Annotated in this window: 49 protein-coding genes (2 of these 49 cut by a window edge); 26 read left to right on the forward strand and 23 right to left on the reverse strand. The window is 64.6% G+C overall.

Features of this window, described 5'->3' with window-relative positions; genetic code table 11:
- The 4 genes from K9F62_14360 to K9F62_14375 form a co-directional block, all read left to right on the forward strand.
- Positions 1-190, forward strand: the 3' end of a protein-coding gene (locus tag K9F62_14360; protein ID UJX39892.1) for an efflux RND transporter periplasmic adaptor subunit. It extends 1,031 nt beyond the left edge of the window; only the last 190 of its 1,221 coding nucleotides appear in the window; its start codon lies off the left edge, out of view; it ends in the stop codon at positions 188-190.
- 2 nt (positions 191-192) lie between these two features.
- The gene (locus tag K9F62_14365) at positions 193-3,270 is read left to right on the forward strand and encodes an efflux RND transporter permease subunit (GenBank protein ID UJX39893.1); all 3,078 of its coding nucleotides are present in this window, start codon (positions 193-195) and stop codon (positions 3,268-3,270) included.
- A 226-nt stretch (positions 3,271-3,496) separates the two neighbouring features.
- Positions 3,497-3,682, forward strand: a complete 186-nt coding sequence (locus K9F62_14370) for a hypothetical protein (GenBank protein ID UJX39894.1) — start codon at positions 3,497-3,499, stop codon at positions 3,680-3,682.
- 52 nt (positions 3,683-3,734) lie between these two features.
- Positions 3,735-4,631, forward strand: a complete 897-nt coding sequence (locus K9F62_14375; GenBank protein UJX39895.1) for a delta(1)-pyrroline-2-carboxylate reductase family protein — start codon at positions 3,735-3,737, stop codon at positions 4,629-4,631.
- A 158-nt stretch (positions 4,632-4,789) separates the two neighbouring features.
- On the opposite strand, the gene K9F62_14380 is transcribed toward K9F62_14375, so the two are convergent.
- The 6 genes from K9F62_14380 to K9F62_14405 all read right to left on the reverse strand — a co-directional run bounded on the left by K9F62_14380 (position 4,790) and on the right by K9F62_14405 (position 12,301).
- Positions 4,790-6,766 (reverse strand): cation:proton antiporter, encoded by a 1,977-nt coding sequence (locus tag K9F62_14380; protein ID UJX39896.1) that lies wholly within the window; start codon positions 6,764-6,766, stop codon positions 4,790-4,792.
- 49 nt (positions 6,767-6,815) lie between these two features.
- Positions 6,816-7,298, reverse strand: coding sequence for a MarR family transcriptional regulator (locus K9F62_14385; GenBank protein ID UJX39897.1), 483 nt, complete (start codon positions 7,296-7,298; stop codon positions 6,816-6,818).
- Positions 7,299-7,381: 83 nt separating this feature from the next.
- The gene (locus tag K9F62_14390; protein ID UJX39898.1) at positions 7,382-8,854 is read right to left on the reverse strand and encodes a DHA2 family efflux MFS transporter permease subunit; all 1,473 of its coding nucleotides are present in this window, start codon (positions 8,852-8,854) and stop codon (positions 7,382-7,384) included.
- 74 nt (positions 8,855-8,928) lie between these two features.
- On the reverse strand, positions 8,929-10,593 hold the full coding sequence (locus tag K9F62_14395) for a class I SAM-dependent methyltransferase (GenBank protein UJX39899.1): 1,665 nt from the start codon (positions 10,591-10,593) through the stop codon (positions 8,929-8,931).
- Positions 10,594-10,723: 130 nt separating this feature from the next.
- A complete protein-coding gene (locus K9F62_14400; GenBank protein ID UJX39900.1) occupies positions 10,724-11,911 on the reverse strand; it encodes a pyridoxal phosphate-dependent aminotransferase in 1,188 nt (395 codons plus the stop codon).
- 27 nt (positions 11,912-11,938) lie between these two features.
- Positions 11,939-12,301, reverse strand: a complete 363-nt coding sequence (locus K9F62_14405; protein UJX39901.1) for an NrdH-redoxin — start codon at positions 12,299-12,301, stop codon at positions 11,939-11,941.
- Between the two features lie 111 nt (positions 12,302-12,412).
- Between K9F62_14405 and K9F62_14410 the strand changes: the two genes are divergently transcribed.
- Positions 12,413-12,862, forward strand: coding sequence for a metal-dependent hydrolase (locus tag K9F62_14410; protein UJX43212.1), 450 nt, complete (start codon positions 12,413-12,415; stop codon positions 12,860-12,862).
- A gap of 42 nt (positions 12,863-12,904) precedes the next feature.
- Here K9F62_14410 and K9F62_14415 read toward each other — a convergent pair whose 3' ends face one another.
- Complete coding sequence (locus K9F62_14415; GenBank protein ID UJX39902.1) at positions 12,905-13,696, reverse strand: transporter substrate-binding domain-containing protein; 792 nt, start codon at positions 13,694-13,696, stop codon at positions 12,905-12,907.
- A 208-nt stretch (positions 13,697-13,904) separates the two neighbouring features.
- On the opposite strand from K9F62_14415, the gene K9F62_14420 reads away from it, so the two are divergent.
- Positions 13,905-14,885, forward strand: a complete 981-nt coding sequence (locus tag K9F62_14420) for a chemotaxis protein (protein ID UJX39903.1) — start codon at positions 13,905-13,907, stop codon at positions 14,883-14,885.
- Positions 14,886-15,077: 192 nt separating this feature from the next.
- Here K9F62_14420 and K9F62_14425 read toward each other — a convergent pair whose 3' ends face one another.
- The 7 genes from K9F62_14425 to K9F62_14455 all read right to left on the reverse strand — a co-directional run bounded on the left by K9F62_14425 (position 15,078) and on the right by K9F62_14455 (position 21,782).
- The gene (locus K9F62_14425; GenBank protein ID UJX39904.1) at positions 15,078-15,833 is read right to left on the reverse strand and encodes an N-acetylmuramoyl-L-alanine amidase; all 756 of its coding nucleotides are present in this window, start codon (positions 15,831-15,833) and stop codon (positions 15,078-15,080) included.
- A gap of 142 nt (positions 15,834-15,975) precedes the next feature.
- A complete protein-coding gene (locus K9F62_14430) occupies positions 15,976-16,707 on the reverse strand; it encodes a hypothetical protein (protein UJX39905.1) in 732 nt (243 codons plus the stop codon).
- Positions 16,708-16,860: 153 nt separating this feature from the next.
- A complete protein-coding gene (locus K9F62_14435; GenBank protein ID UJX39906.1) occupies positions 16,861-17,154 on the reverse strand; it encodes an MTH1187 family thiamine-binding protein in 294 nt (97 codons plus the stop codon).
- Between the two features lie 20 nt (positions 17,155-17,174).
- A complete protein-coding gene (gene pbpC, locus K9F62_14440; protein ID UJX39907.1) occupies positions 17,175-19,523 on the reverse strand; it encodes a penicillin-binding protein 1C in 2,349 nt (782 codons plus the stop codon).
- Positions 19,502-20,290, reverse strand: a complete 789-nt coding sequence (locus tag K9F62_14445) for a response regulator (GenBank protein UJX39908.1) — start codon at positions 20,288-20,290, stop codon at positions 19,502-19,504. Before K9F62_14445 ends, pbpC begins: the two co-directional genes overlap by 22 nt.
- 203 nt (positions 20,291-20,493) lie before the next feature.
- Positions 20,494-21,153: a hypothetical protein gene (locus K9F62_14450; protein UJX39909.1), complete on the reverse strand. Its 660-nt coding sequence runs from the start codon at positions 21,151-21,153 to the stop codon at positions 20,494-20,496.
- A gap of 14 nt (positions 21,154-21,167) precedes the next feature.
- Positions 21,168-21,782 (reverse strand): hypothetical protein, encoded by a 615-nt coding sequence (locus K9F62_14455; protein UJX39910.1) that lies wholly within the window; start codon positions 21,780-21,782, stop codon positions 21,168-21,170.
- Positions 21,783-21,998: 216 nt separating this feature from the next.
- Here K9F62_14455 and K9F62_14460 point away from each other — a divergent pair, with 216 nt between their 5' ends.
- From K9F62_14460 to K9F62_14485, 6 genes are all read left to right on the forward strand, one after another.
- Positions 21,999-22,376: a desulfoferrodoxin gene (locus K9F62_14460; protein UJX39911.1), complete on the forward strand. Its 378-nt coding sequence runs from the start codon at positions 21,999-22,001 to the stop codon at positions 22,374-22,376.
- Between the two features lie 3 nt (positions 22,377-22,379).
- Complete coding sequence (locus tag K9F62_14465) at positions 22,380-22,889, forward strand: ferritin (GenBank protein ID UJX39912.1); 510 nt, start codon at positions 22,380-22,382, stop codon at positions 22,887-22,889.
- A gap of 87 nt (positions 22,890-22,976) precedes the next feature.
- On the forward strand, positions 22,977-24,656 hold the full coding sequence (locus K9F62_14470; protein ID UJX39913.1) for a 2-oxoacid:acceptor oxidoreductase subunit alpha: 1,680 nt from the start codon (positions 22,977-22,979) through the stop codon (positions 24,654-24,656).
- Between the two features lie 9 nt (positions 24,657-24,665).
- On the forward strand, positions 24,666-25,505 hold the full coding sequence (locus K9F62_14475) for a 2-oxoacid:ferredoxin oxidoreductase subunit beta (protein ID UJX39914.1): 840 nt from the start codon (positions 24,666-24,668) through the stop codon (positions 25,503-25,505).
- 108 nt (positions 25,506-25,613) lie between these two features.
- On the forward strand, positions 25,614-26,354 hold the full coding sequence (locus K9F62_14480) for a SagB/ThcOx family dehydrogenase (protein ID UJX39915.1): 741 nt from the start codon (positions 25,614-25,616) through the stop codon (positions 26,352-26,354).
- Between the two features lie 31 nt (positions 26,355-26,385).
- Positions 26,386-26,733: a cytoplasmic protein gene (locus K9F62_14485; GenBank protein ID UJX39916.1), complete on the forward strand. Its 348-nt coding sequence runs from the start codon at positions 26,386-26,388 to the stop codon at positions 26,731-26,733.
- Positions 26,734-26,910: 177 nt separating this feature from the next.
- On the opposite strand, the gene glpX is transcribed toward K9F62_14485, so the two are convergent.
- From glpX to K9F62_14515, 6 genes are all read right to left on the reverse strand, one after another.
- Positions 26,911-27,894, reverse strand: coding sequence for a class II fructose-bisphosphatase (gene glpX / locus K9F62_14490; protein ID UJX39917.1), 984 nt, complete (start codon positions 27,892-27,894; stop codon positions 26,911-26,913).
- A 349-nt stretch (positions 27,895-28,243) separates the two neighbouring features.
- Positions 28,244-30,241 carry a transketolase gene (tkt, locus tag K9F62_14495; GenBank protein UJX39918.1) on the reverse strand — a complete coding sequence of 666 codons (1,998 nt, stop codon included), beginning with the start codon at positions 30,239-30,241 and terminating at the stop codon, positions 28,244-28,246.
- A 75-nt stretch (positions 30,242-30,316) separates the two neighbouring features.
- Positions 30,317-30,772 (reverse strand): ribose 5-phosphate isomerase B, encoded by a 456-nt coding sequence (gene rpiB, locus K9F62_14500; GenBank protein UJX39919.1) that lies wholly within the window; start codon positions 30,770-30,772, stop codon positions 30,317-30,319.
- 52 nt (positions 30,773-30,824) lie between these two features.
- Complete coding sequence (locus K9F62_14505; protein UJX39920.1) at positions 30,825-31,649, reverse strand: hypothetical protein; 825 nt, start codon at positions 31,647-31,649, stop codon at positions 30,825-30,827.
- A complete protein-coding gene (locus K9F62_14510) occupies positions 31,649-33,352 on the reverse strand; it encodes a tetratricopeptide repeat protein (protein UJX39921.1) in 1,704 nt (567 codons plus the stop codon). Before K9F62_14510 ends, K9F62_14505 begins: the two co-directional genes overlap by 1 nt.
- A gap of 69 nt (positions 33,353-33,421) precedes the next feature.
- A complete protein-coding gene (locus K9F62_14515; protein UJX39922.1) occupies positions 33,422-34,450 on the reverse strand; it encodes an RNA polymerase factor sigma-32 in 1,029 nt (342 codons plus the stop codon).
- Between the two features lie 201 nt (positions 34,451-34,651).
- Here K9F62_14515 and K9F62_14520 point away from each other — a divergent pair, with 201 nt between their 5' ends.
- From K9F62_14520 to treY, 9 genes are all read left to right on the forward strand, one after another.
- On the forward strand, positions 34,652-37,057 hold the full coding sequence (locus K9F62_14520) for a homocysteine S-methyltransferase family protein (GenBank protein ID UJX39923.1): 2,406 nt from the start codon (positions 34,652-34,654) through the stop codon (positions 37,055-37,057).
- 266 nt (positions 37,058-37,323) lie between these two features.
- Entirely contained in the window at positions 37,324-37,800 is a 477-nt protein-coding gene (locus K9F62_14525) for a TlpA family protein disulfide reductase (GenBank protein UJX39924.1), read from the forward strand.
- The gene (locus K9F62_14530; protein ID UJX39925.1) at positions 37,797-38,264 is read left to right on the forward strand and encodes an N-acetyltransferase; all 468 of its coding nucleotides are present in this window, start codon (positions 37,797-37,799) and stop codon (positions 38,262-38,264) included. Before K9F62_14525 ends, K9F62_14530 begins: the two co-directional genes overlap by 4 nt.
- A 32-nt stretch (positions 38,265-38,296) precedes the next feature.
- On the forward strand, positions 38,297-38,815 hold the full coding sequence (gene hpt, locus K9F62_14535) for a hypoxanthine phosphoribosyltransferase (GenBank protein ID UJX39926.1): 519 nt from the start codon (positions 38,297-38,299) through the stop codon (positions 38,813-38,815).
- Between the two features lie 60 nt (positions 38,816-38,875).
- Positions 38,876-39,931 (forward strand): zinc-ribbon domain-containing protein, encoded by a 1,056-nt coding sequence (locus K9F62_14540; GenBank protein ID UJX39927.1) that lies wholly within the window; start codon positions 38,876-38,878, stop codon positions 39,929-39,931.
- Between the two features lie 14 nt (positions 39,932-39,945).
- Entirely contained in the window at positions 39,946-41,286 is a 1,341-nt protein-coding gene (gene radA / locus K9F62_14545; GenBank protein ID UJX39928.1) for a DNA repair protein RadA, read from the forward strand.
- 67 nt (positions 41,287-41,353) lie between these two features.
- The gene (gene treZ, locus K9F62_14550) at positions 41,354-43,216 is read left to right on the forward strand and encodes a malto-oligosyltrehalose trehalohydrolase (GenBank protein ID UJX39929.1); all 1,863 of its coding nucleotides are present in this window, start codon (positions 41,354-41,356) and stop codon (positions 43,214-43,216) included.
- On the forward strand, positions 43,213-45,639 hold the full coding sequence (locus tag K9F62_14555; protein UJX39930.1) for a DUF3536 domain-containing protein: 2,427 nt from the start codon (positions 43,213-43,215) through the stop codon (positions 45,637-45,639). The genes treZ and K9F62_14555 overlap by 4 nt, the downstream gene beginning before the upstream one ends.
- A complete protein-coding gene (treY, locus tag K9F62_14560; protein UJX39931.1) occupies positions 45,636-48,455 on the forward strand; it encodes a malto-oligosyltrehalose synthase in 2,820 nt (939 codons plus the stop codon). The genes K9F62_14555 and treY overlap by 4 nt, the downstream gene beginning before the upstream one ends.
- A 143-nt stretch (positions 48,456-48,598) precedes the next feature.
- Here treY and K9F62_14565 read toward each other — a convergent pair whose 3' ends face one another.
- The 3 genes from K9F62_14565 to K9F62_14575 form a co-directional block, all read right to left on the reverse strand.
- The gene (locus tag K9F62_14565) at positions 48,599-49,348 is read right to left on the reverse strand and encodes an MBL fold metallo-hydrolase (GenBank protein UJX39932.1); all 750 of its coding nucleotides are present in this window, start codon (positions 49,346-49,348) and stop codon (positions 48,599-48,601) included.
- A 20-nt stretch (positions 49,349-49,368) separates the two neighbouring features.
- The gene (gene cysS / locus K9F62_14570) at positions 49,369-50,826 is read right to left on the reverse strand and encodes a cysteine--tRNA ligase (protein ID UJX39933.1); all 1,458 of its coding nucleotides are present in this window, start codon (positions 50,824-50,826) and stop codon (positions 49,369-49,371) included.
- A gap of 84 nt (positions 50,827-50,910) precedes the next feature.
- Positions 50,911-51,648 (reverse strand): Smr/MutS family protein, encoded by a 738-nt coding sequence (locus K9F62_14575; protein UJX39934.1) that lies wholly within the window; start codon positions 51,646-51,648, stop codon positions 50,911-50,913.
- 316 nt (positions 51,649-51,964) lie between these two features.
- Here K9F62_14575 and K9F62_14580 point away from each other — a divergent pair, with 316 nt between their 5' ends.
- From K9F62_14580 to thiM, 5 genes are all read left to right on the forward strand, one after another.
- A complete protein-coding gene (locus K9F62_14580; GenBank protein ID UJX39935.1) occupies positions 51,965-53,002 on the forward strand; it encodes a DnaJ domain-containing protein in 1,038 nt (345 codons plus the stop codon).
- An 18-nt stretch (positions 53,003-53,020) separates the two neighbouring features.
- A complete protein-coding gene (locus K9F62_14585; GenBank protein UJX39936.1) occupies positions 53,021-53,335 on the forward strand; it encodes a chaperone modulator CbpM in 315 nt (104 codons plus the stop codon).
- Between the two features lie 192 nt (positions 53,336-53,527).
- Positions 53,528-56,128, forward strand: a complete 2,601-nt coding sequence (gene clpB / locus K9F62_14590) for an ATP-dependent chaperone ClpB (protein UJX39937.1) — start codon at positions 53,528-53,530, stop codon at positions 56,126-56,128.
- 169 nt (positions 56,129-56,297) lie between these two features.
- Positions 56,298-57,248, forward strand: a complete 951-nt coding sequence (locus K9F62_14595) for an IS1595 family transposase (protein ID UJX39938.1) — start codon at positions 56,298-56,300, stop codon at positions 57,246-57,248.
- 281 nt (positions 57,249-57,529) lie between these two features.
- Positions 57,530-57,671, forward strand: partial view of a hydroxyethylthiazole kinase gene (thiM, locus tag K9F62_14600; GenBank protein ID UJX39939.1) — the 5' portion only. 659 nt of this gene lie beyond the right edge of the window; the window shows 142 of its 801 coding nt (coding positions 1-142); the start codon lies at positions 57,530-57,532; the stop codon falls past the right edge of the window.

Raw genomic sequence — 57,671 nt, forward strand, 5'->3', positions numbered from 1 at the left:
GGACACGGTGATCGAAAAGGGCGTGTCCGCGGGCGACAAAGTCATCACTTCCGGCCAGATCAAGCTGTTCCCCGGCGTTCCCGTCAAGATCGTCAGCGCGCAGAACTACAAGGAAGGTCCGGTTTCCCCCGCCGCCGTGGCGGGCAAGGGTAAGGCGGCCGGCGCGTCCAAGGAAGGCCAGGGGAACTAGACATGACCGACCTGTTTATCAAGCGGCCGGTCGCGACCACGCTGCTCATGGCGGCGCTGATCTTTTTCGGCGTGGTGTCCTACTTCTCGCTGCCCATAAGCGAGATGCCGAGCATCGACTTCCCCACCATCCAGGTGACGGCCAGCCTTCCTGGCGCGGACCCCCAGACCATGGCCTCGGCCGTGGCTACCCCCCTGGAGCGGCAGTTCACCTCCATCTCGGGCCTGCAGTCGATGAGCTCGAGCAACTCGCTCGGCACCACCACCATCACGCTCCAGTTCGACCTCTCGCGCAACATCGACGGCGCCGGCACCGACGTTTTGACCTACATCAACGCCGCCCAGGGCAGCCTGCCCAACAACATGCCGAGCCCCCCGACCTTCCAGAAGGTCAACCCGGCCGACATGCCCATCATCTACATCCGCGTGTCCAGCCAGACCATGCCGCTGTACCGCGTGACCAACTACGCCAAGGTCTACATCGCCCAGCGCATTTCCATGATCAACGGCGTGGCCCAGGTGGCCGTGTACGGCGACCAGACTTATTCCCCGCGCGTGCAGGTCAATCCGGACAAGCTGGCGGCGCTCGGCATCGGCGTGGACGAGGTGGCCACCGCCTTCAACAACGAGACCGTGCTCCAGCCGACAGGCTCCCTCTATGGCCTCGACAAGCTGTACACCATCAAGGCCCAGGGCCAGCTGACCAGCGCCACGGCCTACAACCGCCAGATCATCGCCTACAGGAACGGCAATCCCGTGCGCCTCCAGGACGTGGGCCGGGCCATCAATTCCACGATAAACGACAAGAATGCGGCCTTTTTCGACCAGCAGCAGGGTATCGTCATCGCGGTCAAGCGCGCGGCCGGCACCAACACCATCCAGCTCGTGGACGCCATCCGGGCCATGATACCGGGCATCGAGGCCACGCTGCCGCCCTCGGTCAAACTGGAATTCCTCTACGACCGCTCGACCTCCATCAAGGCGGCCATCGACGACGTCGAATTCACCCTGCTCATTTCCACCATCCTGGTGGTCATCGTCGTCTATCTCTTCCTCAACAACCTCCCCGCCACCATCATCGCCGGCCTGGCCCTGCCCACGGCCCTTATCGGCACCCTCTCGATCATGGTGGCCTTCAACTTTTCCATCGACAACCTCTCGGCCATGGCCATCATACTCGCCGTCGGCTTCGTGGTGGATGACGCCATCGTCATGATCGAAAACGTGGTGCGCCACACCGAGATGGGCAAAAAGATCATGCAGGCGTCCCTGGACGGGGCGCGTCAGATCGGCTTCACCATCGTGTCCATGACGCTGTCGCTGGTGGCGGTCTTTATCCCCATCATGTTCATGGCCGGCATCCTCGGCCGGGTGCTCAACGAGATGGCCGTGACCATCACCCTGTGCATCCTCGTCTCCGGCTTCGTCACCCTGTCCCTGACCCCTATGCTGTGCAGCCGGTTTCTTTCGGGCAAGATTTCCGAATCGGGCCGGCTCTTCAAATGGGTCGAGCTGGGCTACGAGAAATCCCTGCATTTCGCCCTGCGCTGGCGTTTTTTCGTCATGATCCTGTCCGTGGCCCTGCTCGGCCTCACGCTGTGGCTTTTTACCGTCATTCCCACGGGCTTTATTCCGGCCACGGACTCGGGCATCTTCTACGCCTTCGGCATGGCCGAGCAGAGCGCTTCCTTCGAGACCATGAAGGAACGGGTGCTCAAGGTCGGCCGCGTGTTCATGGCCGACCCGGACATCTTCAAATTCATCGGCGTTGTCGGCGTCGGCGGCCCCAACACCTCCATGAACAACGCGGCCATGTTTCCGCTCTTGGCGCCCATGGACAAGCGCAAGCACAGCGCCCAGGAGATCATCGACTACCTGCGGCCCAAGGTGGCCCAGATCCCGGACCTCTTCGTCTTCATGTACAATCCGCCCTCCATCCAGATCGGCGGCAAGCAGACCAAGGCCCTCTACCAGTTCACGCTGCTTTCCCCCGATCCGGACGAACTCTATCCCGTGGCCCGAAAGATGGCCGGGGCGATGCACAAACTGCCCGAGATCACCGACGTCAACACCGACATGCAAAACGACGGGCCCCAGGTCTTTATCGACATCGACCGGGACAAGGCCCAGGCGCTCGGCATCAGCACCTCCTCCATCGAGACGGCGCTCATGACCGCTTATGCGGCCCGGCAGGTCACCAACCTCTACGGAGCCACAGACACCTACAAGGTCATCGTGGAGGTGCAGCCCGAATTCCAGCGGCGGCCGGACCTGCTCAACAAGCTCTACGTCAAGTCCAGCAACATGGACGCGAACGGCAATCCCATCATGGTGCCCTTAAACGGGCTGGTCAAAATGCACGAAGGCGTGGGGCCCCTCGTGGTCAACCACACCGGCCAGCTCACCTCGGTGACCATCTCGTTTAACACCGCAGGCAAGTATTCCCTCGGCGAGGCCGTCACCGCCATCCAGTCCCTGGCCAAAAAGGAACTGCCGACCAACATCAGCTACATCTTCGAAGGCCAGGCCACGGCCTTCAACGAATCCCTGGCCAGCGTCCCGTTCCTGCTGTTTCTGGCCATCGTGGTCATCTACCTCATCCTCGGCATCCTGTACGAGAGCTTCATCCACCCGATCACCATCCTGTCCGGCCTGCCCTCGGCGGCGCTTGGCGGCCTGATCACGCTCATGGTGTTCGGCCGCCAGCTCGACCTCTACGGCTTTATCGGCATCATCATGCTGATCGGCATCGTCAAGAAGAACTCGATCATGGTCATCGACTTCGCCATCGAGGCCGAAAGAGAGGGCAAGACGCCCTTTGACGCCGTGTTCGAGGGCTGCATCGTGCGCTTCCGGCCGATTATGATGACCACCGTGGCCGCCATCGCCGGCATCATGCCCATCGCGCTCGGCATCGGCGCGGGCGGCGACGCGCGACAGCCCCTGGGCCTTGTGGTGGCCGGCGGCCTGATCATCTCCCAGGTCGTCACGCTGTACCTGACCCCGGTCTTTTACACCTACATGGACCAGTTCCAGACCTGGCTGTCCGGCGGCAAGCACGGGAAAGAGGATATCGTGTAAGGGGGCAGCTGAGAGAAGCGGGGGAGGGAGGCCCCTTTTTGAAAAAAGGGGCCTCCCTCCCCCGCGCCCCCTCCCTCCCCGAAAAACTTTCAAGGGGGTTGCAATTATGGAAGAATCCTTGAAAGAAGGCGGGTTCCCTCAGGCGCTTGCGACGTCGGCTTAAGATGGCGTAAAAGAAGGGGGGCGGGCACTGTCGTCCGCACGGAAGCCTTTGGGAGGGCTTGGTATGGACGAGCCCAATATCATCAGCAAGTTTTATCATCCCGACTGGGATGTCACCTTCGCCGTCTGCGCCTACCGCAAGGTCACCAAGGTCGAGGGGGCCAAGGCGATCGAGGCTTTTTTGATCCGCAACGAGCGCCGTCCGCCCCGGCGCGGCGCCATGGTCACCATCTACTCCCGTCTGCGCTGACCCGGCTCCCCGCCGCTGCTTGGGCCTTCGCCCGACGGGGCCGGGAGAGCCCATGTTCGATTATTTTTCCCTGTCCGACGCCATAGCCGACGTGCTGCGCGCGCGTCTGGCCGGCCGTGTCGCGGCCCCGGAACGCCTGACCGTGCCCGTGCCCGGGGGCGTGCTCCTGTGCATGCCGGCGGCCGACGACACCATCGCCATCGTGAAAAACATCACCGTGCATCCGCAAAACAAGGACCTGCCCGTCATCCAGGGCGAGGTACTGGTCCTCGACGCCGCAACCGGTCGCAAGCTCGCCGTGCTCGACGCCCGCGAACTCACCGCCCGGCGCACGGCGGCGGTCAGCCTGCTGGCGGCCCGGCTGTTGGCGGCTGACAAACAGGGGCCGCTTTTGGTCATCGGGGCCGGCGTGCAGGCCAGGGCCCATGCGGCGGCCTTTTGTCAGGGGCTCGGCGTGGGGGAGGTGCTGGTGGCGTCGCGCACCCGGGCCCGGGCCGTGGCCCTGGCGGTGGAACTCGGCGGGCAGGGAATTGCGGCGCGGGTAGCCGACGACGTGGCCGCAGCGGCCCGGGACGCGTCCATGATCGTCACGGCCACCACCAGCCGGGAGCCGGTTTTTCCGGATGTCGTTCGCGACGATGTCTTTGTCGCGGCGGTGGGGTCGTTTACGCCCGAGGCGGCCGAGGTGCCGGCGTCGCTGGTGTCCCGGGCCACGCTTTTCGTGGACGATATGCCCTCGGCCAGGGTCGAGGCCGGGGATTTCCTGCGCGCCGACGTAAACTGGGAGCAGGTCACGCCCCTGGAGCGCATCCTGGACGCTCCGCCGCATCCCGCCGGCCCCGTCATCTTCAAGACCGTAGGCCATGCCATCTTCGACTTGGCAGGAGCCAAGCATGCCATGAGGGGGAGAAGAGGCGAGGAAGAAAGTGCGAGAGGGGAAACCCTTTGAAAAGGGTTCTCCCCTCTCGCGCTCTCCCCTTCCTAAATTTTTCAAAGGGGTAGCGCCCCAGCAACATCAACCCTTTTTAGAGTCTTTGGAAAGGGGGTCCGGGGGGAGAACCTTTCTGCAAGAAAGGTTTCCCCCCGGCTCTTCTTCCCCAAAAATCCCTACGCCTCCGCGGGGGCGGCGTGGAAGAGGGCGGCACCATCTTTGAGCGAGTCGGCCGTTCCCATCACGTAGAGCCTGTCCCCCGGGGAGAGGGCGAACGGCCCGTCGGGGTTGGGCAGGAATTCCCCGCCGCGCCGCACCGCCGCCACGGTCAGGTTGTGGTCGCGCCGCAACCGGATTTCCTCCAGGGTGCGCCCGGCCAGGGCCGACGCCTCGTCAACGGTGAAAATCGCCACATGGAGCCCGGCCAGGGACTTGTCCGGCGAAAACGTGGCCATGGCGGCCAGGGAATCGGGCAGCATGGCCCGGTAGCCCTCGCGTCGGATGTCCTGGGCCATGCGCTCGATGTCGTCGCGCGGCACCATGAACTTGGCCAGCACCCGGGCGAAAACCACCAGTGACGCTTCGAACTCCTCGGCAATGACGTCGTTGGCCCCGAGATCGAGCAGAGCCTTGATCTCGGTGTTGAACCGCGTGCGGGCGACGATATACAGGGCGGGATTTTCGCACCGGGCGATTTCCACCGCGCGTCTGGCCGCTGCCGCGTCGGAGATGACCACGGCCAGGGCCCTGGCGTCGCGGACCCCCATATGGACCAGCACGCCGGGCTTGGACGCGTCGCCGAAATGGATGGGCTCGCCTTTTTTCGCTTCGTTACGCACCGTGTCCGGGTTCATCTCCAAAATGACGTAGGGGATATCCGCCGCCTTGGCCGCCCGGGCGAGTTGGCGGCCGCCGGCCCCGAAGCCCAGGATGATCATGTGGTCGGCAAGCCCGGGTTCGGGCGTGGTGTCGGGCGTGTCCCGGATGCCGGTCAGGCGGCAAAAAAGCGCTGCCAGACGCGGCGCGGCGGCGATGAGGAAGGGGGCGAGCACCATGGTCACGATGCTTGCGGCCAAGAACTTCTGGTAGAAATGCTCGGAAATGACGTGGTGGGAAAAGCCGGCCTTGGCCAGGATGAAGGAGAATTCGCCCACCTGGCACAGGGCCACGCCGGCCAGCGCGGCTGTGCGCGCGGGGTAGCCCAGGATGCGCGTGGCGATGCCGGCCATGACCGCCTTGACGCACAGGATGAGGACCACGGCGCCGAGGATCTGGCCGGCGTGGTCCCAGGCCGCCGCGACATTGAGCAGCATGCCGATGGAGATGAAAAACAGCGAGGTGAAGACGTCCTTGAAGGGCAGTACCGCCTCGTGCAGGCTTTCCCGGTAGTCCGAGCCGGAAAGGAGCAGCCCGGCCAAAAACGCTCCCAGGGAGACCGACAGGCCGATGGCGGCGGTGAGCAGGCTCACGGCCAGGCAGATGCCGAGCGCGGTGAGCAGGAAAAGCTCCCGGCTGCGTGTGCGCACGATGGAGAGCAAAAGGCGTGGCATGAGCTTGCGCGAGAGCACCACCAGCAGGATGAGCACGGCCGCGCCTTTGAACACCGTAAAGACGATGGAATTGGTGAATCCGAAGGTCCTGCCGGCCAGAAGCGGCACGGCCAGGGTCAGCGGCACGGCGAGCAGGTCCTGGAAGATCAGGATGCCGAGGATGACCCTCCCGTGGGGGGCTTCCATCTCGGCCCGTTCCTGCAAGGTCTTAAGGACGATGGCGGTGCTGGAGAGGGCGGCCAGCATGCCGAGCAGAATGCTCGCGCCGCCGGAAAGGTCCAGGAACATGGCAAGGCCGAAAAAAAAGCCCCAGGTCAAAAGCACCTGGGCCGCGCCGCCGAGAAACACCGGTCGTTTGAGCCGCGACAGGTCGGACAGGGAAAGCTCCAGGCCGATGGTGAAAAGGAGCAAAATGACGCCGAGTTCGGCAAGGATCTCCACGTCGTGGGCCGAATGGACCAGCCCCAGGCCGTAGGGGCCGCAGACCACGCCCGTCAGGAGCATGCCGACCAGAGCCGGAATCTTCAGGCGATGGCAGACCAGGATAACCAGGACGGCCAGGGCGAAGATGATGGTGACGTCGGGAAGAAGAGGGATGTCCATGGCGGCAGTATGGACGAAACGCCGGCACTTGGGAAGTGGGATCCCCCCGTCAGGCCTTGAGATCGGCCCGCACGGCGTCCATGCAGCGACGAAGGGATTCGAGGGAGGCCAGTACCCCTTCGCGCTTGGTCGGCTCCACCATGGACAGGATGCTGGTGAAGAGCCCGCTCATGAACGTGCGGATTTCCTCGCAGGCGCGCCGGCCGGCCGGCGTGAGGGAAAGCAGGATGACCCGGGCGTCGGCCGGATCGGGATGCTTTTCGATGAGCCCCTGGCGCGAGAGCCCGGTGGTGACGGCCGTCACCCGGCTTTTGGTCACGCCGAGCCGGCGGCCCAGTTCGCCCGGGGCCAGGTAGCGGGTTTCGCCCATGGTTAAAAGCGCCCGCAGCGCCGCCGGCGGCAGGTTGAACCGTTCGCTTTGCATGGCGATGCGGGCCTGGCAGCAGGCGAAAAGGTTTTCCACGGCTTCCTGAAGCCGTTGCGCCTGCCCTTCGGAGACAGGCGCTTCCAGAATATTGGCGTGATCGCTCATGTGGAAAAACATGTAGGTGAGGGATGTCGGCCCTGTCAATGCGGTATGGGAGACGGAATTGCCGTGGCTGTGGCCATGCCGTTTCAGGCGCGGCGCATCCGGTTGCGCCGCGCCGTCAGCAGCCAGGTGAGCGCGGCCAGGGCGATGGCCACGAGCAGCAGCCCGGCCAGCCAGCGGAACACGCCCGCCACTCCGGCGGCCAGGACCTCGGGCGGGGCGTTGGTCAGTTCCGTCCGCGCGCCCACATGGCCCGGCAGCAGCACCAGGGATGTGAAAATCGTACCCACCAGTGGCAGCCCCGTGGATTGGCCGAAGACCCGGGCATAGTTGGCCAGCCCGGACCCCACGCCGAGCCGGTGCGGCGGCATCTCGCCCATGATCGACGAGTTGTTGGGGGCCTGGAAGATGCCGATGCCGAGCCCCACCGGCATGGAGCGCAGCATGTAGCCCCACCAGGGCGTGGCTACGGTCAGGCCGCCAAGGGCCATGGTGCCGCACCACAGGATCGAAAGCCCTACGATGCGGATCAGGCACGAGCCGTAGCGGTCGGCCAGACTGCCGGCGATGGGGGCCGTCAGCGCCATGGAGAAGGGCAGGATCATCATCATGAGCCCCATTTCCGTCACGGTCCGGCCTTGGGCCGACTGAAGGAAAAAAGGCATGATGAAACCGCTGGCTCCGGTGATGAAGACCAACACCGACATGGCCAGCCCGAGGCTTATAAACGGATTGGCGAAAAGTGAGAGGTCGAGCATGGGCGCCTTGGCCCGGCGTTCGATGGCGATGAAAAGGACCAGTCCGGCCAGGGCGACACCCAGCAGCCCCATTGCCGCCGGATCGGAAAAACCCTGGCGCTGGGTCAGGGTCATGCCCAGGCAGTAGCTGCCGAGCGTCAGGCTGGCCGTGATCGCGCCCGGGATGTCGAAGCGTTCCCCTTCCTTGACCGGCGGCAGAGTGGGCATGAAACGGCGCACCACGAAAAAGGCCGCGATGCCGATGGGGACGTTTAAAAGGAACATGGAGCGCCAGCCGGCAAAACCGATGAGCACGCCGCCAAGGGGCGGGCCGAGCATGAGCCCCATGGCCACCGTGCCGCCGATGAGCCCCAGGGCCCGGCCCCGGCTGGATGGCGGGGAAATCTGGGTGATGATGGCCATGCCGAGGGACTGGCTCATGGCCGCGCCGATACCCTGGGCGGCCCGGAAGGCGATGAGCCAGTGGACCGACGGGGCCAGCCCGCAGCACAGCGAGGCGCTGACGAAAAGGAGCAGCCCCATGGAAAAAATACGTTTTTTGTCGTGCATGTCGCCAAGGCGCGAGACCAGGAGCAGCAGGCTGGCGATGACCAGCACGTAGCTTAAAATCACCCATTGGATGACGGCGAAATCGGTGTGCAGCGCCTTGACCAGGGTGGGCATGGCCACGTTGACGATGCTCATGTCGAGGGTGGCCATGAACACCATGAGGTTGACCCCGAGCATGGCCAGGACGGGAGAATGGGCAGTCGTGACGGGCTGCGGTCCGGACATGCCGGAACCGTGATCGAATGAATCCATAAAGGGAATTATCCTTGCTAGGTGAGAAAATCCGCTTCCCCCATACGCCATTGGCCGGCGCGGGGGAAGAGGGCTTACAGGGCCGGGCCCGGCTGGCGGTAGTCCAGGTCGCCGTGGGTGACGGCGGCGAAAAGCCACTGGGTGACGGCCTCCAGGGCGTCCGCGTCGGTCCGGCGGCACAGGGGATGGCGGGACAGCCTCGCCTCGAGGCCCGGCGGCAAGGAGGCTCCCGGGGGCAGGTCCAGGTACGGGGCCAGCGCGTCGATTTTCTGCCCGACGAGGTTTACGCCCCGGTCGATCAGCAGTTGCAGGGGGATGTCGCAGGCAAGCCGCCATTCCAGGTCGATGTAGCGGATGTCGCCCGTTTCGGGATGCAAGAGCACGTTTCCCGGATGGGCGTCGAGCAGGCTTCCGGGCAGCCAGCCCTCGGCTTCCCGGTCCGGATAGACGGGCCGGCCCAGATGGTCGCGGCAAAAGGCGGCAAAGCCGGAGGCGCTTCCCGGCCCGGCCGGTCTGGCCCGGGAGGCGATGTGCTCCATCCAGGTCACGAGGCTCTTGGCCGCGCGGGCCATGTCGCCGCTCTCCACGGCGCAAAGCGTGGCCTCAAGGAAGCTGACGTAGCCGAGCCGGTAGGGCTCGCGGGCTTTTATGTGCTGGCTGCCCGAGGCGAAGGTGGCCGGCGGCTGGTCGTGGAGATTTCGCCGCAGCACGTCCACGCCGTCGCCGGTCGCCACGAACCGGGTCATGGTCTGGAAGCGCGGCGGACAGGAGTCGGCATTGACGGCCACGGCCAGGGTATCGCGATTGGCGGCGAGCAGCGGCGCATCGTCCGCGGCGGCGGCCAACACCAGAAAGGAATTCATGAAATGCCCGGCCGTGCCGGCACCCAGGGCCGAGCGCAAGAACTGGCGTTCGCTAAACGCCGGCCAATGCCGGCCTTCATAGTCCCGGGTCGGCAGCTCGAGCAGGGGCAGGACGTCGATCCCGTCCATGCCCAGGGCGCGTTCGGACACCACGGCGTCCGGGGTCTTGTAGTCGGGTGAGGGGTAATACCACTGTGCGGCGGGAAAGCCGGCCCGGGCGAGCAGGGCGGCTAGGGCCGGGCGGTCGAAGGTGCGCGCCGCGCCACGGCCGGGGTAGCCGTTTATGCCGGCGTAGGGTCGGCCGGTGTGGTCTTCGGGCAGTCCGGCCAGGTACTTATGGCCCATGCGGTTTTCGATGGCCAGGATCAGGCAGCCATCGTCCTTCAGATAGCGCCGGGCTTCGGCGAGGAGCCTTCCATGGGGCTTCGGATCGTCGACGAAGGCCGCGGCGTATTCCAGCACGCCGACAAGGGTCACCACGTCGTACTGGTGGTCATAGGGCAGTCCGACGGCGTTGGCGGCCACGATTTCCAGATTGTGGGCATCCCGGCAGCGGGCCTTGATGACGGCCGCCCGTTCGGGGGAACCTTCCACGGCCGTGACCGCATGGGGCAGGGTGACGAGGTGGGCGGTGAGCGCGCCGCAACCGGCTCCGAGTTCCAGGATGCGTCCGCCCGGGCCGAAGTCGATCCAGGACAGCAGCGTCTTGCGGCGCGGGGTCAGGTGGTAGTGGATGGCCCAGGGGGCGTCCTTGGGGAAAAGCTCGTACTCGTCGACGGTATGTTCGCTGAAAAAACGCAACAGATAGCCTTCCGCGCCGTCGCTATAGCCGATGGTCCCCTCTCCGAGCGTTACTTCCGGTCCCTGTTCCGTCATAGTGTCTTTATCGGCGAGAAATATCCCACTTCCCAACCAGTTATCACCCCTTAAAAGTTTTTCGGGGAGGGTGGGGGTGTGGGGGAGGGAGGCCCCTTTTTCCAAAAAGGGGCCTCCCTCCCCCACCAAGCTATCCTTTTTTCCGCTCCGCTTCGAACCAGGCGGCCAGGCGTTCGCAGCCGGCGTCGATATCGGCTTCGTCGCCGCCGAACGACAGGCGCAGGCTGCTTTCGCCGCCGGGGCCGAAGCTGTCGCCGGGGATGGTGATGACGTTGGCCTCGCGGATCAGCCGCGTGGCCACGTTCATGGGCTCGGCGGGCAGGTCGTAGCGGGCCATGACGTAGAACGCGCCAGCCGGCGCGTTGTAGCGCACGGTCGGGGCCATGGCGTCGAGGTGCTTTTGTATGCGCGTACGTCGGGCGGCCAGGGCGGACACAAAGCCTTCGAAGATGCCCTGGGGGCCGGTCAGGGAGGCCAGGGCGGCGATCTGGGCCGGGGTGGGGGCGCAGATGGCCGCGCAGTCGTGCACTTTGAGCATTTGCGCCATGATCGGTTCCGGGGCGAAGGCGAAACCCACCCGCCAGCCGGTCAGGGCGTAGCGCTTGGAAAAACTGCCCACGGACACGAGGCGCGGTTGCAGGTCCTTTACCATGGCCAGGGAAAAGGCCGGCGCGTCATAGGACAGCGCATCATACGTGTCGTCGCAGATGACGTAGAGGTCGTGGCGCAGGGCGATCTCGGCCACGGCCAGCAGGTCTTTTTCGGCAAAGACCGAGCCGGTCGGGTTGTGGGGCGAATTGATGATGATGGCCTTGGTGCGCGGGGTCACGGCGGCGGCGATGGCGTCGGGGTCGAGGCTCCAGTCCCCCCGGCGCAGGGACACGAGCACGGGCGTGGCCTCGGCCAGACACACCTGCTCCACATGGGAAGGATAGAAGGGCTCGGGCACGATGACTTCATCGCCGCTCTGGCACAGGCACAGGATGGCGCACAAAAGCGCTTCCATGCCACCGACGGTGATGGCGATTTCGGTCTCGGGATTGGCTTGCAGGCCTTTTTCGGTCGCGAGTTTGTCGGCCACGGCCCAGCGCAGTTCGGGCATGCCGGGTTGCAGCGAATACTTGCCCGCCGCCGGCGAGTCGCGCAGGGCCCGGCAGACCGCTTCGACCACATGGGCCGGGGTGGCGAACGAGGGCACGCCCTGGCCCAGGGAAACGCAGTCGCCAACGCCGGCGGCAATCATGGGCATGAGCTTGGTGGCCGAAATCTTGATGGCCTTCGCGCGCTGGCTGAAGGCGTGCAGGGGGGCGCTTGGCACGGGAAACTCCTTGACGGCGCGGACGCTTTATTTGCCGTAGACCATTTTGGGCTGGGACGAGGCGGACGGTGCGGCCTTGGCCACGGCCAGCGCCTTTTCATATTCGGCCACGGAATAGCCGGGGATGACGATATCGCCGATGACCACGAGCGGCACGCCGCGCTGGCCGTATTTCTGGAAGCGCATGCGGGCGGCGCTGTCTTTTTCGATGTCCGATGCGGCAAAAGGCACGCCCTTGGCTTTGAAGAAGGCCTCGGCCTTGGCGCAGTAGGGGCACCAGCTCGTCATGAAGATCTCCACTTTCGGGCCGGCGGCAAAGGCGAGGGCTTCGGTGAAAAGCAGGATGGCGAAAAAAGCGGACAGGGCGTGGATGGTTTTTTTCACAGACATTGGGATTCCGGGGTTGGGTGTTGCGGATGTTTGGTGGTAGCGGCGGCGGGGTGCGGCGTCAAGACGCGTCGCGCCTTGCCAGGGGGCGTGGGCGATGCTACCAGCCTGTCCATGCCGGGATACAAGACGCATATGGCCGGTGCGGCGGCTGTGGCCGGCGCGGCGGTGGCCGGGGCCTGGTGGCTCGGCGTGTACCGCCCCGGCTACGAAACCATGGCCAGCCTGGGCTTTTTCGCCATCCTGGGGGGGCTTTTCCCCGACGTGGACACCGACTCCACCGGACGGCGTTTTTTTTACGGCGCGGCGCTTCTGGCCGATGCCGTGCTCATTGTCCGGCACCAATACCGCTATGCCGCGGTGCTTGGGTTTTGCGGCCTGCTGCCGGCCATCGGTTCCCATCGGGGCTGGACCCATACCTGGTGGGCGGCGCTCCTTGTCCCCTGCGTTGTCCTGCTTGGGCCCATGCTGCTTTTGGGCATGCCCTGGCGGCCGTTTCTCCCGTATTACATCGCCACCGTGCTCGGCTATTTTTCCCACCTGCTGCTCGACCGCATCGCCTAGCCGCTTCCCCGCGGCGCGCTTCGCGTCTTTTCCCTCTCGCGCCTAATGGCGCATGGTCCCGATCCGCCGGATTTTGTCGGCGACAGGGCCGACCAGCTCGTCGATGGCCGCATCGAGGTGCTTCATGACGCCCGGGGAAACGGCGTCGTCGCACATGATGTACCGGGCCCGGGGCTTGGCGTCGGTCAGGGGCACGAAGCGGATAGCGGCCGCCAGTTGCGGCTCCTGCCCAAGCAGCCAGGACAGTTCCTCGGGCTCGATCAGCATGGCGTCCAACCGGCCCTTGGCCAGAAGGCGCAGCATGATGGCCGGATCGGAAAAGCGCGTGACCGTGCCGGCCGGCGCGGCGGCGAAGGCCGCGTCCATGGCCGGGCCATAGGAAAAGCCCAGGCGCAGCCCCCAGGTCCAATGGTTTTCCAAAAGCCTGCCGAGGGGCTGGGGTCGGGCGTTTTCCGGCGCGAGCGGCGCACGCGCGGCGACGCCCAGGGGCTTGTTGACGTAGATGGGATTGCTGAAGCGGGCAAAGCGCTGGCGCGCGGGGGTTCGCAGCCAACCCACGGCGCAGGCCTTGGCGTCTTCGGTCTCGAAGGTGGCCAGGATGCGGCCGGGCGGCATTTCCCGGACGTCGTAGGGCACGCCGGCCCGCTGAAAAACGGTTTGGGCCAGGATGAGGAGGAACCCGCCGTCGGGCTGGCCGTTTTCCAGATGGTAAAAGGGCGGCCTGTCAAAAACGAAAAGCGTGACCGGGTCTTCGGCCGCTCCCCGGGTCGGGGCGGCCAGGCAGATCGCCGTGGCAAGAGAAGCCAAAACGGCATGTAAAAGACATTTTCTCATGACACATTCCCGCGCGGCTCAAGGAATACAACGTGCCTTTCCAGACCTTGTTCCCCATTAGCAAGGCTGCCAGGAAGCGTGGGGCGTGTCAATCCGTCGTTCCATGCTCGTCGGCTCTTGCTTTTTGTCTCGACAACGGCTTGATTTTTCCAATATCCTTTCCAGAAGGTCCCCACTGCCAGCACAGCCTTCCCGGAGCCCCAGCGCCATGAGCAATACGAACATCCTTCTTGAATCCGGTACGAACGAACTTGAAATCGTGGAGTTCTATCTGGAGGAACCTACGCCTTCCGGCAAGGTTTATACCGGGTATTACGGGGTCAACGTGGCCAAGGTGCTGGAGATCATTCGGCTGCCAAAGGTCACGGAGCTGCCCCAGACGCCGCATCCCTGCGTTCTTGGCACCTTTAACCTGCGCAACAAAGTGGTGCCGTTGGTCGATCTCGCGTCCTGGCTCGGCAAGGAACGATCGGAAACGGATTCCGACAAGGTGGTGGTGACGGAATTCAACCGGGTGGTCAGCGCCTTTCGCGTTTCCGGCGTCACCCGTATCCATCGCCTCAGCTGGGAACGGATCGAGCCGCCGAGCATCCAGGTGCAGACCTATTCCGGCAACTCCGTCACGGGTGTGGTGCAACTTGAAGAGCGGGTGGTCTTCATCCTGGACATGGAAAAGATCGTGGCCGAGCTCAATCCCAACCTGGCGCTCAAGGAACTCGACCAGGAGGTCTTCGTCGAGCGCCACAAGGAACTGCCCGACAAGGACATGGTCTTCAAGGTCCTTATCGCCGATGATTCCACCACCATCCGTCGTATGATCGGGACGTCGCTGGAAAAGGCCGGCTTCGAGGTGACGCGCACGATCAACGGCCGCATCGCCTGGGAGCAGCTGACCGAGTGGAAAGAGGCCGCGGCCAAGGAAAACAGGCCCATCACCGATTTCGTGCACATCCTGGTCTCGGATATCGAAATGCCGGCCATGGACGGCCACAGCCTCACCCGCAAGGTCAAAGAGGACCCGGTGCTCAAGCAACTGCCCGTCATCCTCTTTTCGTCGCTTATCACCGACAGCCTGCGCCACAAGGGCGAGGCCGTGGGCGCGGACGACCAGATCTCCAAACCCGAAATGCTCCAACTCGCCGAGCGCGCCCGGGCCCTGGCCTGGGAACGCCTGGCGGCGGTCATTTAGAAGGCGAAGAAGTGCGAGAGGGGAAACCCTTTTGCAAAGGGTTCTCCCCTCTCGCGCTCTCCCTTTCCTAAACTTTCTAACTTTTATGGGCTGATATTGATAACGGTTTGTTATCGTTAAAAGTCTTTGGAAAGGGGGTCCGGGGGGAAACTTTTCTTCAGAAAAGTTTCCCCCCGGTCTCTTTTCAAGCGCCTATGGCGCGGCGCACCAGTTCGTGACGGCCTGGGCGATGGCCTGGGCGGTTTTTTCCTGTCGCTTGCCGCCGGCGAGTTCCTTTTCCTCTTCCCGGTTGACGATGACTCCCGCTTCCAGCAGCACGGCCGGCATGCGCGCCCTGGCCAGCACCGCCAGCCCGTCGTAGCGGTAGACGCCGACCTTGTCGTCGACGAGCGGCCGGCGTTCGCCCGGGATGTCCGCCGCGTGGTGGCGGGTGAAGGGAAAGCCCGCCGCGGTCATCCGGCCGCCGATGCGTTTGGCCAGGTCCAGGCTGGCCGCCGCCTTGGGGTTTCTCCCCGAATAGAACACCGAATAGCCGTGATAAAGGTCGCAGTAGCGGCGGGTTTTGCCGTCCACGGTCCAGGTCTCGAAGAATTGGGGCTGCGCCGAATCGTGGTGGATGGAGAGCAGGAGTCCGGCGCCCGCCGCATTGGCTCGGGAGGCCCTGGCCGCCGGAGGCAGGTCTGCGCCCTTGGGATCGAGCAGGAAGGCGCGGCTGAAGCCGGCCGCTTTGAGGGCGGCGACGACCTGTTTGGCTAGGCGCAGGTTGAAGGCGTATTCCGGCTGGCCCGTGGCGCTGGTCGCGCCGGAGATTTTCGGCCCGTGTCCGGCGTCCACGGCGATGGACAGATTACCGGGCAGGCACCTGGCCGGGGCCAACGCCGGGGAGAGGCACAGGCCGGCCAGGACGAGCGATGCCAGGAAAAGGGCTCTTGTTGCGCGTGCGCCCATGTTCGCCCTCCCGTTGTTCCGATTGGGCTGGTTTGTCGCTTCCGCTCTGGCGGCCCGTTCAATAAAAAAGTGGGGAAGGGGCGGGTGCGAGAGGGGGACCCTTTGGGAAGGGAGTCTCTCTCGCACCCCGGGTCGCGTGGCGTCAGGCGATCTTGCCGGCGTCCTGCAACGTGTCCTTGAGGCCTTTTTCCAGCAGGCCTTCCGGCGTGGCGAGCAGGTGGTTCAAAAATTCCCCGGTTTTTTCCGACAGCCAGGGATCGCTGCCAAGAGATTCGATGGTGCGGCGGCGTTCGGCCCGCTTGGTGGTGTCCATGGATTTGTCGGCGGCGAGCTGCTGGAGCAGGAAATGGTTGAAGAGGCTCGAGCCGAAGATGGAGCCTTTGGGATCGAGGCCGACGAACACGCGATGCAGGTCGTCACGGGTGCGTTCGGCCGCGATGCCGCGCAGAAAACGCCAGGGCGCGACACCGCTGCCAAGAGAGGCCCACAAGTAACGGACCTTGTAGTAGCGCTTTCCGCTGCTGAACGACTGTTCGAGGTCGGTCACGGTGCAGACGCCGTCCACGCAGCTTCTAAGAGCCCGGCGGTAGGGAAGTTCCACAGAGGAAACAATAACATGCCACAGCAGATAGATATTGATGAGCGTCATGATGACCAAGCTACTGTTGCGCAGGCTCGGGTTGACGTCACTGGCCCAGTTGAGAAAAATATAGAGGAAGATGCAGATAAGCACCACGTATTTCACGATGGCCGAGGCGACGTGCATGAATGAGCCGATTTTCCAATGCAGTCGCAGCAGGATGGCGATAAAAATCAGGAAGACGACAGACTGGAAGTATATGCTCATGTCCATTTGCGCCAGCTGATTGAGCATGATCGACTCCTCGGATGTTGCGGTGTGCGGGTATGCCGACCCGACGGCCGGCCTGGGGCGGACTTGGGCAAAGCGCCGGCGGGATGCCTACGCCTTTGTTTTTGTAACTCCGGGTACGTTGCTTGGCAACGGTTGCGGCCGATTCGGGCCGGACTACAGCTTTTGCTCCACGGATTTGATCTTGGCCGAAAGCCGCCCGGAAGGGCCGTTGCGCCAGTCGACCCGCATGGACACGTTGATGCGGTCGCAGTCCTTGGCCAGTTCCTCCTTGCAGCGGGTCACCAGGGCCAGCACCTCGTCCCATTCCCCCTCGACGCTCGTCGACATGGGCGAGAACACGTAGGGCAGGCCGCTTTCCTTGACGATACGCAGTGCCCTGGCCACGTAGGCGGATAAGCTGACACCCTTGTCCAGCGGAAAAATCGAGAAATCCAGAATAGCGCTCATGTGGGGTACCTCCCGAAAGGTTATTCGATGTGCACGGTGACGGCATCGGCCCGGCCCTGGTCGTCCACGGCCACGAGCCGATGGCTGCCGAGGCTTGGTTGCCAGAAAAGGGTGGCTCCGGGCGCGCCCTGGGCGGCGAGTTCCCCGTCCACGTACCAGGACAGCCGTCGGCTCCCGGCCGGGGCGTCGGCGGCAAGCGCGATGCGCTGGAAGGCGGCCGGGGCGTCGCGCCGGAAGACGTAGGGCGTGCCGGGACTTGGCGAAACGATGCGCGGCCCTTCCCCGTGCGGCGCGCCGCAGCCCGGTTCCGGGCCGGGCGGGGGAACAAAGGGAATGCCGACCCCGCGCCACCAGGACACCAGCTCGGCCGGATAGGTGGCCACCATCACGGATTTGGCCGCATGGGTGGCCAGACAGTCCCCGGAAAGGGCCAACCCCGAGGCGGCATCCACGAGCAGGCGGCGGTGGACGGGGCAGGGGCCGAGTTTGGTCACGCCGGGGATGATTTTGGCTGTCACGCGCCTGGGGCAGTCCGGCCCCGGCAACTGGCGGCTTTCGGCGCAGACCTCGATTTCGCGGATATTGAGGCCCGGCGGCGCGGCCAGACGCGACCCGTGGGGCTCCAGGGCCCGGAAGAGCTCGAAGAGGATCGGCCCGGCGTAGACCGCGCCGGAGATGCCCGAAACCGGCGTGCCGTCCATGTTGCCGACCCAGACGCCGATGACCCGGCCGGCGCTGTAGCCCACGGCCCAGGCGTCACGGTGGCCGTAGGAGGTGCCGGTCTTCCAGGCCACGGCCGGCACGGCCAGGGCCCGCTCCCAGGAGGTGGGCAGGTCCGGCCGCTCCAGCTTGGTCAGCATCTCGGTCACCAGGGCGCAGGCTTCGGGCGAAAAAAGCCGGATCGCGGGCACGGGCGGCGCATCACGCAGCAGCCGGGGCGGCCGGTGCTCGCCGCCGCTTGCCAGGTCGGCGTAAAGGTTGGCCAAATCGAGCAGCGTCACCTCACCGCCGCCGAGAATGAGCGACAAGCCGTAATGGGCCGCCGGCTGGTCCAGGGTGGTCAGGCCGCCGCGCCGCAGCAGTTCGAGGAAGGGCGATGTGCCGATGCTGTTGAGCAGCCGTACGGCCGGGACGTTGAGCGAGGCGACCAGGGCCTGTTCGGTGGTGACCCGGCCCCGGTAATGCCCGTCGTAGTTTTTGGGGCTGTAGTTGCCGAAGGCGGTCGGAATGTCGAGAAGCTGGCTTTGGGGAAAAACGAGCCCCTGGTCCATGGCGTAGGCATAGAGGAAGGGCTTGAGCGCCGAGCCGGGGGAGCGGCGGATGGTTGCGCCGTTGATCTGGCCGAAGCGGGTGTCGCCGAAAAAGTCCGTGGACCCGACCATGGCCAGGACGTCGTGGCTGGCCGGATCGAGCACCACCGCGGCCACGGCCCCGATGCCCTGGCCGGCCAGCCAGGCCTTGCGACCGCGCAGGATGTCCGTAGCCGCCTTCTGGGTTTCGGGATCGAGGGTGGTGTCCACGCGCGGGACCGCTCCGGCCGCCTCCCGGGCCATGTCGCAAAACTGCGGCGCGAAAAAGGGCGGCCGGTAAAGGCGCTGCGGCACCGGGACGCGCCGCGCTTGCGCGGCGGCCGCTTCCGTGATCACGCCCCGGCGGGCCATGGCCGCAAGGAGCCTGTCCCGGGCCGCCTTGGCCTTTTCCGGATGTTTCGTGGGGTCCAAGGCCAGGGGCGCGCGCGGCAGGACGGTCAAAAGCGCCGCCTCGGCCAGGGACAGCCGGTCCGGCGTCTTGCCGCAGTAGAACATGCTGGCCGCGCCGACGCCCACGATGTTGCCGCCGTAAGGGGCCATATTGAGATACCGTTCGAGGATGGCCTCCTTGGAGAGCCTGCGCTCCAGGGCCAGGGCGGCCAGTGCCTCTTTGATCTTGGAGGCCAGGGTGCGCGGCTTGGGATCGGCCAGCCGGGCCAGCTGCATGGTCAGTGTGGAGCCGCCGGAGACCACGCGTCCGGCGCGCAGGTTGGCGGCGGCGGCGCGAAAAAGGGCCAGGGGATCGACCCCGGGATGGGCGTAGAAACGTTTGTCCTCGGCGGTGATGACCAGACGCGGCAGGATGGGGGACACGGCGGACAGGCGCACCGGGAAGCGCCAGGCGTCGTCCGGGGCCAGAAAAAGACGCAACGGCGTGCCGTTTCGGGCCGCGACCACGGTTGCGCCCGGCGGCGACAAGGCGGCCAGGGGAAAGGGCGGGGAGGCGGTGGCCCAAAAAAAAGCCAGTCCGGCCGCAAGAACCAGCCCGGCCGTAAGCGCCAGGACGAACGTCCGGCGGCGCGATCTGGCTGGTCGCGTTATTTGACCTGTTTGTCGCACAGTTCCCGATACTTGACCAGGATCTCCAGCATGTCGAGCTGCTGGTTGACCCGGCAGGAGAACTCTTCGACCTGTATCGGTTTGATGAGGAAGTCGTTGGCCCCGACCTTGAGGAACTTGACCGTGTGGCTGCCGTCCTCGGCCGAAACGCCGATGATGGCCAGCTTGTCCTTGGCCTGGGTCTGGCGGATTTCCTCGATCAGTCCGAAGCCGTCGAGGTTTGGCATGTTGTAGTCGGTGATGACCAGGGTCACGTCCTGGTTGGCGGCCAACACTTCCAAGGCCTGCCTGCCGTCCTCGGCTTCCAGGGTCTCGATGTTGAGGTTGCCGAGCAGTTCCTTCAGGCGATGGCGGAAAAGCTTGGAATCGTCGACCACCAGGGCGCGTACGAACTGGTTTTTGTAGAGTCGTTCGATCAGCCGCTCCATGGCGACCATCTCGGAGTAGTTCTTGATGAAGTAGTCCACCACGTGCTGTTCGAGCAGCAGCTGGCGGACTTCCTCGGAAAACGAGGCCGTCATGACCACGGAGGGGATGCCGAGCGAGGTGGCCAGGGGGACGATGCGTCCGTCCGGGTCGTCGGGCAGGTTGCGGTCCAGGATGGCCACGAAGATGGCGTCGCGGCGGCCGGTCATGACCTCCTCGGCCTCGGCCAGGGTGTGGGCCACGATGGTGGGAAAGGGCGTGGCTACGGCAATGTGTTGGCTTATGATCTTGGCCTGGACGCGGCTGTCCTCCACGACCAGGACATGGCGGTTTTCCATCATGTTCCCATCCTTTTCCCGAATTGTGGAGAATCATAGGGGATGGCCCCGCCGCTGGCAAGCCGGCGGGGAGGGGAGGAAGCGGATGGAGATGCGAGAGGGGGACCCTTTTTGGAAAAAGGGTCCCCCTCTCGCGCTCTCCCCTCCGAAAAACTTTTATCGATGAAAGGGGGCGTAAATAAAGTGGTTCTTTTGAGGCGCGGGCGCTACCAGTGCCGGCTCATGGAGTAGGGCAGCATGTCCCGCTCGAAGCTGGCCCGGTCGGTGGTGGAAACCGTGGGCGCGCCATAGTTCGCGCCGCCGCCGGCCAGCGCTCCCACCGTGGCGTCCATGGGCAGGGTGCGGTTGGCCGCGGCCACGATGTTGTTGTTGCGGGCGTCGACCACCTCGATGGCGAAGCGCACCCCGCCGGGCGTGACGACGTAGGTGCCGGCCACGACCAGGGTGGCGGTGGCCCGGGACGTGGCCAGGGCCCGCACGTCGCGGGTCAGCGAGAACTCGCCCTGGCGGCGGCTGAAAATGATGTCGCTGGTCTTGCGGATCTCCTGGACGTTGTAGCCAAGCGCCACGAAGGCCGTGGAAAGCTCCTGGCCGATGAGCCGCGACAGGGGCGAGGCCCGCTCCAGGTCGCCGAGGTCGGCCGGGGTGGTGATGACCACCCAGTAGAGCCCCCGGCTGTTGTCGCGGGTATACATGCCAAGGCGCGGCACGAGTTGGCGGTCGAGGTCGGCGGCCAGGGCCATGGCCACGTCCGGGTACTGGGGCTGCGGGGGCGGGGTCCGGTCGCAAAGCGCCCCCATGAGCAGCGGCGCGAAAAGCGGCAGCATGAGGACGAGGGAAAGGCGGCGCAAAAGTCGGATCGTCATGGCGGCCTCCTTGGCTATTTGGCCGGTGCCGGCGCCGGTGCCGGCGTTGGAGCCTGGTTGGGTGTCGCGGGCGTTGCCGGGCCGGGGGCCGGCATGGGCGCGGGTTGCGGTGCTGGGGTCGGCGTCGCCGTAGCGCCCGAGGGCGGTGCCGGGGCCGGCGCGGGTTCCGGCGGGAATTGTGCCGTGGCGGGCGGTTGGTCGCTGCCGGGGGCTGCCCCCGAGGTCTTCGTCGGGGGGGGGGCCGTCGGCTGGGCCGGAGCCTTGGCCGGCGCCACGGGGGGCGGCAGGTACAGGGACTCGGTCGGCGCTTCGTAGCGCTGTTCGAGCCTGGGCATGCCCGGATTGGCCGGCGTCTGTCGTGGCGCGGGCGCGGGCGTTCGTGTCGGCGGACGCCTGGGCGCGCGTTTTTTGTGCCGGGTGACGCGGTGTCGCCGCACGCGGTAGGGCTTTGGCGCAAAGGGCACGGGCGGCGTGTTGGGCGTCGGGGGAGAACCTATGTCCCGGATGGGGATCTGCGTCGGCAGGGGTGCCGGCATGCCGGCCTCGGCCGTCTCCGGCGACTGCGGCACGGCAGCGGCCAGAAACACGACCGCCACGCCGCACACAAGTATGTTTCGCATCCCGTCCATGTTCGCTCCCCCGGCCCGATTGGACCTTCTGTGAGCATCATCGGCCGGTCCGGCCAAATCTTTATGTCCGTCCTTTCCGTCGCCCTTTGGGGGTTGCGCACCCGGCCAAGAAGTGTTTTATGAAAAAACAAGGTGTTGCTCATCCCGCGTCGGGGACGCCCCGCCCCGCCCGCGACCCCGGTTCCCGAAAACGGGGCTTTTAAAGGAGTATAAGTCATGGCTGAACAACTGGAAGTCTACAAGTGCGAAGTGTGCGGTAATATTGTCGAGGTCCTGCATGGCGGCGCCGGCGAGCTTGTGTGCTGCGGCCAGCCCATGAAGCTCATGAGCGAGAACACCGTGGACGCGGCCAAGGAAAAGCACGTCCCGGTCATCGAGAAGACCGACAAGGGCTATCTGGTCAAGGTCGGCGCCGTGGCCCACCCCATGGAGGAGAAGCACTACATCGAGTGGATCGAGCTTTTGGCCGACGGCAAGGCCTATCGCCAGTTCCTCAAACCCGGCGACAAGCCCGAGGCCCTGTTCTGCATCGAGGCGGCCAAGGTGTCCGCCCGGGAATACTGCAACCTCCACGGCTTGTGGAAAAAGGACTAGTCCATGCTTTCCAAGACCATGGAAAAGGCCCTGAACGATCAGGTCCATTGGGAACTGTATTCCGCCTACCTCTACGTCTCCATGGCCACCTATTTCGAGGACAAGGGACTGATGGGGTTCGCCAACTGGATGCATGTCCAGGATCAGGAGGAAAAGTTCCACGCCGAAAAGTTCTACAATTACATTGTGGAACGCGGCGGCCGGGTCATTTTGCAGGCCATCGACGCGCCGCCCCATGACTGGGATTCGGCCCTGGCCGTGTTTCAGGACGCCCTGGCCCATGAGGAGGGCGTGACCGCCCGCATCTACAAGCTCATGGACCTGGCCCTGGAAGAAAAGGACCACGGCACGGCGTCCTTCCTCAAGTGGTTCATCGACGAGCAGGTTGAGGAAGAGGCCAACGTGTCCGACGTCATCGCCAAGCTCAAGCTCGTGGAGCAGACCCCGGGCGGGGCTTTCATGCTGGACAAGGACCTGGCCACGCGGGTGTTTACGCCGCCGACCACGGTCTAGTTTCCGGCCTTTAACCGTATCACCGAGGCCGCCCGCGTCCGCTGCGGGCGGCCGTCATTTTTGCGCCAAGCGAAGGAGTGTTCGGGCATGGGCGAAGCATCCCTCAATATCGTCATCGGCGGCGAAGCCGGACAAGGCCTCGTGACCGTGGGCGAGTTCCTGTCCCGTGCCCTGGTGCGGGCCGGCTACGCCATCGTCGTCACCCAGGATTACCTGTCCCGCATCCGGGGCGGCCACAACACCTACGCCATCCGCGTGGACAGCCGGGAGGTGACCGCGCCGGCGGAGGGCATCGACCTGCTGGTGGCCCTTTCCGCGCAAACCCTGCCGTTGCTCAGGGATCGATTGTCGCCGCGCGCCCTGGTCCTGACCGATGCCGCCCACGGGCTCTCCGGCCATCCCGGGCTGGCCATTCCTTACAAGGAGCTGTGCCCCAAGCCGCTTTTCGAGAACACGGCCGCCCTGGGCGCGCTCGGCAGCCTCCTGTGCCTGGACCCGGCCTGGATCACCGGGCTTATCAAGGAAAAATTCGCCAAGAAGGGCGAGGCAATCGTGGCCGACAACCTGGCCGTGTTCCAGGCGGCCACGCACTGGACCATCAGCCAGAAGGCGTCCTTTGCCTGCCTGTCTCCGGCCGAACCCCGGGGCAGACGCGTGATGCTTAACGGCAACACGGCCATTGCCCTTGGCGGACTGGCCGCCGGGGTCAACTTCGGTTCGTTTTACCCCATGACGCCCGGCACCTCGGTCATGCAGGCGCTCATCGACCACAGCGACCGCATGGGCGTGGTCTGCGAGCAGGCCGAGGACGAGATCGCGGCCGTGATCATGGCCATAGGCGCTTCCTACGCCGGGGCGCGCCCCATGGTTTCCACCTCGGGCGGCGGTTTCGCGCTCATGGTCGAGGGCGTGAGCCTTTCCGGCATGCTCGAAACGCCGGTGACCATCGTCGTGGCCCAGCGTCCGGGCCCGGCCACGGGACTCCCTACCCGCACCGAACAGGCCGACCTCGATTTGGTGCTCCACGCCGGGCACGGCGAATTTCCCCGGGCCATCTTCGCCCCGGGCACGGTGGAGCAGTGCTTCCATCTGGCCCACCGGGCCGTGGATACGGCCGAGCGCTTCCAGTCGCCGGTTTTCATCCTCACCGACCAGTTCCTGGCCGACAGCTACCGCGATGTGGCCCCCTTCGATCTGGCCTCCCTGCCGCCCGTGGCCCGGCCGCTCACCGCCGTTGCCGATCCGGCCGGCTACGAACGCTACGCCGTGACCGACTCCGGCGTGTCGCCGCGCCTTGTCCCCGGCTTCACCGAGGCCACGGTGGTCCTGGACAGCGACGAGCACACCCCGGACGGACACATCACCGAGGACCTCGCCGTGCGCGTGACCATGCAGGAAAAGCGCATGCGAAAGTTCGCCGGCCTGACCCGGGTGGCCCTGCCCCCGAACCTGTACGGCAATGCCGACGGCGCGACGCTGCTCGTGTGCTGGGGCACGACCCTGGGGGCGGCCCGGGAGGCGGCGGCGATACGCAACGCCCGGGGCGAGAAAACGGCCGTGCTCCACTTCTCCCAGATCTATCCCCTGGTGCCGGACGCGTTTGTGCCGATTCTGGAAACGGCCAAACGCACGGTCATGGTGGAGGGCAATTTCGCCGGCCAACTGGCCCGGCTGATACGGCGCGAAACCGGCTACGTCTTTGACGCGCTGGTGACCCGCTTCGACGGCCTGCCGTTCACGGCGGCCTATATTCTCGATCGACTTTAGGAGGACGCCATGGTGACGGAAAAAGACTACGGAGAGTTCGAGACGGCCTGGTGTCCCGGTTGCGGCAACTTCTCCATCCGCAAGGCCGTGGTCAAGGCCCTGGCGGCGCTGGATTTGCCGCCGCACAAGGTGGTTTTTTCCACGGGCATCGGTCAGGCGGCCAAGGCGCCGCACTACATCCGGGTCAATACCCTAAACGGCCTGCACGGCCGGTCCCTGCCGGCGGCCACGGGCATCAAGCTGGCCAACCCGGAACTGGCCGTTTTCGCCGAATCCGGCGACGGCTGCTCCTACGGCGAGGGCGGCAACCATTTTCTGGCGGCGCTTAGGCGCAATGTGGACATGACCTACATCGTCCACGACAACCAGATTTACGGCCTGACCAAGGGCCAGGCCAGCCCCACCACCATGACGGGCCAGAAAACCAAGACCCAGCCCCACGGCGTGGCCTCCGCCCCCTTCAACCCCGTGGCCGTGGCCGTGACCATGGGCGCGGGATTCGTGGCCCGGGGCTTCGCCGGCGAAATCGACCACCTGGCCGATCTTATCGTCCAGGCCGCGCGCCATCCCGGGTTTTCGCTCATCGACGTGCTGCAACCGTGCGTGTCCTTCAACAAGGTCAACACCTTTGCCTGGTACAAGGAGCGCTGTTACAAGCTCGGTGGCGACCACGACTCCACGAATTTCCAGGCCGCCCTGGCCAAGGCCATGGAGTTCGGGGACAAAATCCCCATCGGCGTGCTGTGGACAAGCGACCGGCCGGCCTTTCCGCTGACGGATGTGGGGCCGCTGGCCGGGCGTGAACCGGATATGGCCGCGCTTTCCCAGATCATCGAGGGCTACGCCTGAGGCAAAGGGAGCGGCTGATGCGCCGTCCCCGCCACGATGACGGGGGAGCGGCCTTGTCGGCGGCCCGGTGTCTGGTGTGGAGTTTTGCGCGGAACCGGGAGGAAATGGATGCGTATGGATTTGAAGTTTTTCTTGAAGGACACCATCCGCAAGATGGTGGATTTCACGGCGACGGAACAGAGCCGGGGCATCGAACCGCCGCCGGTGCAAAAGCCCTATCCGCCGGCGGCGACGCTTTTCGCCCTTCCCGGCCCCCACGGCTGGCCCGGCATCGGCAACGTGTCCGTCAAAAGGGCCATAGGCGACCGCAAATCCCATCGCGCCTTCACGCCCGAATCGCTTTCCCTGGAAGAGCTGTCCTTTCTGCTGTGGGCCACCCAGGGACTGCGCAAGATGCCGGCCGCCGTGACCTACCGTACCGTGCCCTCGGCCGGTTGTCGCCACGCCCTCGAAACCTATCTGGCCGTTTTCCGGGTGGAGGGCGTCACCCCGGGACTCTACCGCTATCTGCCGGTGGAGCACGCGCTGTTGCCCCTGGCCGCGCCCGAACAGCTGGAACTGTCCCTCGGCCAGGCCGCCTTCAACCAGCGTTTCGTGGCCCGGGGGGCGGCGACGTTTATCTGGACGACCATTCCCGCGCGCATGGAATGGCGCTACGGCGACGCCTCGTACAAGGTCATCGCGCTCGACGCCGGCCATGTCTGCCAGAACCTCTATCTGGCCTGCGAGGCGATCCGGTCCGGCACCTGCGCCATCGCCGCCTACGACCAGGAAGCCATGGACGCCCTGCTCGGGCTCGACGGAGAAACGGAATTCACGATCTACCTGGCGCCGGTTGGCAAGGTGTGACGCCCGGCCCGTACCGCAAAGGAGGCTTGCTATGAAGAAGGTGGCGCTGTTCGCTTTTCGCGGCGACCTGTCCTGCTTTATCCACGTGCTGTTAAACGCCATCGATTTTCGGGAAAAAGACTACGAAGTGCAGGTGATCCTGGAAGGCGAGGCGACCAAGCTCGTGGCCGAGCTGGCCAAGAAAGACAATCCCATGCACGGGCTTTTCGAAAAGACCAAGGGCCTGGGACTGATCGCCGGCGTGTGCAAGGCCTGCTCGCACCAGCTCGGCAGCCAGGAAGCGGCCGTGGCCGAGGGATTTCCGCTGCTCGACGACATGCACGGCCACCCCGGCATGGCCCGCTACATGAACGACGGTTTTACGGTGCTGATTTTTTGATGATTTTTTAGAGGAAGATTTCCGGGGGAGGGGCTTTTTTGCAAAAAAGCCCCTCCCCCGGACCCCCTCCGCAAAAAACTTTCAAAGGGGTATCTGCTGCCTCCTTGGGAAAGTTTTTAAAGGGGGTCCAGGGGGAAACTTTTTCCAAAGAGTTTCCCCCTGGCCGCCGGAGGCTCTCTAGTCGTACTTTACGGCGCTGATTTCCATCAACTTGTCCAGACGAATGCGCGTTTCGATGCGTCGCATGGTGCCGGTTTTGCCCCGCATGACCAGGGAGTGGGTGATGGCGTGGGTACCGGTGAATTTGACGCCGTGCAGGAACGTGCCGCCGGAGATGCCGGTGGCGGCGAAGTAGGTGTCGTCGCTTTTGACCAGCGTCTCCTCGGTGAAGATGCGCTTGCAGTCGATGCCGGCCGCGGCCAGGGCCTGTTTTTCGGCCTCTAGCTGGGGATCGAGCCGGGCCAGCAGCCGGCCGCCCAGGGCCCGGATGGCGCAGGCCGAAAGCACGCCTTCCGGGGTGCCGCCGGTACCGAGCATGACGTCGACCACGTTCTCCGGGTCCACGGCCATGAGCGATCCGGCCACGTCGCCGTCGGTATGGAGCTGGATGCGCGCGCCGACCGCCCGGATGGATTGGATAAGCGCCTTGTGGCGCGGCTTGTCGAGCACGAAGACTACGAGGTCGTCCACGTCCTTGCCGAGGGCCTTGGCGATTTTCTTGAGATTGTCCTCCACCGGCGCGTCCAGGTCGGCCACATCCTTGGCCTCGGCCGGAACCACCAGCTTCTGCATGTAATAGCTCGGCCCGGGATCGTACATGGACCCGCGCGGCGCGACGCCGACCACGGAAATGGCGTTCGGTCGGCCATAGGCGAGCAGGTTAGTGCCCTCGACCGGGTCCACGGCCACGTCCACGGCATGCCCCTGGCCGCTGCCGACCCGTTCGCCGTTATAAAGCATGGGGGCTTCGTCCTTCTCCCCCTCGCCAATGATGATCATGCCCTCGATGGGCAGGGTGTTGAACGAAAGCCGCATGGCGTCCACGGCGGCCTGGTCGCCAGAGTTCTTGTCGCCGCGCCCGAGCCAGCGCGAGGAACTCAGCGCCGCCGCTTCCGTCACACGTACCAAGTCCAACCCGAGATTTCTGTCCGGCGCTTCCATTCGTTGGTGCTCCTTTTGGGTGGGTAGGGTGGGGAGAAGATGAGGAAGAGTGCGGGGAGGGGACCCTTTTTTGAAAAAAAGGGTCCCCTCCCCGCGCCCCTCCCCCCAAAAAAACTTTTCAAGGGGGATACTGGAAACGAGGTGGAAAGTCTAAACTTTCGAGGTGGAGAAGATGAAGAGGGAAAAGGAATAAAAAGAAAAAGGGCGTCCTTTTTAAAACGCCCTGTCGGGAAAGCCTGTTGGGGGAATTCCCCCTTTAAAAAGTTTAGGAAGGGGAGAGCGCGAGAGGGGAGAACCCTTTGCAAAAGGGTTTCCCCTCTCGCATCTTCCTCTCTTCCTAATCTTCTTTCTACTTCGCGGCGTAGGCGGCCTTGATCTTGGCGGCGAGGTGTTCGGGGGTAAATCCGTAGGCTTCGGCCAGCTTGCCGGCCGGGGACGAGGCGCCGAAGTGGGAGATGCCGTGCACGCGGTCGAGGCGGCCGGTGTACTGGCACCACAGTTCCGGCCGTCCGGCCTCGGTGGCGTAGCGGAAGGGCACGTCCGGCGGCAGCACCGCGTTTTTGTAGTCTTCGGGCTGCTCGTTGAAAAGCTCCATGCAGGGCATGCTGACGATGCGGATGGAGATTTCCGGCAGCAGTTTGGCGGCGGCCATGGCCAGGGAGACTTCCGAACCCGAGGCCATGAGGATCATGGCCGGTTTGGCCGAGGCCGCCTCGACCAGCACGTAGCCGCCGTGTTTCACGCCGTCCTTCAGGGCCGGATAGACGGCCGGGTCGAGGATGGGCAGGTTCTGGCGCGTCAGGAGCAGGCAGGTCGGCCGGCTGGTCTGGGACAGGGCCGTATCCAAGCAGGCTGCGGTTTCGTTGGCGTCGGCCGGGCGCATGACCAGCATGTTGGGTATGAGCCGCAGCGAACTGGTCTGCTCAATGGGTTCGTGGGTCGGGCCGTCCTCGCCCACGTAAAAGGAGTCGTGGGTGTAGACGTGCAGGGCGGGGGTGCGCTGGAGCGCCGCCATGCGCAGGGCGTTTCGGGCGTAGTCGGAAAAGATGAGGAAGGTGGCGCTAAACGGGGTCAGGCCGCCGTGGAGGCTGATGCCGTTTATGATGGCGGTCATGGGAAACTCGCGCACGCCGAAGCAAAGCGCCCGGCCTGCGCGGTTGGCCTTGCCGAAGATGCCGGTGATGTCGCGGAACTTCTCGGTCTGGTTGGAGGGGTCCAGGTCGGCCGAGCCGCCAACGAAAAGCGGCATCTGGTCGATGAGTCCGCCCAGGCAGGCTCCCCAGGCGGAACGGGTGGCCACGGCCTTGCTCGGCTCGAACACCGGCCAGGCCAGGTCGCGGTTGCCCGGCGCGCGCTTGAGCTGCCGCCAGAGGTCCTCGAAGACGGGATCGCTGTTCAAGCGGTCTTCCAGGGCCTTGTTCCATTCCTTGGCGGCCGTTTCCAGCTCGGGGAAGCGGACGCGGAAATGATCGGCCACGTCGGCCGGCATGTAAAACGTCTTGTCCAGGGGCAGATCCAGGAGCTTTTTGGTCTCCTCGATCTCCTTGTCGGAAAACGGCGCGCCGTGGGCGGCGCTTTTGCCTTCCATGGAGAAGGAGCCCTTGGCGATGATGGTGTGTCCGATGATGATGCTCGGCTTCTGGGTCTCGGCCCGGGCCGCGTCCAGGGCCTGATGGATGGCGGCGTGGTCATGGCCGTTAATTTCGACGACGTGCCAACCCAGGGCTTCGAACAGCTTCTTGTGGTCGGTGTCGTCGCAGACGCTGGTGGGGCTGGCCAGCTGGACGCTGTTTTTGTCGAACAGCACGATGAGGCGTCCCAGCCCCCACAGGCCGGCCAACGCGGCGGCGCCCTGGAAGACCGGGGTCTGCACGTCGCCGTCGGAGGACAGCACGTAGGTGTAGTGGGAGGCGATATCCTCGCCCAGGCGCTGGCGCAGCATTTCCTCGGCCACGGCCATGCCCACGGACATGGAAAATCCCTGGCCGAGCGGCCCGGTGGTGCATTCCACGCCGGGAGTGTCGAAATTTTCCGGATGGCCCGGGGTCCTGCTGCCGAACTGCCGGAAATGCATGAGGTCGTCGAGGGTCAAAATGCCGCGCAGGTAGAGCAGGGCATATTGCAGCATGGATTCGTGTCCGGCCGAGAGCACGAACCGGTCGCGGTTGAACCATTTCGGATCGGTCGGGTCGAAGCGCAGGTAGTCCTTGAACAGCACATACGCCATGTCGGCCGAGGACATGGCCCCGCCCGGGTGGCCGGAGGAGGCCTTGCGGGTGGCGTCCATGATCAGGCCTTTGATGGCGCGCACGGCTTTGGTGTCGATGGCGGATGCGTTGGCGGTCATGGCAGAATCCTCTGAGGGGCTTGTGGGTTGAAAAATCAAATCATACCGGAGTGATGATTTAAAATAGAGGCGGCATTACAGGGAAGCGGCCAGACCGCAGGATTCGATGCGGTCCACGCGTCGCTGATGGCGTCCGCCCTCGAAGTCGGTGGCGAGAAAGACGTCGGCGATGGAGGCGGCCAGGCCGGTTCCGATCACGCGCTCGCCCAGGCACAGGACGTTGGCGTCGTTGTGCAGCCGGGTCATGCGGGCCAGGTATTCGTTGACGCAAAGCGCGGCCCGGATGCCGGGCATGCGGTTGGCGGCCATGGACATGCCGATGCCCGTGCCGCAGATGAGGATGCCGGCGCAGCCCGGGGTCTCGAGGACCTTGGCGCACACGGCCTTGGCGTAGTCGGGGTAGTCGACGCTTTTGGCGTCGGACGGGCCGAGGTCGGTCACGTCATGGCCGGCGGCGCGCAGATGCTCGACCAGGGCGGCCTTGAGGATCACGCCGGCATGGTCGGAGCCGATGAAAACGGTTTTGGACATGATTTCTCCGCGGTTGGCGGTTGGCGACAGGGCATTGTTGCGCGGGCGGCGCTCACAATTCCGGCAGGGGCGAATTGCCTGAGGCGTCGTCGAGCCCGCGCACGACGGCGCTTGGCGGAACGGGCAGTTCCAGGTCGGCGGCCGGGTAGGGCGACTGGCGCGCCTGCAGGCTTTTGACGCGAAGGATCAAGGAAGTGCCGCCTGGGGTGGTCAGAACCAGCTTGCGGGCCACCGGCACGGCCATACCCGGCGCGGCTTCGTCATTGTCGAAGGCCACGCGCCAGGGTTCCACGCCTACCCCGGTGAGATGTCGCGGATTGCCCGCGAAGTCAAGAGTCAGCGAAGAAAGGCGCGGGTCTCCGGAAAAGTGGAATTCGTAGCCGTCGGCGGTCTTTTTGGCCGAAGCGTACCGGGTCGGGACCAGCTCCCCGAATCGGCCCGAAACCAGGGCGGCCATTTCGCGCAGGGTAAAGGGCAGCGGCATGCCGAGCCGGGCCGCGCCTTCCCGTGTCCCTTCGTGACGATAGAGGGTGTCGCGGCCGGGCACGAAGGCGGAAAATTCCGAGCCGTCCTCGCGCAGGTGGGCGTAGGCCCCGCCGATGGGCGTGGTCAGGTCAAGGCGCACGGGGTCGGCGTAGTTGCCGTAAAAGCGGAAGTTGAGGCGACCGGAGCGGGAGCCCCGGGAAAAGCTCATGGACCCGGCCAGGGAAAAGGCCGGAGCCGGGGTGTTTTTCGCCTGGTTGGCCACAAAGGCCGCATACACGGCCTTGGCCTCGCCCGAACCCATCTGGCCGGGACGCGGCGCGGCGCAGCCCGTGGCGAGCAGGGCCAGGGAAATCCAGACCAGGACGCGCGGCGGCAGGGGGAGGCGTCGCATCACAGGGCTCCGAGCTTCTTCTTGACGTCTTTGGGGTTATCCGATCCCAGTTCCAGGGCGGTGCGGTAGGCCTTTTGCGCCTCGGCCTTGTGCCCGGACGCGGCGGCGATGTCGCCGTAATGCTCCCAGACGATGGCGTCCTTGACCCTGGGCACGGCGGCTGAGCGTATGGTGGCCAGGGCTTCTTCGGTGCGCCCGAGCTTGAATTGGGCCCAGGCCAGGGAATCCAGGAAGAAGGGGTTGTCCGGCTCCTTGGACAGGGCCAGCCGGATCATGTCGATGGCCTTGTCTAGGTCGCGTCCCTCTTCGGCCAGGGAATAGCCGAGGTAGTTGAGGGCATCGGGATTGACCGGGTCCTTGGCCACGATTTTTTCCATCACGGCCTTGGCCTCGTCGCGGCGCTTGAGTTTTTCCAGGGCCACGCCGTAGCGGTACAAGAGGTCCAGGTCGTCGGGGGAGGCGGCCAGGGCCTTTTCCAGCACCGTTGCCGCCTGGGCCGTGTCGCCGCGCTTGTCGAGCAGGGCGGCCTCCACGGCGATGAATTCCTTGCGGTCGGGATAGCGGGTCCTGGCCTCGCGCACGAGTCCCTCGGCCTTGGCGTAGTCGCCAAGCTCCGTGGCGATCTGGATGCGAAAGCTCAGGCTCTTGTCGTAATTGGGGTTGTCCGGCGCGACTTCGGCCAGGATTTCCAGGGCCTTCTTGGGATTCTTGTCCCCTTCGTAGGCCAGGACCGCCTTGTAAAACGGCAGGTCCGGGCTCGCGGGATCGGCGGCCACGAGCATGTCCAGGGCCTGCCGGGCCTGCTTCGGATAGCCGGCCTCGACAAAGGCCGACATGGCGTCCAGAAGATGGGGCTTGTCCGGCGTCTCGTCGCGCAAAAGCTTCATGGCCTGATCCGGCTTTTTGCGCTTGAGCAGGATCCGCAGGAGCCTGGCCTGGACTTCCGGGGAGCCGGCGTCCTGGGACAGCATCTTGCGGTAGGCGTCCTCGGCTCCGGCCAGGTCGCCCTGGCTCTCGAGCAGGCCGCCGAGGTCGAGCCAGGCGGGCAGCAGCGTCTGGTCCTTGTCCACGGCCTGGCGCAGCAGGGCGACGGCCTTGGCGTTTTGCCCGAGCCCGGCCATGGCCTTGGCCATGAGGTAGCAGGTCGCGGCGTCGCGATCGGCCTCGGGGATGCGCGAGAGGACCTCCAAGGCTTCCTTGTGCTTGCCCGCGTCTTCCAAAAGCGAGGCCAGCTCGCGTCTGGCCGCGGCGTCGGACGGGTGGGCCGCGAGGAATTTTCCGAGGGTGGCCACGGCCTTATCGCCCATGCGGCGCATCTGGTAGGCGTTGGCCAGGTAGAGCGTCAGCTGTCGGGAGGCGGGAAAAGCGGCTGCGGCCGCTTCCAGGGTGGCGGTGGCTTTTTCGCGCTGGTTTTGTCCCCACTGGAGATTGGCCAGTTCCACGGCCAGCTCCGGCGAGGGGTATTTCTTGACCAGCGCCTCCAGCTCCGCCGTGGCCTCGTCCTTTTTCCCCTGGCGCATGAGGTCCTGGTAGACGAGGAAGCGGTAGGCGCTGTCCGCGTTGTCCGAAAGGCTCTTGGCGGCATAGGCCGACCGGGCCGGCCGGCTGGACGCGCAGGAGTTGGACAGCAGGCACGGCAACAGCACCAGCACCAGGAATACGGGCAGGCGCTTGGAAAAGCGGGGTTTCGTCTCGTCAGGCATATCCGGCGTCCGATGCGGCGTTCACGGACCGTCCGCCATCGGCCTTGCGGCCGGCGGTGGTCCGCGCCGCTATTCTTCCCTGTGGATCCAATCCGAGGAAAAGTCCTCGATGCGTTTGGACAGGTGTTCCTTGAGTTTTTCCAGGAGACGGGCCTCGATTTGCCGCACGCGCTCCCGGGTGATGCCGTATTTGGCCCCGATCTCCCGCAGGGTCACCGGGGAGTCGGACAGGATGCGGTTATCGAGCAGATCGAGTTCCTTTTCATTGAGCGAGGGCCGGATGGTCTGGATGTGTTTCTCGAGCTGGTGCGATATTTCGTCGCCGGCCAGAATCTCCTCGATGCCGGGGGTGAGCGCCGGCAGAAAGTCCAGGCGGGTGGACGTGGAATCCTCGCCAAGCGACACGTCGAGGGACAGGTCGTTGCCGCTTAGGCGCTGGTCCATTTCCACGATGTCGGACTCGGTGACGTTTAAGGCCTCGGAGAGCTGGGAGTTGCTCGGGTCGAACCCCAGGTTCTGGAGCCGGTGGCGTTCCTTGTTCAGGTTGTAGAACAACTTGCGCTGGGCCTGGGTGGTCCCGATTTTCACCATGCGCCAGTTGTCCATGATGTATTTGAGGATATAGGCCTTGATCCAGTAGGCGGCGTAATAGGAGAACTTGATGCCCTTGTCGGGGTCGAACTTGGTCACGGCGCGCATGAGGCCGACATTGCCTTCCTGGATGAGGTCGAGCACGTTTTGCATCCAGCGGCGCTGAAAGTCCATGGCGATTTTGACCACCAGTCGCAGATGGGAGGAGATGAGGCGGAAGGCCGCCTTCTCGTCGCCCGAGTCCCGCACGCGCCGGGCCAGTTCCTGCTCCTCCTCGGGCTTGAGCATCGGAAATTTGCCGATCTCGCGCAAATAGAGCTGGAGCGGGTCGCGGGTGGAAAGCGAACCGGAGGAGCCGGCCCGAGGGGCCGGCAGCCGAAAATCGTCAACAGGTTCGACGTCGAGGATCTTCTCTTCGGCGTCGTCCGGGGCCTCTTCCTGCTCCGTGTCGTCGATGTCGATGTCGGCGTCGTCTGGCGAAATATCTTGATCGTCTCGATGTTCCATCGGATAAAGGCCGGGTTAGATGGTGCGGGCGGGCGCGCGGTCGGCCGCGAACAAGGCGTGGCGCTCCCGCCTGGAAGCGCCGTCTCGCATGCCTATCTTGTACTGTAAAGTTTTGATTTGTCCTTTTCAACGATTTTCAGTAGACCGGCCGCGTTTCCTGCCGCCGCGCGGCCGGTTGAACAAGACTTTCAAGGAGATGCCGTGGGTGATTTCAGAAAAGCGCTGACGGATGCAGGCCTCCTCGTTTTCGACGGGGCCATGGGCACGCTGCTGCAGGGACGGGGACTCGCTCCGGGGCAGTCGCCGGAACTTTTCGGACTGGCCCATCCCGAGGCCATCGTGGCCACCCACCGGGAATACATCGAAGCCGGGTCCCGTGTCATCACCGCCAACACCTTCGGCGGTTCCCGGTTCAAGCTGCCCGCCGGCACGGACGTTGTCGCGCTCAACCGCGAGATGGCGCGTCTGGCCCGGCAAGCGGCCGGGGACACGGCCTTTGTCGCCGGATCGGTCGGCCCGACGGGCCAGTTCGTCGCACCCTTGGGCAAAGTGACGCTGCGCGAGCTCGTGGCCGCCTTTGCCGAGCAGATTCGCGGCCTGGCCGCGGGCGGCTGCGACCTGATCGTCGGCGAGACCCATTTCGACGTGGCCGAGGCCAAGGCGCTGGTGCTGGCCTGCCGCGAGGTCTGCGACCTGCCCGTGGCCGTGTGCATGACCTACGAGGGCGCGGCCAGCCTCACCGGTTCCGCGCCGGAGGTCTTCGCCGACGCCATGGAGAATCTGGGCGTCGACCTCATAGGCGTCAACTGCGGCGCCGGCCCGGACGACATGCGCCTTGTGGGCGAAGTCTATTCCCGGCGCCTGTCCACGCCCTTTTTCGTCAAGCCCAACGCCGGCATGCCGCGTCTGGAAAACGGCAAGACCGTCTTTCCCATGGGCCCGGAGGAATTCGCCGAGAAAACGGCCCGCTTCGCCGATCTCGGGGCCAAGGCCCTTTCCGGCTGCTGCGGCACCACCCCGGCCCACATTGCGGCCCTGGCCAAGGCGCTTTCCGGGCGCTCCTGGACACGGCCCGAGGCCCCGGACCGGTCGGTCCTGGCCGTCACCTCCCGGGCCCTGACCGTCACCCTCGGCGGCACAAGCCCCTGCGCCGTCATCGGCGAGCGCATCAACCCCACCGGCAAGGCGGAGCTGGCCGCTGAACTCGTGGCCGGGGAATATACGAAAGCCCTGGCCTTTGCCGAGGAGCAGGCGGCCGCCGGCGCGTCCATTCTCGACGTCAACGTGGGTGCGCCCATGGTCGACGAGACCAGGACGCTTCCCGGACTGGCCCTTGAATTGACCAAGCGCCAGCGCCTGCCGCTGTGCCTCGATTCCAACAACGCCGAGGCGCTGACCAACGCGCTTTGGGCCTCGCCGGCAACACCCCTGGTCAATTCCATCAGCGGCGAGCCCGGCCGCATGGAGCTTTTGGGACCCCTCTGCCGCGATCACGGCGCGCCGTTTATTCTGCTGCCGCTCAAGGGACGCAAGCTGCCGGTCACGGCCGCCGAGCGCCTGGCCATCATCGAGGAACTGCTCGCCCAGGCCGAATCTCTGCGCATCCCCAAAAGGCTGATCCTGGTCGACGCCCTGGCGCTCACCGTGTCCTCCAAGGCCGAGGCGGCCCTCGCCTGCCTGGAGACCATCCGCCACTGCCGCGACGCCTGGGGGTTGCCCACGGTCCTTGGCCTGTCCAACATTTCCTTCGGCCTGCCGGCCCGGGAGCTGGTCAACGCCGCCTTTTTCGCCATGTGTCTGGGGGCCGGGCTTTCGGCCGCCATCGCCAACCCCAACGTGGCCCGGCTCATGGAGACCGGCGCGGCCTGCGAAGTGTTGCTGGCCCGCGATCCCCAGGCCGGCCGGTTCATCGAGCGCTACGCCGGCTGGAAATCGTCCCCCGGCGGCGGGTCCGCTCCGGCGGCCGCAGCGAAAGACGAGACGGGCGGCAGCCCCCTGCGCCAGGCCGTCATCAAGGGCCGCCGGGCCGAGCTCGACGGACTCATCGATGCCGCCCTGGCCGAGGGACGCGACCCGGCCGCCATTTTGAGCGAGGAGCTTATCCCCGGCATCATGGAAGTGGGCGAGCGCTACGAGCGCAAGGAATTTTTCCTGCCCCAGCTGCTCGTCGCCGCCGAGACCATGCGCGCCGGGTTCACCCGCCTCGAGCCGCTTCTGGCCGAAACGTCCGGAGCCGAGAAGGCCCGCATCGTCATGGCCACGGTCGAGGGCGACATTCACGACATCGGCAAGAACATCGTGTGCCTGATGCTCAAAAACCACGGCTTCGAGGTCATCGACCTGGGCAAGGATGTGCCCGCCGCGCGTATCGTGGACGAGGCCCAGGCCTGCAAGGCCGACATCATCGGCCTCTCGGCGCTTATGACCACCACCATGGTGCGCATGGAAGACACCGTGCGCCTGGTCAAGGAGCGGGGGCTTGCGACCAAGGTCATGGTTGGCGGGGCCGTGGTGACCGCCGCCTTCGCCAAGTCCATCGGCGCCGACGCCCACGCCGCAGACGCCGTGGACGCCGTCCGCCAGGCCAAGGCCCTCATCGGCGGGTAGGAAAAGAGAGGGGAAGAGGATGCGAGAGGGGAAACCCTTTCAAGAAAGGGTTCTCCCCTCTCGCGCTCTCCCCTTCCTCAAGTTTTCAAAGGGTGTGGGGCGCTAGAGTTAATGGCGTGTTATCGTTAAAAGTCTTTGGAAAGGGGGCCTGGGGGGAGAACCTTTCGAAAGACAAGGTTTCCCCCCAGGTTCATTTATCCTAAAAGCATCTGGCACGGGGCGGGCGTGCGCGTCCGCGCCGGAGTCGTTATTTCGGAGGATTATCCTTGCGCAAACGCATAGTTTTTTTCATGCTGGCCTTGCTGCTTGCGACGGTATCACGCGGGCTGGCCCAGGATGCCGGCCCGATCAAGGGGCAGGGCGTGCTCGACGCCATTGTAGCCGCCCAGGGCAAGGTTGTGGTGGTGGACTTTTTCGCCTCCTGGTGCCGTCCCTGCCTGATGGAGATTCCGGACTTCATCGAGGCCCGCAAGCACTATCCGGCCGACAAGGTTGTTTTTATCGGCATCTCTCTCGACCAGGACAAGGGGGAGTATTTCCGCTTCGTCAAGCAGACGCCGTTCAATTTCCCGGTGCATCTGGCCGACCCGGACGTGCTGTCCACCTTCGGGGTCAAGATGATCCCCAAGACGCTCATTTACGACGGCAAGGGGCAACAGGCGGTCAACCATGCCGGGTACATGCCCGGCGACATGCTGCGGCAGTCCATAGAGACCCTGCTTAAAAAAGACATTGGTTCATGAGCAATTTTTTCATCCGCAAGGCGAGAATCCAGGACGTCAAGCAGATCCACGCGCTGCTGATGCACTGCGCCAAGAAGGAATTCCTGCTGCCGCGCTCGTTCAATCAGCTTTACAGCCATCTGCGCGACTTTTTCGTTCTGGCCGGCCACGACATTCCGGGCATCCTCGGCTGCTGCGCCCTGTCCATCACCTGGGAGGATATCGCCGAGATACGCTCCCTGGCCGTGAGCGAGGAAATCCAGAAGCATGGCTGGGGCGGCAAGCTGGTGGAGGCCTGCCTGTCCGACGCGGTCACGCTTGGCATTTACAAGGTTTTCACCCTGACCTATCGGCCGCATTTCTTCGAGCGCCTGGGATTTGCTCCGGCGGAGAAGGAACAGTTGCCCCAAAAGGTCTGGGCCGATTGCATCAACTGCCCGAAATTTCCCGAGTGCGACGAACACGCGCTGATCATGGAAATGTAGGCGCGAAACGGAAAAGGCGATTGCAAAGCGACATGGCGGAGACATTGCGCGAGGTGTTCGGCGAAGCGGCCATTGCGGCGCGGGTGGCCGAACTTGGTCGGGAGGTGTCGGCCCATTACGCCGGCAAGGACGTGGTCATGGTCGGCGTGCTCAAGGGCGCGCTGCCTTTCATGGCTGATCTGCTGCGGGCCCTGGATTTCTGCCCGGTGCTCGATTTCATTCGGGTGGCCAGCTACGGCTCGGACACCGCACCCGGGCAGCTGCGGTTTCTCATGGACCTGCAAAGCGACATCGCCGGCCGTCATGTCCTCCTGGTGGAGGATATCGTGGACACCGGCCGCAGCCTGTCCTATCTCTTGGACATCCTGTCGCGGCGCAATCCGGCCAGCATCAAGATATGCACCTTTCTGGACAAGGCCTATCGCCGCGAGGTGGACGTGACCGCGGATTTTGTGGGCTTCCCGGCGCCCCCTGTCTATCTTGTGGGCTACGGTATGGACATCGGGGAACGGTTGCGCCGACTGCGCGGTGTGTACGAGTTGATCGGGTAGCGTGCGGCCTTATAATTGCATAGCGTGACCCAAACCGTAACCGGCATGGGATAGACCGTCATGATAGTACAGTGCCCGAATTGCCAGTCCAAGTTCAATCTGCCCGATGACCGGCTTGGTCCGGACGGCGCCAAGCTGCGCTGCGGCAAATGCCGCCAGGTGTTCCATGTCGATCCTCCGGCTCCGGCCGCGCCGCCCGTTTCGGAGGACCTGTCGGATTTCGATTTTCCCGACGACATGGCCGAAACGCCGGCCGCCGCCGCCGAGACGGAGAAGTCCGCCGCGCCCGGAGCCCGGGCCGATCAGGCCGCTTCCGACGAAGCGCCGCCCGATCTCTTTCATTCCGAGTCCTATGAAGCCTCGGCCGAGGAAGAGACTCCCGAGGAAGATCTCGACACCGGCCCGGTCAAGCCGGGATTCAGCCTCGACGACGTTGCCGACATTCCGCTGCCCGGCAGCACGGTGTCAAAAGACCGACGCCGTCGCATCGGCATCATCCTCGGCGCCATCGTGCTGGTGCTCGCGGCCACGCTGGCCGCCATCTATTTCCTGGATCTGATGCCGGGGGCGAAGTCCGTCAAGCCGGGCGCGACGCCGCCGGCGGCCGAGGCCCCGGCCACGCCGGAAAAGGGCGCGACGGCCGAAAAGGCCGAGAAGGCCGCGCCGGAGAAGCCCGCTGCCGCCGAGGGGGAGGGCGCGAAAAAGCCCGAGGAGACGGCCAAGGTCAAGGACATCATGCTGCAAAACGTCCGCCAGTACTACGTGTCCAACGAGAAGGCGGGGCAGCTTTTCGTGATCGAGGGCAAGGCGGTCAACAATTTCAAGACGCCCAAGGAAATGATCAAGCTCGAGGCGACGCTCTTCGACGAGAAGGGCGGTTCCCTGGCCACCCAGGAAGAGCTGGCCGGCAACACGGTGTCGCTTTTCCAGCTGCAGGTCATGACCCGGGACGAGCTGAAAAACGCCCTGGCTTCCCAGGTCGGCGTGCTCACCAACAACACCAACATCGCCCCGGGCGGCGAAGCGCCTTTCATGATCGTCTTTTTCGATCCGCCCGAAGCGGTCAAGGAATTCGGCGTCAAGGTCATCGACGCCAAGGACCCGCCCCGCCAGTAGCGGCGGCAACGCGCATGGCGGCCAAGGCCAAGAAGATTTTCACCTGTTCGGCCTGCGGCGGGGTGTCCCCCACCTGGCGGGGGCAGTGTCCCCGCTGCGGGGCCTGGAACACCCTCGTCGAAGGCGTGGCCGGTCCGGGCGGTTCCCGGGCGCTGGCCGCGGCGTCCGCCACGCCCGTGCCGCTCGGCAGCCATCCGGGCGAGGATTTCACCCCCGCATCGACCGGCATCGACGGCCTGGACCGGGTGCTCGGCGGCGGGCTGACCCCGGGCGGGGCCGTGCTGCTGGGCGGCGAACCGGGCATCGGCAAGTCCACGCTGCTGCTGCAATTGGCCGGCCTTGCCGCTGCCGCCGGCCGGCGCGTGGTGTACGTTTCGGGCGAGGAATCCCTGCCGCAGCTGAAGGCCCGGGCCGAACGCCTGGGTGTGCTGCACGACGGGCTGCTCGCCGCCGCCACCACCGATGCCGGCGCGGTGGTCGATATTCTCGGCGCGACGCCGGCCCCTGACCTCGTCATCCTCGATTCCGTCCAGACCATGCATGTTTCCGGTGTGGAAGGCGCTCCCGGCTCCGTTTCCCAGGTGCGCGGCGTGGCGGCCTCCTGCGTGGAGGCGGCCAAGCGCGGCCAGGCCTGCCTCATGCTCGTCGGCCACGTGACCAAGGACGGCCAGATTGCCGGGCCCAAGCTCCTGGAGCACATGGTCGACACCGTGCTCTACCTCGAAGGCGAGCGCCGACATCTTTTCCGCATCCTGCGCGTGCTCAAAAACCGCTACGGCCCCACCGACGAACTGCTGGTCATGGAAATGCGCGAGCGGGGGCTTTCGGAAGTTCCCGATCCGTCCACGTTTTTCCTGGGCGACCGCGATCCGGCCGTGTCCGGCTCGGCCGTGGTCATGGCTGTGGAAGGCCGCCGGCCCTTTGCCGTGGAGGTCCAGGCGCTGGCCGCCAAATCCTTTTTGTCCATGCCCCGCCGGGCGGCGCTGGGGCTCGACGTCGGCCGGCTGCACCTGCTTTTGGCGGTTCTGGAAAAGCGTCTGCGCTTAAACCTCGGCCAGGTGGACCTCTACGCCAAGATCGGGGGCGGGCTCAAAATCCCCGACCCGGGACTGGATCTCGGCATCGCCGCCGCCGTGCTGTCCTCGTTTTACGACCGGCCGCTGCCGGCCGGGGCGGTCTTTTGGGGCGAGGTGGACCTGTCGGGGCGCATCCGGCCCGCGGCCGGCCATGACACGCGCCTCAAGCAGGCCGAGCGCCTGGGCTACGGCCCCATCCTGTGCCCCAACGCCGCCGGGCGCGGGCACAAGGTCGAAACCCTGCCCGATCTGGCGCGCCTGCTTTTCGCCAAAGCGTGAGACGCGGAGCGCATCCGGCTGTCATCGTGATTTGACCCTTCCTTGAGATTGGTGCATACAAATATGTATGCAGCGAATCTTCTCCGGGTCGTTGCCGGTCGGCCCGCAAAAAACCGGCTCCGCTTCCTGGCGCTTCACCGTCTGGGCGCCCAAACGCAAAAAACTTGCCCTGATCCTGCCCGATACGGCGCAATCCTTCCCAATGGAGCCGCTCCCCGGCGGCTACTTCACGGTCGAAACGGACGGTCTCGTTTCGGGCACACGCTACCTTTTCGAGCTTGATGGGGAGGTTCGTCGGGCCGATCCCGCCTCGCCCCACCAGCCGGACGATGTCCACGGCCCCTCGGCCCTGGTCGATACCGGCGCGTTCGCCTGGACCGACGCCGGCTTTGCTCCGCCAGCGCCCGAGGCGCGCATCACCTACGAAATCCATGTCGGCACCTTCACCCCGGAAGGCACGTTCGACGCGGCCATAACGCGCCTGCCGCACCTGGGCGAGCTTGGCGTCACCTGCCTGGAGCTCATGCCCGTGGCCCAGTTTCCGGGCGCTCGCAACTGGGGGTACGACGGCGTCTATCCCTACGCCCCGTCCGCGGCCTACGGCGGTCCGGCCGGACTCGCCCGGCTCGTCGACGCCTGCCACGCCGCCGGGATCGCCGTTATTCTCGACGTCGTCTACAACCACCTTGGCCCCGAGGGGAATTACCTGCGCGATTTCGGACCCTATTTCACCGACCGCTACCACACGCCCTGGGGCGAGGCCGTCAACTTCGACGGTCCGGGCAGCGGCCCGGTGCGGGACTTTTTCATCGGCAACGCGCTCTACTGGCTGCGGGAGTACCATATCGACGGCCTGCGCCTCGACGCGGTGCACGCCATCTACGATCAGAGCCCGATCCACGTGGCGGCCGAACTGGCCGCCCGGGTGGAGACCTGGGTGGCCGGCGCGGGAAGGCGCGTCTTCGTCGTGGCCGAGACGTATTGCAACGATCCGGCCGTCATTACCGAGGAAGCCGCCGGCGGCATGGGGCTCGATGGCGTCTGGAACGACGATTTCCACCACGCCGTCCATGCGCTGCTCACCGGCGAAAAGCGCGGCTACTACGCCGATTACGGCAGCCGCGACGACCTGATTGCGGCCGTGACCGAAGGGTTTGTCTACGCCGGCCGCCATTCCCCGTTTTTTAACCATCGCCGGGGTGGCGACGCCGCGCATCTCCCGGCCGACCGCTTCGTCAACTGCATCCAGAACCACGACCAGGTCGGCAACCGGGCCATGGGCGAGCGGCTGATTGACCTGGTCGGTCCCGAAGCGGCCAGGCTGGCCGCCGCGCTGCTTATTTTGTCCCCGGGCTCGCCGTTGCTCTTTATGGGCGAGGAGTGGGGTGAGGCACGGCCATTTCTCTATTTTATCAGCCATCTGGACGCCGGCCTCGTCGATGCGGTGCGCAAGGGACGAAAGCGCGAGTTCGCCTCGTTTCGCTGGCGCGGCGAGCCGCCGGACCCCTTTGCCCAGGCGACCTTCGAGGCCAGCCGTCCGGATTGGGCCAAGCTCGCCTCGCCCGACCACGCCGCCATGTTCGCCTGGTACCGGGAGTTGTTGCACCTTCGCGCCGCAAGCCCGGCCCTGTCCGACACGCGCCGCCGCCTGACCCGGGTCTGGCCCCTGGACGCCTACCGCGCCCTGGCCATGGAGCGCCGGGGTGGCGACGGCCGCTACCTGTGCCTCTTCAATGCAGCCAAGCGTCCGTCCCGGGTCAAAGTCGGCACGGCCGGCCGGCCCGGCGACTACGTCCGGCTCCTGGACGCCGCCGAGGTCCGTTTCGGCGGCTGGGGCGCCATGACGCCAGAGCGTCTGTCCACGAGCTTCTTTTCCCTGCCGGCGCATTGCGCCTGCGTCTACAGATTTTCGGAGAACATGCCCACATGAGCCGCTACATTTGCATTCACGGCCATTTTTACCAGCCGCCCCGGGAAAATCCCTGGCTGGAGGAAGTCGAGGTCCAGGACTCGGCCCATCCGTATCACGACTGGAACGAGCGCATCACGGCCGAGTGCTACGGACCCAACGCCGCCTCCCGCATCCTGGACGGGGAAGGGCGCATCATCGACATCATCAACAACTATTCCAAGATCAGCTTCAACTTCGGCCCCACCTTGCTCTCCTGGATGCAACGCCACCATCCCAAACTCCATCAGGCCATCGTGGACGCGGACAAATTGTCCATGGAGCGCTTCGACGGCCACGGCTCGGCCATGGCCCAGGCCTTTTCCCACATGATCATGCCGCTGGCTGCCCGGCGCGACAAGATCACCCAGGTCCGCTGGGGCATTGCCGATTTCCGCTCCCGCTTTGGCCGCGACCCCGAGGGCATGTGGCTGCCGGAAACGGCCGTGGACCTGGAGACCCTGACCATCTTGGCCGACGCCGGCATCCGCTTCACCATCCTGGCCCCCAGGCAGGCGGCCAGGGTGCGGCCGCTTGGCGGCGGGGCGTGGCAGGACGTTTCCGACAGCCGGGTGGACCCGACCACGCCGTATGTCGTGAAGCTCCCCCGGGGGAAATCCATCAACGTCTTTTTCTACGACGGCCCCATCTCCCAGGATCTGGCCTTCGGCGACATGCTGGCCACGGGCGAGGCCTTCCATTCTCGGCTCATGGCCGCGTTTACCGACGCCGGCCGCGACTGGCCGCAGCTCGTGCACATCGCCACCGACGGCGAGACCTACGGCCACCACCACAGTTCCGGCGAGATGGCGCTGACCTATTGCCTGTCGCTGATCGAATCCGATCCCTCGGTGGAACTCATAAATTACGCCGCCTATCTCGACCGCCATCCGCCCCGGTTCGAGGCCGCGATTTTCGAGAATTCCTCCTGGAGCTGCATCCACGGCGTGGAGCGCTGGCGCGCCGACTGCGGCTGCAATTCCGGCATGCACGGCGGCTGGAACCAGAAGTGGCGCGCGCCGCTTCGGGAGGCCATGAACTGGCTGCGCGACAAGTGCGTCGAGATTCACGAACGCCTGGCCCCGGCCTATTTCAAGGGCATCTGGAAGGCCCGCGACGCCTACATCGAGGTCATGCTCGACCGTTCCCCCGAGCGGGTGTCCGCCTTTCTCGCCGCCCACTCCAGAAAGCGTCTTTCGCCGCAAAACATGGTCACGGCGCTCAAGCTTATGGAGCTCCAGCGCTACGCCATGCTCATTTTCACCAGCTGCGGCTGGTTCTTCGACGAGATCTCCGGCATCGAGACGGTGCAGATCCTGCAATACGCCGCCCGGGCCATCCAGCTCGCTTTGGAGCTCGACGGCGTCTCCCTGGAAAGCGCGTTTACCGAAAAGTTGCGCCAGGCCCCGAGCAACGTGCTGCAAAGCGGGCTTGCGGCCTACGAGAAGTACGCCAAGCCGGCCGCCGTGACCCTGCCCCGGGTCGGCGCGCACTACGCCATCGCCTCGCTTTTCGAGGGCTATCCCGAGCACTACGCTTTCGGTTGCTACACGGTACGGGGCACCATCTCGCTTCGCGAACGGGCTGGCCGGTCGCGGCTGGTGACGGGCCGGGCGTCGATCGCCTCGGTGGTCACCCTGGAGCACCTCGACGTGCAGTTCGCCGTCATCCATGCCGGCGACCACAACCTGACCTGCGGCATCGCCGCCTTGGGCGACCCCGAGGCCATGCGCGGCATGGAGAGCGCCTTGCGTCAGGCCTTCGAGCGCGGCGACCTGCCCGAGACCATCCGCACCCTCGACGCCCACTTCGGGCAAAACATCTATTCCATCTGGCACCTGTTTCGCGACGAGCAGCGCAAGGTGGTGGCCGAGGTGCTTTCCCCGGCCTACCAGGAGGCCGAAGCCACCTATCGCAAGGTTTTCGAGAACAACTACCCCGTGCTGCGTTTTCTCCAATGGCTGTCCGTGCCGCCGCCGCGCCATTTCCTGGACGCCGCCGCCTTTGTCGTGGAAACCGACCTCAAGCGGATGCTCGGTGGCGAGGCGATGAACCTCGACCGCCTGGACGACCGCATCAAGGAGGCCAGGGGCTTCGGGCTGACCCTTGACTACGACGCCTTGGGACTTCTGGCCGCCCAGTGGGTCAACCGGCGGCTGGCGGCCTTTGGCGAGACGCCCCGGGACATCCTGGCCCTCGACAACGTCAAGGAGGCCCTGGCGCGCCTTGGCGACCTGCCCATGGGGCTGAACCTGTGGAAGGCTCAGAACATCATTTTCGAACTTTCGCGCAGCCACTACCCGGACAAGGCCGGCGCCGCCGCCGGGGGCGACAGGACCGCCGATCGCTGGCGGGCGGCGTTCGAGGCCGTGGCCGACGCGTTGCATGTGAGGGTGCCGGCATGAGCGCGCCGCTTGCCACGTATCGGTTGCAGTTTTCCCCGACCTTCACCTTCGAGGACTGCCGGGCCGTCCTCGACTACCTGGTTGCCCTTGGCGTCTCCCACATCTATGCCTCGCCCATTTTCCGGGCCCGGCCGGGGTCGACCCACGGCTACGACGTGTGCGACCACAAGGAGATCAACCCCGAACTCGGCGGCGAGGAGGGCTTCCGCGCCCTGGCCGCCGAGGTCAAAAAACGCGGGCTTGGCTGGATTCAGGACATCGTGCCCAACCACATGGCCGTCTCCGGCGACAACCGCATGCTGGTCGACGTCCTGGAAAACGGCCCGTCGTCGCGCTACTACCACTATTTCGACATCGACTGGGACCATCCCTACGAAAGCATCAAGGGTCGGATGCTGGCCCCGTTTCTCGGCAATTTTTACGGCCGGACCCTGGAGAACGGCGAGATCGCCATCGGGTTCGACCACGACGGCTTTTTCGTGCGCTACTATGACCTGCGCTTTCCGCTGCGCATCGATTCCTACATCCGCATCCTCACGCTGGGCCTCGATGCGCTGCGCCGCAAGATCGGCCGCGACGCGCCGGACTACATCAAGCTCCTCGGCATCCTCTACACCATCAAGTCCCTGCCGCCCGACGATCCCCAGACCGACCGCTACGACCAGATCTATTTCATCAAGCAGATGCTCTACGAACTGGCCGAAACGAGCCAGGCCGTGCGTGAACATGTCCAGGGAAACCTGGCCAAGGTCAACGGCACCGAGGAGATCGAGGGCCAGGGGGATCAGCGGGCGCTTCTCGAAAGCATCCTGTCCGAGCAGTATTTCCGGCTGTCCTATTGGAAGGTGGCCGGCGAGGAGATCAATTACCGTCGTTTTTTTTCCATAAACGACCTCATCTCGCTGCGGGTCGAAAACGAGGCGGTGTTTCGCAACTCCCACGGCAAGATTCTCGACATGGTGCGGGAAGGGCTTTTCTCCGGGCTTCGCGTGGACCACATCGACGGGCTCTACGATCCTTCGCGCTATCTGCGCCGGCTGCGCGAGGCCATCGGCGACGCCTATCTGGTCGTGGAAAAAATCTGCGTCGGCGACGAGCCGCTGCCCGCTTTCTGGCCCATTGCCGGCTCCACGGGCTACGATTTCATGAACGCCGTGTGCCGCCTGTTCGTGGACGACGCCAAGGAACGGGCCTTCGAGAAAATTTACGCGGGCTATACCGGCCGGCGGCAGCGGGCCGAGGATCTGGTGGTCTGGAAAAAGCGCCGCATCATCGAGACCCACATGTACGGCGACGTGGAAAACCTGGCCCGGCTGATAAATGCCGTTTCGAGCCTGGACCGGCAAGGCTTCGACATCACCCTGCGTTCGACCAAGCGGGCGCTGTCCGAGGTGTTGGCCAATTTTCCGGTCTACCGCACCTACATCTCCCCGGACGCCCTGCGGCCGGCGGACATCGGCTACATACGCACGGCGGTGCGTAGCGCCAAGCTCCACAACGACGACCTGGCCTATGAACTGGATTTTCTGGAGCGGTTTCTGCTCCTGCAATACGACGAGAATTTCAGCGAGGAAAAGAAGATGCAGTGGGCCAGGATCGCCATGCGCTTCCAGCAGGTGACCGGCCCGCTTATGGCCAAGGGCGTGGAGGATACGGCTTTTTACGTGCTCAACAGGCTTCTTTGCTTGAATGAAGTGGGCGGCGAGCCGGGGACCTTCGGACTTTCGGCCGCGGCCTTCCACCGCGTCATGGAGGAGCGGGCCAGGCAGTGGCCGACGGCCATGAGCGCCACCGCCACCCACGACACCAAGCGCGGCGAGGATGCGCGACTGCGCCTGGCCGCCCTGTCCGAGATTCCCGATGTCTGGCGGACGGGGCTGGCCCGTTTTTCGCGCATCAACCAGCGCCGCAAGACCAGGATCGGTGACAAGCTCGCGCCGGATAAAAACGACGAATACATGCTCTACCAGGCGATTCTGGCCCATTATCCGGTCGCTGCCGGGGATATGGCGCAATTCAAGGACCGGCTGGTCGCATTTCTGATCAAGGCCGTGCGCGAGGGCAAGGAGCGCTCCAACTGGCTCAATCCGGACCTGGAATACGAAAAGGCGCTCACGGATTTCGCCACCAGGATGTTGCGCGATTCGTCCAAGAACGCTTTTCTGACCGATGTTGCCCCGCTTTGCCGCCGGGTCACGGAATTGGGCTTTTCCTATTCCCTGGCGCAGACGCTTCTCAAACTGACTTGTCCCGGCACCCCGGATCTGTATCAGGGGACCGAGGGCTGGGATCTGTCTTTCGTCGACCCGGACAATCGCCGGCCCGTGAATTTTGCCGCCCGAGCGAAGCGGCTTGCCGCGATCGGCAAGGCCTTTGACGCCGATCCCGTGGCCCTTTGCCGAACGCTTGCGGCCTCGCCCGAAGACGGCCGGATCAAGCTTTATACGCTGTGGCGGGGGCTTTACGCCAGACGCGCCCAGCCGGCGCTGTTCACCTCCGGTGCCTATGTCCCGGCGCGGTTCGAGGGCAGCCAGGCCAAACGCCTCTTCGGCTTCTGGCGCACCTTCGAGGGCGAGGCGGCCCTGGCTCTCGTGCCCCGGCGCATCGCCGCGCTTTCCCGGGGCGAGTCCGTCTTCGCCCTGGGCGGCATTTGGGAGGACACGCGGCTTGCGGAACCCGCCCCCGGCATCACCGAATTCACGGACGTCATGACCGGTCGACGGTTTTCTTGCGGCGAATGCTACATCAAGGACGTGCTGCGGGACTTCCCGGTGGCGCTCCTCGTCAGCGGGAAGCGGGAAGTGGAGGAAGAATAGAGAATCCGGGGGAGAACCTTTCTGGAGAAAGGTTCTCCCCCGGACCCCCTCTCCCAAGACTTTTCATAGTAGTACGATGTGATATCACAGCACCATAGTTGAAAAATTTAGGAAGGGGAGAGCACGAGAGGGGAGAACCCTTTTTAAAGGGTTTCCCCTCTCGCATTTTCTTTCCCTCTTCCAACCTCCAACACATCACCGGCGTTGGCGTAGTGGAAAAGGGTGACGTCCGGGTGGGTGAGTTGCGGGGCGAAGCGGTCGAGGTAGTGCGTCTTGCCATTGACGTGCATGGGCACGAAGACGCGGGGCCTGACCGTTCCCACGAATTGCGGCGCGCCGGAAAGGCTCGGGAGTCTCGGGTCCATGTTGGAGAAGGCGATATCCACGGGCTTGGCGGCGATGCGTTTGAGCGCCAGCCGCCAGGACATGCCGACCGCCCGCCTGGCCGCCGGTGATTGCCCGGGCCAGTCCCAAAGCGCCAAGTCTCCGCCGAAATAGACGCGAAGCCCGGCGACGTCGATCAGGTAGGCCACTCCCATGTCGTTGCTTTCCAGGGCTTCGACGCGCACCCCGTCCACATCCTTGACCATATCCGGTTCCATGACCAGCGCGTCCGCGGGCAGGCTGTCGGCGTGGAGGTCGGCCACGTCGTCGGACACCACGAACCGGCGCGAGGCCGCCCGGCGCGTGGCGTTTACGATGTCCGGATCGAAATGGTCGTCGTGGGAGTGGGAGACGAAGACCGTGAGGTCCGCGCCGTCGATATGCGAAGCGGCGACCGTGGCCGCCGCTTCGGGGAGATAGCTTGGAGCGGGATAGTCGAAGAGCAGGGTTTTGCCTTCGGCTTCCAGGATGAAGCAGTCGTGGTGGATATAAACGATGCGCGCCGGCATGGCCCGATTTCGGCCTCGCCTTAGGCCACGTCCCACTGCGGCCCGGCGGGCGTGTCCATGACCGTGACGCCAAGGCCGGTCAATTCGTCGCGGATGGCGTCGGAGCGGGCGAAGTCCTTGGCCTTGCGCGCGTCCTGGCGCTCGGCCACGAGGGCATCCACCCGGGCCGGGTCGATGCCCAGGCGCGCGGCGCGGCAGGTTTTGAGTTCGCCGAGGAACTCCTGGCTGTCCCGGCCGCACACGCCGAGAATGATTGACCAGGTCTCGAAATCCGTGAGAATGCGCCGCACGATGTCGGCCGTTTCGGCGCTCTTGGCCAAGGTCTTGTCTTCCATGAGCCGCCCGGCCAGCCGCACCGCGCCGAACACATGGCCCAGGGCCTGGGCCGTATTGAGATCGTCGTCCATGGCAGCGGTGAAGCCCTGTTCGTGCCTGGCCAGCTCCTCGGCGATTTCGGCCGGCAGCTTGGTCCCCGACCATTTGGCCCGGGTCAGCGCCTGCTCCATTTGCGCCTTGGCCGCGTAGAGGCGTTTGATGCCTTTTTCCGCTTCGTCCAAGGCCTGGTCGGAATAGTCCAGCGGGCTTCTGTAGTGGGAGGAGACAAGGAAAAAGCGCAGCACTTCCGGCAGGTAGCGCTTGTAGATGTCGCGGATGGTGATGAAGTTGCCAAGGGACTTGGACATCTTCTCGGTATTGATGCGCACGAAGCCGTTGTGCACCCAGAAGCGGCAGAATTCCTTGCCTGTGGCCGCCTCGCTCTGGGCGATCTCGTTTTCGTGGTGCGGGAAGATGAGGTCCTGGCCGCCGCCGTGGATGTCGAAGGGAATCCCCAGGATCTTTTCGCTCATGACCGAGCATTCCAGGTGCCAGCCCGGCCGTCCCGGGCCAAACGGGCTTTCCCAGACCGGCTCGCCGGGTTTCGACGCCTTCCACAGGGCGAAATCGAGGGGGTCTTCCTTTTCGTCGCCCGGGGCGATCCGCGCGCCGGCGCGCATGTCGTCGATATCGCGGCCGGAAAGCTTGCCGTAGCCGTCAAAGGAGCGCACCCGGAAATAGACGTCCCCGGACGGGGTGCGGTAGGCGTGGCCCGTTTCGATCAGGCGCCCGGCCATGGCCGCCATGGCTTCCACGTACTCCGTGGCCCGGGGCTCGGCGTCGGCGCGCAGGATGCCGAGCTTGTCCATGTCCTCGTAAAAAGCGGCGATGTAGCGTTCGGCGATAGCCGCGCAGGTCGTGTTCTCGCTTCCGGCCTTCTTGATGATCTTGTCGTCCACGTCCGTGAAGTTGCGCACGAAGGTGACGTCGTAGCCCAGATGGCGCAGGTAGCGCACCAGCACGTCGAAAACCACCGACGAACGGGCGTGCCCGATGTGGCACAGGTCATAGGCGGTGATGCCGCAGACGTACATGGCCACCTTGCCCGGGTGAAGCGGGGTAAAGGGCTCCTTGGCCCGGGCCATGGTGTTGAAAAGCTGCATGAAGGCCTCCGATGAAAAGTGCCCACCTGTTGCAAAGCGATCCCGGAAAGTCAAGGGAGGCGGGCGGGTGGGCGCGGCCGGGCGTCAGCGGATGTCGGGCCAGTCCTTTTCGAAGCGGACTTTTCCCTTGGTTTTTTTGAACTTGCGCAAAAGCACGTAGAGCGCCCCCGCCCCGCCATGTCGCGGCAGGGCCGTGCTGAAGGCCAGAACCACGCGCTTTAAGGGATCGCGGGTGAGCCAGGTCTTGAGTTCTTCCTTGAGCACGGCCACGCCGCCGGGGGAGTTGGAGCCGCGCCCGGGGATGATGAGCAGGCAGCGCTTGCCGGCCAGGTAGTGCTCGCGCACGAAATGCAAAAGCGTCAAATTGGCCTGGTCGATGTTGAGCCCGTGCAGGTCGAGATGGGCTTCGGGCGAGTACTGGCCGGCGCGCAACTGGCGGTAGACCTTGGGGTCGAGGTCGGTCACAAACCCCTGCACGTACTCGTCGCTGTATTCCAGCGTGAAGTCCACCTTGCCGGAAACGAGGTCGTGCAGGACGGAAAGGGCCTTGGCCTCGTCGTCGGCCGGGGAGGGGGGCGGCGGGGGCGGCGCGGCCGGGCGCACGTCGCGGCCCTTGGTCTTTTCCCGGTCGAGCTTGTCCACGCCGGACATGGCTCGAAAAAAATCGGATTCGTCCGCGTCTTCCGGTGTCGCGGGCTTGGCGGCGGCCGCGACGACCTTGGCCACTTGTTCGGGCAGATGTTGTTTCTTGGCGACCTTCACACCCTTGAGCGCTGCGGCAAAGGGATGATGGCCGTCCTTGTTGGGGTCTTTCGCTGACATGGCCGAGGAAGCTACCGGCAAGGCCCGGCCTTGGCAAGGGATGGCGCAAGGAGAGGGGACGGGGCAGGCTGCCCCGGCCGATTGCGCGCCAAGTCGGGACGACGGCTTGCTTTCGGCGTCGATGGGTGTAGCGGCCAGGCAGGGGCGGGACCGGTGCGGGGCAAGCCCGCTCTGGCTTTTGGGTGCGTCCTGGGATAATACTGGCAGTGCCGTTTCTTGCGCGGATAATCGGCCGGGATGGTTGACGGAATCGTATACCGACTTATTATGTTAACTTGCCGGAAAACCAGCCGGACAAACGGGAGATGTTGCCCTTATGAGCGTGGAATACAAGGATTACTATAAACTCCTCGGCGTATCCAAGACGGCCAGCCAGGACGAGATCTCCAAGGCATTCAAGAAATTGGCGCGCAAGCACCATCCCGACCTCAATCCCAACGATCCCGAGGCCGAGAAAAAATTCAAGGAATTCAACGAGGCGTACGAGGTCCTCAAGGACCCCGAAAAACGCAAACTCTATGATTCCCTGGGTGCCGACTGGCAGCATGGCCAGAATTTCCAGCGTCCTCCGGGATTTGAAAACGCCCATTACAATTTCGGTGGAGCCGGTGGCCAGCAGTTCGACGCCGGGGCCTTTTCCGACTTTTTCGAGACAATTTTCGGCGGCGGCATGGGCGGCGGCATGGGTGGCGGCCGGGCCCGTTTTACCCAGGGCGGTCCCTTCGGCGGTTTCGGCGGAGCTGGCGGGGCCGGCGGCTTTGGCGGCGGGGGAGGCTATTCGCGCGGACCGTCGCGGGGCGCGGACGCCAACGCCACCTTGGAACTGACCCTGGAGGAAGCCTACAAGGGCGGGGCCAAGGCCATCAGCTTGCAGGAGCAGACCATCGGCCCCGACGGTTCGCCGCGTCTGGGCACCAAGACGCTGAGCGTCAATATCCCGGCCGGGGTGCGTGAAGGCGGCAAGATCCGTCTGTCCGGCCAGGGCAATCCGGGTCGGGCCGGCGGCAAGCCCGGGGATTTGTACCTCAAGGTCAAGATTTTGCCGCATTCGCTTTTCAAGCTCGAGGAAGGCAACGTGATCCTCGATTTGCCGCTGACGCCCTGGGAGGCGGCCCTTGGGGCCAAGGTCCGGGTGCCGACCCTGGACGGGGCGGTGGAGATGCAGATACCGGCCGGCTCCTCGTCGGGACGCAAGTTGCGGCTGGCCGGCAAGGGGCTTGGCGGCCGTGGCCAGCGCGGAGATCAGCTCGTGCGGCTGATGGTGCAGGTCCCGAGCAAGGCCACGGACGCGCAACGCGAGCTTTGGGAAAAACTCGCCGCGGCCAGCGCGGATTTTAATCCCCGGACGTTTTAGCGCCCAAGCGAGGTCGTCATGGACATCAAGCAAGTCGTTGTCGCCGCCGTGCCCGCCCGGTCCGAACGCATCAGCTTCGCCCAGCTCCAGGAACTGACCGGGCTGCACCCGACCGTTGTGGGAGAATTGATCGAACTGGGCTGGATCACACCGGAACGCACCACGGCAGATGCGTACCTCTTCCGGACGAGTGACCTCTACAGGTTGCGCAAGCTGGAACGCATTCGCCGCGATTTCGAACTTCCACTGCTCGGAGCGAGCATTGTGGTCGATCTTATCGAACGAATCGACTATCTGGAGAACAAGGTGCGCGAGCTTAATCGACTTCTCTAGGCGCTATTTCTGCAAAGAGGAGTTGTCTTGCATCATATTTTTCAAGTTATAAAGTTTAGGAAGGGGAGAGCGCGAGAGGGGAGAACCCTTTTCAAAGGGTTTCCCCTCTCGCAATATCTTTTTTCTCCTCTTCGTATTGCCATGTTGCGGAGGCGTTCTTATCTCTGATGCACGCATTCGGGAGGGTACACCATGGATCTCAACAAGTTTACGCAGAAATCCCAGCAGGCCATAAGCGAGGGGCAAGCCGCGGCCGTGCGCATGGGGCAACAGCAGGTCGACGCCGAACATCTGCTCTACGCCCTGCTCACCCAGGAACAGGGGCTTGTGCCGCGCATCCTCGAAAAGGCCGGCTACAATACCGATACCTATCTGGCCGAACTGGAAAAGGGACTTTCCAAGCTGCCCAGGGTCAGCGGCCCCGGCTCCCAACCGGGACAGGTCTACGTGACCCCGCGCCTCAACGAAATTCTGGTCAAGGCCCAGGATCTGGCCAAGCACCTCAAAGACGAATACGTCAGCGTCGAGCACCTTTTCCTGGCCTTTGTCGACGAGCCGCCTTCGACCCTGGCCGGACAGGTCAACAAGTCCCTGGGCGTGGATAAAAACCGCATCCTGACGGCGCTGACCGAGATTCGCGGCGGCCAGCGCGTCACCTCGGCCGACCCCGAGGGCACCTACGAGGCGCTCACCAAATATGGCCGCGACCTCGTGGACGCCGCCCGCAAGGGCAAAATCGACCCGGTCATCGGCCGTGACGAGGAGATCCGTCGCGTCATCCGCATCCTGTCGCGGCGCACCAAGAATAATCCCGTCGTCATCGGCGAGGCCGGCGTGGGCAAGACGGCCATCGTCGAAGGCCTGGCCATGCGCATCGTCAACAAGGACGTGCCCGAGGGCCTCAAGGAAAAGACCATCTTCGCCCTGGACATGGGCGCGCTGATCGCCGGAGCCAAGTACCGGGGCGAATTTGAGGAACGGCTCAAGGCCGTGCTTAAGGAGGTGCAGACTTCCGAAGGGCGCGTGATCCTTTTTATCGACGAGCTGCACACCATCGTCGGCGCGGGCAAGACCGAGGGCTCTATGGACGCGGGCAACCTGCTCAAGCCCATGCTGGCCCGGGGCGAGCTGCACTGCATCGGCGCCACGACCCTCGACGAGTACCGCAAGTACATCGAAAAGGACCCGGCGCTTGAACGCCGCTTCCAGCCCGTTTTCGTGGACGAGCCGAATGTGGAGGACACCATCTCCATCCTGCGCGGCCTTCGCGAGCGCTTCGAGGTGCACCACGGCGTGCGCATAAGCGACTCGGCCCTGGTCGAGGCGGCCGTTTTGTCCTCGCGCTACATTGCGGACCGGCAGCTTCCGGACAAGGCCATCGACCTCATCGACGAGGCCGCGGCCATGATCCGCACCGAGATCGACTCGCTGCCGGCCGAGCTGGACCAGATCAACCGCAAGGTCATGCAGTTGGAAATTGAGCGCGAGGCGCTGAAGCGCGAAACCGACAAGGCCTCGCGCGAGCGCCTGGAAAAGCTCGAGGAAGAGCTGGCCAACCTCAAGGAGGAGCAGTCCGGCTACCTGGCCCAGTGGGAAAAGGAAAAGGGCGCGGTCGAGGGCCTGCGGCGCATCAAGGGCGATATCGAAAAAACGCGGTTGGCCATCGAGGAGGCCGAGCGGGCCTATGACCTCAACCGGGCCGCCGAGCTGCGTTACGGCACGTTGGCCGCCCTGGAAAAGGAACTGTCCGGCCAGGAGGAGGCCATCGTCAAGACCGCCGGTGGTACCCGGCTCATCCGCGAGGAGGTCGGTCCGGACGACGTGGCCATGGTCATCTCCCGCTGGACGGGCGTTCCGGTCACAAGGCTTCTGGAGAGCGAGCGCGAAAAGCTCTTGCGTCTGGCCGACGAGCTCCATGGCCGGGTGGTCGGGCAGGATGAGGCCGTCACCGCCGTGGCCGACGCCGTGTTGCGGGCCAGGGCGGGCCTGAAAGACCCCAGCCGGCCCATCGGCTCGTTTATCTTCCTCGGTCCCACGGGCGTCGGCAAGACCGAACTCTGCAAGACGCTCGCCGCCGCGCTTTTCGACTCCGAGGAGAACATGGTGCGCCTGGACATGTCCGAGTACATGGAGCGGCACACCGTGGCGCGGCTCATCGGCGCGCCTCCGGGCTACATCGGCTACGACGAAGGCGGCCAGCTGACCGAGGCAGTGCGCAGAAAGCCCTATAGCGTGGTGCTCTTCGACGAGATCGAAAAAGCCCACAGCGACGTGTTCAACACGCTCCTGCAAATTCTCGATGACGGCCGGCTCACCGACAGCCATGGCCGCACCGTGGATTTCAAGAACACGATCATCATCATGACCTCGAACCTCGGGGCCCAGTATTTGCTCGAAGGCATCGACGCTTCCGGCGCGTTCAAACCGGGCGTGTCCGAGCAGGTCATGAACACGCTGCGCGGCCAGTTCCGGCCGGAGTTTTTAAACCGCGTGGACGAGATCGTGCTCTTCAAGCCGCTCCTTCGCGAACAGATCGCGGCCATTGTGGAGCTGATGCTTGGCGGCCTGCGGTCGCGGCTGGCCGATCGCAAGATCAGCCTGGAGCTGTCCGATGGGGCCAAAGCGTTTATCGCCGAGACGGCCTATGATCCGGTTTTCGGCGCGCGGCCCCTGCGGCGCTATCTGCAAGCCCACGTGGAAACACCGCTGGCCAAGGCGCTTATCGGCGGCCAAGTGTCCGACGGGCAGACCGTGACCGTCGACGCTCGCGACGGTGAACTGGTGTTTGTGTAAGGTTTAGGGAGGGGAGGGTAAGGAAAGTGCGAGAGGGGAAACCCTTTGAAAAGGGTTATCCCCTCTCGCGCTCTCCCCTTCCCAAACTTTTTCCTGCTTACACACAATCATCAGCTAATTGTCAGCGGTCATTGTTTTGTGTATTTTCTGGGGGTTGGAGGCGCTGGATATGGCAAGAAACATTGTGCAATTCCAGAAGGGTATGAGCGAAGATGCGTTTGAGGCGCAATTCGGCACCGAGGAGAAATGCTGGGCACACCTCGTGCAATGGCGTTGGCCCGAAGGATTCGTTTGTCCAATTTGCGGCAGGGATAAGTACTCGCTGCTTATTGTTGGCAGGCGACGGCTCTTTCAGTGCTCACATTGCCGTACGCAGACTTCGGTGACCGCTGGCACAATCTTCGCTTCCACCAAAGTTCCCCTCAAGAAGTGGTTCCGCGCCATTTATCACCTCACTCAAAGCAAGGGCGGCATCTCCAGTGTCGAATTAGCCCGCAGACTTGGTGTCACGCAAACGACGGCCTGGAAAATGTCTCACAAGCTGATGCAGGTCATGCTCGAACGTGAACACCAGCAACGTCTCACCGGCCGCGTAGAGATGGACGATGCTTACCTTGGCGGTAAACGACGTGGTGGGAAACGTGGACGTGGTGCCCCAGGAAAAATTCCGTTTATTGCGGCAGTTGAAACGACAAAAAGTGGACAACCACACAAGATGAAGCTGTGCCGAGTCAAAGGTTTTCGGCGTAATGAGGTGCAGCGGGCATCTCAGAAAATCTTGCGTTCCGGGACATTGGTGGTGACGGACCGGTTGCCATGTTTTTCCGAGGTCCAGGCTGCGGGCTGTCGGCACGAACCCGTTCAAGACAGTGGCCGCAAGGCTGTGCAGGACTCAGTATTTAAGTGGGTCAACACCATGCTTGGCAATGTGAAGTCAGCATTATTGGGAACATATCGTGCCGTGAGAGGCAAACATGTGTCGCGCTATCTGGCCTCGTTCGGATATCGATTCAATCGCCGTTATGACTTGGCGACAATGCTCACGCGGTTGGCCTGGGTCTCCTTGCGGACGCCGCCCATGCCTTACAGACTGCTCAAACTGGCTGAGGATTGTGCGTAACCAGGAACTTTTTAACGGGGGATTGAACCCCAACCTGTTCGTTTTGGATGAAGACCGTTCCACACTGCATGAAGGCCGGTGGGGCGGTGGATTGGTGGTCTCACCCGGTTGGTCGCAGATGAGGAATTGTTCCCGAGTATGGATCGCGTGGCCAGGGCCGGCGGGACGTCTGGGGGGACGCGAAGGCGTATTCTTCAAATATGCGCCGCACGCGTCCCCCCAGACGTCCCGCCGGCCAACCAATCACGATTTTTGAACAGCCGCATGAGGATGTACCGTCTATGAACCTTGCTTCGGCCGCCTTTGCCGATCTGGCCCGCATCCGCGAAACCCAGCCGCTGGTCGTCAACGTCACCAACAACGTCGTCACCAACACCACGGCCAATACGCTCCTCGCCCTTGGCGCGTCGCCGGCCATGACCC

It is taken from the genome of Desulfovibrio sp. JY, from assembly GCA_021730285.1.
In the GTDB taxonomy this organism is placed as follows: Bacteria; Desulfobacterota; Desulfovibrionia; order Desulfovibrionales; family Desulfovibrionaceae; genus Solidesulfovibrio.

What these genes read in the sequence shown, in the direction of transcription:
- tkt (UJX39918.1), bottom strand. Translation starts at nt 30,241, where the DNA reads ATGACCGCCAACGCATCCGCCATCGACACCAAAGCCGTGCGCGCCATC.
- K9F62_14365 (UJX39893.1), top strand. Translation starts at nt 193, where the DNA reads ATGACCGACCTGTTTATCAAGCGGCCGGTCGCGACCACGCTGCTCATG.
- K9F62_14555 (UJX39930.1), top strand. Translation starts at nt 43,213, where the DNA reads ATGAGCCGCTACATTTGCATTCACGGCCATTTTTACCAGCCGCCCCGG.
- K9F62_14530 (UJX39925.1), top strand. Translation starts at nt 37,797, where the DNA reads ATGAGCAATTTTTTCATCCGCAAGGCGAGAATCCAGGACGTCAAGCAG.
- K9F62_14505 (UJX39920.1), bottom strand. Translation starts at nt 31,649, where the DNA reads ATGCGACGCCTCCCCCTGCCGCCGCGCGTCCTGGTCTGGATTTCCCTG.
- K9F62_14510 (UJX39921.1), bottom strand. Translation starts at nt 33,352, where the DNA reads ATGCCTGACGAGACGAAACCCCGCTTTTCCAAGCGCCTGCCCGTATTC.
- K9F62_14450 (UJX39909.1), bottom strand. Translation starts at nt 21,153, where the DNA reads ATGACGATCCGACTTTTGCGCCGCCTTTCCCTCGTCCTCATGCTGCCG.
- K9F62_14435 (UJX39906.1), bottom strand. Translation starts at nt 17,154, where the DNA reads ATGAGCGCTATTCTGGATTTCTCGATTTTTCCGCTGGACAAGGGTGTC.
- K9F62_14485 (UJX39916.1), top strand. Translation starts at nt 26,386, where the DNA reads ATGAAGAAGGTGGCGCTGTTCGCTTTTCGCGGCGACCTGTCCTGCTTT.
- K9F62_14390 (UJX39898.1), bottom strand. Translation starts at nt 8,854, where the DNA reads ATGGATTCATTCGATCACGGTTCCGGCATGTCCGGACCGCAGCCCGTC.
- cysS (UJX39933.1), bottom strand. Translation starts at nt 50,826, where the DNA reads ATGCAGCTTTTCAACACCATGGCCCGGGCCAAGGAGCCCTTTACCCCG.
- K9F62_14515 (UJX39922.1), bottom strand. Translation starts at nt 34,450, where the DNA reads ATGGAACATCGAGACGATCAAGATATTTCGCCAGACGACGCCGACATC.
- K9F62_14455 (UJX39910.1), bottom strand. Translation starts at nt 21,782, where the DNA reads ATGGACGGGATGCGAAACATACTTGTGTGCGGCGTGGCGGTCGTGTTT.
- K9F62_14415 (UJX39902.1), bottom strand. Translation starts at nt 13,696, where the DNA reads ATGAGAAAATGTCTTTTACATGCCGTTTTGGCTTCTCTTGCCACGGCG.
- K9F62_14425 (UJX39904.1), bottom strand. Translation starts at nt 15,833, where the DNA reads ATGGGCGCACGCGCAACAAGAGCCCTTTTCCTGGCATCGCTCGTCCTG.
- K9F62_14410 (UJX43212.1), top strand. Translation starts at nt 12,413, where the DNA reads ATGCCGGGATACAAGACGCATATGGCCGGTGCGGCGGCTGTGGCCGGC.
- K9F62_14480 (UJX39915.1), top strand. Translation starts at nt 25,614, where the DNA reads ATGCGTATGGATTTGAAGTTTTTCTTGAAGGACACCATCCGCAAGATG.
- K9F62_14405 (UJX39901.1), bottom strand. Translation starts at nt 12,301, where the DNA reads ATGTCTGTGAAAAAAACCATCCACGCCCTGTCCGCTTTTTTCGCCATC.
- glpX (UJX39917.1), bottom strand. Translation starts at nt 27,894, where the DNA reads ATGGAAGCGCCGGACAGAAATCTCGGGTTGGACTTGGTACGTGTGACG.
- rpiB (UJX39919.1), bottom strand. Translation starts at nt 30,772, where the DNA reads ATGTCCAAAACCGTTTTCATCGGCTCCGACCATGCCGGCGTGATCCTC.
- K9F62_14460 (UJX39911.1), top strand. Translation starts at nt 21,999, where the DNA reads ATGGCTGAACAACTGGAAGTCTACAAGTGCGAAGTGTGCGGTAATATT.
- clpB (UJX39937.1), top strand. Translation starts at nt 53,528, where the DNA reads ATGGATCTCAACAAGTTTACGCAGAAATCCCAGCAGGCCATAAGCGAG.
- K9F62_14430 (UJX39905.1), bottom strand. Translation starts at nt 16,707, where the DNA reads ATGCTCAATCAGCTGGCGCAAATGGACATGAGCATATACTTCCAGTCT.
- K9F62_14580 (UJX39935.1), top strand. Translation starts at nt 51,965, where the DNA reads ATGAGCGTGGAATACAAGGATTACTATAAACTCCTCGGCGTATCCAAG.
- K9F62_14565 (UJX39932.1), bottom strand. Translation starts at nt 49,348, where the DNA reads ATGCCGGCGCGCATCGTTTATATCCACCACGACTGCTTCATCCTGGAA.
- K9F62_14375 (UJX39895.1), top strand. Translation starts at nt 3,735, where the DNA reads ATGTTCGATTATTTTTCCCTGTCCGACGCCATAGCCGACGTGCTGCGC.
- treY (UJX39931.1), top strand. Translation starts at nt 45,636, where the DNA reads ATGAGCGCGCCGCTTGCCACGTATCGGTTGCAGTTTTCCCCGACCTTC.
- K9F62_14380 (UJX39896.1), bottom strand. Translation starts at nt 6,766, where the DNA reads ATGGACATCCCTCTTCTTCCCGACGTCACCATCATCTTCGCCCTGGCC.
- radA (UJX39928.1), top strand. Translation starts at nt 39,946, where the DNA reads ATGGCGGCCAAGGCCAAGAAGATTTTCACCTGTTCGGCCTGCGGCGGG.
- K9F62_14575 (UJX39934.1), bottom strand. Translation starts at nt 51,648, where the DNA reads ATGTCAGCGAAAGACCCCAACAAGGACGGCCATCATCCCTTTGCCGCA.
- K9F62_14540 (UJX39927.1), top strand. Translation starts at nt 38,876, where the DNA reads ATGATAGTACAGTGCCCGAATTGCCAGTCCAAGTTCAATCTGCCCGAT.
- K9F62_14595 (UJX39938.1), top strand. Translation starts at nt 56,298, where the DNA reads ATGGCAAGAAACATTGTGCAATTCCAGAAGGGTATGAGCGAAGATGCG.
- K9F62_14470 (UJX39913.1), top strand. Translation starts at nt 22,977, where the DNA reads ATGGGCGAAGCATCCCTCAATATCGTCATCGGCGGCGAAGCCGGACAA.
- treZ (UJX39929.1), top strand. Translation starts at nt 41,354, where the DNA reads ATGCAGCGAATCTTCTCCGGGTCGTTGCCGGTCGGCCCGCAAAAAACC.
- K9F62_14420 (UJX39903.1), top strand. Translation starts at nt 13,905, where the DNA reads ATGAGCAATACGAACATCCTTCTTGAATCCGGTACGAACGAACTTGAA.
- K9F62_14465 (UJX39912.1), top strand. Translation starts at nt 22,380, where the DNA reads ATGCTTTCCAAGACCATGGAAAAGGCCCTGAACGATCAGGTCCATTGG.
- K9F62_14395 (UJX39899.1), bottom strand. Translation starts at nt 10,593, where the DNA reads ATGACGGAACAGGGACCGGAAGTAACGCTCGGAGAGGGGACCATCGGC.
- K9F62_14370 (UJX39894.1), top strand. Translation starts at nt 3,497, where the DNA reads ATGGACGAGCCCAATATCATCAGCAAGTTTTATCATCCCGACTGGGAT.
- K9F62_14385 (UJX39897.1), bottom strand. Translation starts at nt 7,298, where the DNA reads ATGAGCGATCACGCCAATATTCTGGAAGCGCCTGTCTCCGAAGGGCAG.
- K9F62_14585 (UJX39936.1), top strand. Translation starts at nt 53,021, where the DNA reads ATGGACATCAAGCAAGTCGTTGTCGCCGCCGTGCCCGCCCGGTCCGAA.
- K9F62_14475 (UJX39914.1), top strand. Translation starts at nt 24,666, where the DNA reads ATGGTGACGGAAAAAGACTACGGAGAGTTCGAGACGGCCTGGTGTCCC.
- K9F62_14445 (UJX39908.1), bottom strand. Translation starts at nt 20,290, where the DNA reads ATGATGGAAAACCGCCATGTCCTGGTCGTGGAGGACAGCCGCGTCCAG.
- hpt (UJX39926.1), top strand. Translation starts at nt 38,297, where the DNA reads ATGGCGGAGACATTGCGCGAGGTGTTCGGCGAAGCGGCCATTGCGGCG.